Source organism: Bacillus sp. THAF10 (assembly GCF_009363695.1).
Classification (GTDB): domain Bacteria; phylum Bacillota; class Bacilli; order Bacillales; family Bacillaceae_I; genus Sutcliffiella_A.
Genome location: NZ_CP045403.1, coordinates 324,994 through 382,664, shown reverse-complemented (window position 1 = coordinate 382,664; position 57,671 = coordinate 324,994). Strand labels below are relative to the sequence as shown.

Below are 57,671 nucleotides of genomic sequence, written 5' to 3'. Positions count from 1 at the left end.
CTCAACAGACAAATGAATCGCTACTTCACGAGATGCTGATTCAATATGAAGCGTACCTGTTGCTGTAACACTTCCTACTAATCTAGCATCTGTCACAGCCATCTCAAATGCTTCCTGATGTTGTGGACGAACAGACACAACAAAGCGGGATTGTGTTTCGCTAAACAAAGCAGCTGTCATCTCCCCAGTCAATGTCACTGCTGCTCCTAAGCCCTGTGCTCCCATTGCACTTTCTGCTAGTGCCACACTCACTCCGCCCTCCGCTACATCATGTGCAGAAGCTATTAAGACACCACGGATTGCTGCTAACAGCTCTGCTTGACGTCTAGCTTCCACATCCAAATCAATTGCAGGAGCCTTGCCAAAAATTTTGCCAAAAGATAGCTTTTGAAGCTCACTTCCACCAAAGTCAGCACCTGTTTCCCCGATTACATAAATCAGGTCTCCCTCATTTTTGAATTCCTGCGTTGTCACATGCTTCAAGTCATCAATTAAACCGACCATGCCGACTACAGGTGTAGGGTAAACAGCAACACCATTTGTTTCGTTGTATAACGACACATTTCCACCGATGACTGGAGATTCCAGCTTACGACATGCTGCACTCATACCATCTGTTGCTTTTTCGATTTGCCAGAAGATTTCCGGCTTTTCAGGATTACCAAAATTCAGGCAGTCGGTAATCGCTAGAGGCTTCGCGCCAGAGCAGACAACATTACGAGCTGCTTCTGCTACCGCAATCATCCCACCAACTTCTGGGTCCAAATAGAGATAACGGGAATTACAATCCGTTGTCATCGCTAACGCTTTTTCTGTGCCACGAATGCGCACTACTGCTGCGTCTGAGCCAGGAACGACCACCGTATTCGTACGCACCTGATAATCATACTGGTCATAGACCCACTCTTTGCTGGCAATCGTCGGCTGCTTCAATAAAGCCACCAACGTCTCCTCGTAGTTCGCTACTTCTGGCACCACTGCGTCCATCTCTTGAAACTCACGATAGTACGCTGGCTCACTAGAAGGCTTATGGTACACTGGCGCTTCTTCCGCTAATGCATCCACCGGCACATCAGCAATTACTTCGCCTTTATGAAGCAAGCGTAATTTTTTATCATCTGTTACCTTCCCGATTGCCACTGCTTCAAGGTCATATTTTGCCACGATTTCTTGCGCCTCGTGCTCACGACCCGCTTCCACGACAATCAGCATGCGCTCTTGTGACTCAGACAGCATCATTTCATAGCCCGTCATTCCCGTTTCACGCTGTGGTACAAGGTCTAAGTTCATTTCAATTCCAGAACCAGCCTTTGATGCCATCTCAGCAGAAGAGCTAGTCAAGCCAGCTGCTCCCATGTCCTGGATACCAACAAGGCCATCCCACTTAACAATTCCCAAGCAGGCTTCTAAGAGTAACTTTTCCATAAACGGGTCGCCCACTTGCACTGCTGGACGTTTTTCCTCGGAAGCTTCGGATAGCTCTTCGGATGCAAAGGTTGCTCCGTGAATTCCGTCACGTCCCGTTTTTGCCCCAACGTACATCACGGTATTCCCAACACCCTTTGCCTGCCCTTTTTTAATATCCTCATGATTGATAAGTCCCACACACATCGCGTTTACAAGCGGGTTTCCATCATAAGCAGGATCAAATTGAATCTCGCCACCAACTGTTGGGATGCCCACACAGTTTCCGTAGCCGGCGATTCCTGCCACTACTTCTTCAAACAAATATTTCACGCGTGGAGAAGTCAGTTCCCCAAAGCGCAGAGAGTTCAATAATGCAATCGGACGTGCTCCCATAGAAAATACATCACGGATGATTCCGCCAACACCAGTTGCTGCCCCTTGATAAGGCTCAATAGCAGACGGGTGATTATGGCTTTCGATTTTGAACACGACAGCTTGGTTGTCCCCAATGTCCACAATCCCTGCACCTTCCCCAGGTCCTTGTAACACCTTTGGACCTTCTGTTGGGAATTTACGAAGCACTGGCTTGGAATTTTTGTAGCTGCAATGCTCGGACCACATAACAGAAAATAGTCCAGTTTCCGTGTAGTTTGGGAGACGACCAAGAATTTTTTCTACCATAAGAAACTCTTCATCGCTAAGGCCCATCTCACGGTAAATGCCTTCCGCTTTAATCATCTCTGGATTTGGCTCAAGAAGTAACGACATGTGATTCCCTCCAATTACGAACGATAGATTGAAAAAGTTTCAGGCCATCTGCACTGCCCAAAAGCTCAGATACTGCGCGTTCCGGATGCGGCATCATCCCAAGAACATTTCCTTTTTCGTTTACAATGCCAGCAATATCCTGTAGACTACCATTTGGATTATCACCATGATAGGAAAAAGCAATTTGCCCATTGCTTACTAATTCCCCTAAGGTTTTCTCATCACAATAGTAATTTCCTTCCCCATGCGCAATGGGAATGGTGATAATTTCGTCTTTTTCATAGCTAGATGTGAACATCGTTTCATTATTTTCTACCTTTAACTGAACAGGACGGCACATGAACTTTAAACGCTCGTTTCTTCTCATTGCCCCTGGAAGAAGACCTGATTCTAGTAAAATTTGAAACCCGTTACATACCCCTAAAATTGGCTTGCCGGCTTCTGCAGCCTTTTGCACCTGTAGCATCACGTTAGAAAAGCGTGCAATCGCGCCAGAGCGTAAGTAGTCTCCATAGGAAAATCCTCCTGGTAGTAAAATTCCGTCATACTCCTCTAGGTTCGTTGCATCATGCCACACGTATTCTACTTCTTCGCCAAGCTCATCTTTAATGGCATGGTACATATCCACATCACAGTTAGAGCCTGGAAACACGATCACTGCAAATTTCACGACCCAACAACCTCCTCCACCTCATAACGGAAGTCTTCAATCACGGTATTGGCAAGTAAGCGTTCACACATTTCCTTAACAAGTACATCTAAATCACGGTCTGACTTCGCAATCGTTAATTCGAGGAACTTACCAATTCGCACTTCCTCCACCTCTTTGTAAGAAAGGCTATGAAGCGAGTTTTTCACTGCTGTTCCTTGTGGATCTAACACACTCTCTCTTAATGTTACGAATACCTTCACTTTATACATGCTGCTCTCCTCCAATACGGGCTAGTATTTTTTCATATGCATCAGTTAAACTTCCAAGGTTTCTGCGGAAAACATCCTTATCTAGCTTTTCATTCGTATCCTTATCCCAAAGACGGCACGTATCTGGTGACACCTCATCTGCAAGAATGACTCTTCCATCGTTTGTCTTTCCAAACTCAAGCTTGAAATCTACTAATCTCAAGTTCTTTTTTGCGAAAAATTCCGATAATACCACGTTGACTTTACGTGCAGCTTGCTTCAAAAAGTCCACTTCTTCTGTTGTGGCAAGCTTTAAAATTTCAATATGATCTTCAGTAATGATTGGGTCACCAAGGCTGTCATCCTTATAGTAGAATTCCACAATCGGCTCTTCTAGCGTGCGCCCTTCTTCGATTCCCAGTCGCTTCGCCATGCTACCGGCAGTAATATTTCGAACCACGACTTCTAAGGGAATGATGTCTACCTTTTTCACCAGCTGTTCTGTTTCTGATTTACGTTCGATAAAATGATTTTCAATTCCCGCTTCCCTAAGCATGGAAAATAGTAAGCTCGTAATCTCATTATTTAAGCGGCCCTTGCCTGTGATGTCCGCTTTCTTCTCGCCGTTAAAAGCAGTAGCGGAGTTTTTGTACTGAATCCAAACGATGTTTTCGTCCGTTGTTGCGTAAACAAGCTTTGCTTTTCCCTCGTATAATAAAGCCGTTTTTTCGACAGTCATCCCAATTCCTCCTCTACCTTCATGAGTTGGGCGCTGCTGGTAACCGGATAAAGGCTACCAGCAGACACAACTAAGCTTTACAGTCCTAATCGATCAAAAATCGTATCCACATGCTGCAGGTGGTAGTTGTAGTCAAAGCAATCAGCAATTTGTTCAGCCGTTAAGCGGGAGGTGATTTTTTCTTCCCCTTCTACTAGCTCTCGGAAATGTACCTGTTTCTCCCACGCTTCCATTGCCTTTGGCTGTACCGTGTCATAGGCTTCCTCACGAGACATGCCAGTATCAATTAGCGCCAGTAACACGCGCTGAGAGTAGATAAGACCTAATGTACGGTCCATGTTACGCTTCATGTTCTCTGGGAACACGGTTAAGTTTTTGATGATGTTACCAAAGCGATTAAGCATGTAGTTCAATGCAATCGTAGAGTCTGGTAAAATAATGCGCTCAGCTGAAGAGTGCGAGATGTCACGTTCATGCCACAGTGGCACGTTTTCATAGGCAGTCATCATATATCCGCGAATGACACGAGCTAGTCCTGTCATATTTTCCGATCCGATTGGATTACGTTTATGAGGCATGGCAGAGGATCCTTTTTGACCTTTTGCGAAAAACTCCTCTACCTCGCGCGTTTCACTCTTTTGAAGCCCACGAACCTCCACCGCGAATTTTTCAATCGAGGTTGCGATTAAAGCAAGTGTACTTAAGTAGTGAGCATGGCGGTCACGCTGCAGAGTTTGTGTAGAAATTGGCGCACGTTTAATGCCAAGCTTTTCACACACATACTCCTCCACAAACGGGTTGATGTTCGCATACGTTCCAACTGCTCCAGAGATTTTACCGAATTCAATTCCTTCTGCCGCTTGCTTAAAGCGTTCAAGGTTACGCTTCATTTCCTCATACCATAGCCCAAGCTTCAGGCCAAACGTCGTTGGCTCTGCGTGCACGCCATGTGTGCGACCCATCATAACGGTGAATTTATGTTCTTGTGCTTTTTCTTTTAAAATAGCAACGAAGCGTTCGATGTCCGCAAGCAGGATTTCATTCGCTTGCTTCAGCTGGTAAGAAAGAGCCGTGTCCACCACATCTGTAGAAGTTAAGCCATAATGAACCCACTTTTTTTCTTCGCCTAATGTTTCTGAAACCGCTCGTGTAAAAGCCACCACATCATGACGGGTTTCCGCTTCGATCTCTTTAATGCGCTCGATATCAAAGGATGCTTTTTCCCGAAGTACTCTTACGTCTTCTTTAGGAATCTCTCCAAGCTCCGCCCATGCCTCACAAGCTAGAATTTCTACCTCTAGCCATGCTTGAAAGCGGTTCTCCTCTGTCCAAATTGCACCCATTTCCGGTCTTGTATAACGTTCAATCATGTTAAAATCCTCCGTTCAGCTTTCTGCCATATCTGCCATGAAGCCTCTTGCTCCAAAGCCTGTTCTATTGTATCAGCTAAAATATTAATATGTCCCATCTTTCGTTTTTCTTTTTTCTCTGCTTTTCCGTAAAGATGGAGCTTTGCATGTTCATAGTGTGGAATGTGTTCGATTGCAAGGTCAACGTGCTCCCCTAATAGATTAACCATAACGCATGGCTTCCATAAGGTTGTTTTACCTAGTGGAAATCCGGTGATTGCTCGGATGTGCTGCTCAAATTGAGATGTCTCACACCCATCAATCGTGTAATGACCGGAATTGTGCGGTCTTGGTGCAAGCTCGTTGATATAAATCGTGCCATCTTCTAGGACAAACATTTCAACGGCTAGCGTACCAATCAGGCTAAAATGCTTGGCAAGCTTCATTGCACTTTGAATGGCGTTCATTTCTAAAATTTGATCCACTCTTGCAGGGGCAATCGTGCGATATAAAATGTTTTCTCGATGTTCGTTTTCGCCAACTGGAAATGCCGTCATTTCACCAGTGGTTCCTCTTGCCACAACCACTGAAATTTCCTTTGTAAACGGAATCCATTTTTCGAGCACGCATTCGCCAGCCTTCAACAGTTTTGCCGCGTTCTCCAAGTCCTTTTCTTCTTTTAAGACAGCCTGTCCTTTGCCGTCATACCCAAAACGACAGGTTTTAAGCACTGCAGGGTAGCCAAGTTCAGAAACCGCTTTTGACAGCTCCTCAGCGTTGGTCACTTCCACATAAGGAGCCACCTGTAACCCTGCCGCTTCGATTGCTTTTTTCTCTGTTATACGGTGCTGCGTTGCTTTTAAGACTTCACTTCCCTGTGGAAGATAGGCGTTTTGCTCTAACCAGGTTAAAGCCTCGTAGTCAATGTTTTCAAATTCATAGGTGATCACATCTGACATTTCTGCAAGCTGCTTGATAGCTTCTAGATCATCAAATGCTGCCGTTATTTCCACGTCTGCTAGCTGGCCACATGGTGAATTTGGGGTAGGATCAAGGACAGCAATTTTAAAGCCCATTGCTTTTGCGGGAATCGCCATCATTCTCCCAAGCTGGCCGCCTCCGATGATGCCGATCGTTGCTGGTGGGGTAATTTGTTTAAACAAGCTGCTCACTACTTTCTATCACTTGTTGTTCGATACGCTTTCTTCTTGCATCAAGTCTGTTAGCCACCTCAGGCTCGTACGCGCTAATCATTTGCGCCGCAAGTAGACCTGCGTTGGTTGCTCCCGCCTTCCCGATGGCTACAGTTGCAACTGGAACACCACCTGGCATTTGGACGATGGATAGTAAGGAGTCGAGGCCGTTTAGGGCTTTAGACTGTACTGGCACTCCGATTACAGGAAGCGTTGTTTTCGCCGCTACCATTCCCGGAAGGTGGGCAGCGCCTCCTGCTCCTGCAATAATTACTTTTAGACCTTTTTCCCGTGCTTGTTCGGCATAAGTAAACATAAGATCTGGTGTGCGGTGTGCACTCACTACTTGCTTTTCGTACGGTATATGTAGTTCATCTAGCATCTCACATGCATGCTTCATTGTTTCCCAGTCGGAAGTACTTCCCATGATAACGCCAACACTTGCGTTCATTCTCTTCACTCCTTTGGTTGTACAATCAAAAAAGCCCAGCGGAAATTGCAGGCTCTTCTATTAAAAGAGGGAAAGCAATCCACCTGGGCTTTTTCATCGCAAAGGTAAAACACGTATCGCCATGAAAATTGACAGTGCAAACTTCCCCTCATAGTCTGAGCTATTTACGGTGCTCAGGTAGAGACTTATGGGCCATATTCCCAAAATTATATGAGGTTTCGTTATTTTCTTATTATCTACGTTTATCTTACCGCCAACACTCCAAGATGTCAACGGAAAGCATGAACAATAACTAGGTATTTATTTCTAATGTTCGTGTTTTGACCTAATTATTCCTTCAACCTACCTTCGAACACAAGCTTTCTACCAATTGGGTGGACTTCCTTGTGACCATTTTTGACCGTTTCTTGAAAAATGGGCTCCTCCATCCGTCGAGTTGGAAGATACCCTTCCTTCGCCATTCTTTCCAAGCAGTCATCGATTGTTTCGTTTTCCATCAATTCGAACTTTCGTTTTCTTGGCGTTTTACCCATTCTTTAATTTTCCTTTCCTTCACCGCTTTCACCCAAAATCCGCCGTGAATGGTTTTTGGCTCATAAGCAATGATAAATGCCTTAGGATCATATTCTTTAATCGTATGATACAAGTTGACTTCATATTTACGCGGGGTTAGTATTTGCATCGCCATACGGTCACCCTCCAGGCCATTTGCCGCCCAGTTCGTTACACCATACCCTTTGTCACGCAAAAGCTTTGGCAAGTCCATATCGTACTCTTTTGTGATGACATTCACGGTCGTGTAACCTAGAGCGAGCTTCTCTTCAATCTTCATTCCGACGATAACCCCAACCCCATAGCCAAGCGCGTAGGCAGCAAGGTTTTGAATTTCATTCAGGTTATCAAGCACCAGCCCAAGACCTACTACATAAATAACCACTTCCACCATACTAATTCCAGCAGCTAAATATCGCTGTCCTTTTAAAGTCAAAATCATTCTTATGGTAAAAAATGATACGTAAACGATGTTAATGATGATAATGATAGCAACCATAATAAAACCATTTTCAAGCAAAGTGCACGCCTCCTAGGTGACAAATATAGTTATTAATTTTAATGGAAGAAGCTGTGTTCTGTAAACACATAAGGCATATTAATTGGGCTAAAGTCCCAGAAGTGGTAGGATGGTATAGCTGGCGTTTTTTAAACAAATACTTAGGAAAGAAGTGATGAGAGATTTTTAAAGGAGTGAACACAAAATGAAAAAAGCAACCCCTGTATTTATTGTTTCTATTGTTGTTGCAGTCTTATTCATTATTTGGGGTGTGATGCCTGAAAGCGTGTTAGGTAATGGAGCTCTAGGCCCTGTAACGACTGCTATACAAGGCTTTATAGTGGATAAGTTTGGATGGTTTTATTTATTAACAGCAACGTTATTCTTGCTATTTTGTATTATTCTTATCTTTACAAAATATGGCCGTATTAAGCTTGGAAAAGCAACAGATGAACCGGATTACAATTACATCACATGGTTTGCGATGTTATTTAGTGCCGGTATGGGTATCGGATTAGTATTTTGGGGTGCTTCTGAGCCAATGTACCACTTTTTTGCCCCACCAACTGGTGAAGGGGAAACGGCCGAAGCAGCCAGAGTAGCAATGCGCTATTCATTTTTCCACTGGGGACTTCACCCTTGGGCGATTTATTCTGTTATCGCGCTGGCACTAGCCTATTTTCAATTCAGAAAAGGCAGCCCTGGAGTGATTAGTTCTATTTTACGACCAGTACTCGGCGACCGTGTAGACGGAAACCTTGGAACCTTTATCAACTTTATCGCAGTATTTGCAACGATCTTTGGTGTTGCTACCTCCCTTGGGCTCGGTGCCATTCAAATAAGTGGAGGGCTGGCGAGTATCACACCTGCTATTTCGAACAATACCGTGACACAACTCATCATTATTGCAGTGGTAACGGTGTTATTTATGCTATCTGCTCAAACTGGACTAAACCGTGGAATTAAATACTTAAGTAATTTGAACGTTGTGTTGGCCATCTCGTTAATGCTTTTCTTATTGTTCGCTGGCCCAACCAACTTCATTATGGACCTATTTACTACAACGATTGGAAGCTACATTCAAAACCTTCCATCGATGAGCTTCCGCTTGTTCCCATTCGATCAAAATAATACATGGGTACAAGACTGGACGATTTTCTATTGGGCATGGTGGATTGCCTGGGCTCCATTCGTTGGAACCTTTATCGCCCGAATCTCTAGAGGCAGAACGATTCGCGAGTTCCTGCTTGGGGTATTGCTCGTACCAACAATCTTTGGTGGCTTATGGTTCTCTGTATTTGGAGGCTCCGCGATTTTCCTTGAATATTTTGAAGGAACTCCTATCTATAGTGTCATTGAAAATACAGGAACAGAAGCAGCATTATTCTCTGTCTTCCAGAACTATCCGTTTGGCATGATTATGTCAGGACTGGCGATTTTCTTAATCTGCACCTTCTTTATCACATCTGCAGATTCTGCCACTTTTGTGCTCGGCATGCAAACAACGAACGGCAGTATGCATCCGCCTAACTCCATCAAGTTCATCTGGGGTGTGGTTCAGTCAGCAACAGCTGCCATCCTACTTTGGACAGGAGGACTGCAAGCATTACAAACCGCTTCGATTATTGCGGCTTTTCCGTTTGCGATTATCATGATCCTGATGGTTCTGTCCTTAATGAAATCCTTCAAGAAAGAAAAATTCACGGGCGTCATGCCTGCTGATGAAAAAAATGAAAATTAACAACAGCACCGCCTGACCACAATGGTTAGGCGGTGTTTTTTATCTAGGCACTCACCTACCACTTCCTGCATATTCTGATAACAAAAGTAGGTAGGAAAGGAAGCGAGATGTCTGATGATGCCTTTTAATCAATTTAATAATCAATTTAAAAACATGGGAGATTGGCGCAAACAATGGGATCAGTTTTTTGGAGACGAATTCTGGAAAGGGTTTGAGCCCTATTTCGAAAACATGCAAACCCAAACCAATATCTACAAAAGTGAAAATGAAATCCTTTGTGTGATGTGCCTTCCCGGTCTTGTCAATCCAGATCAAGTCCAGCTCTACGTTCGTCCCCAACAACTAGAAGTAAAAGGACAAATTAACTTAAACATTCACGGCTATGAACTAATCGACGAAGGAATCGCCCAAGGAGAATTCGAACGCTCCTTTGAACTTCCTTATCCAGTTCGTGACGACAAAGTAGATGCCACCTACGAAAACGGCATCCTCTATATCCACCTCCACCGCCACATCCTAAGCGATACAAAACGGCAGGTCTATGTGAGAGGTGGGAAAAATAAGCCCTCTTCCTCCACAAGGGATTCACAATACGATGGCGAATAGTACTGACAATAACCCCTATGATTTTAGGGGTTTTTATTATGAAAAAAAAATGTAAAAAATAAAATGAACGCTAACCCGTTTCGGAGCGTCTTATGGTTGAACACATGGAAAGGAGGCACTGGGGTGGAGCAAAAAGAGGATATGCATCTTATACAAATAGCACAATCAGGGGACGATGACGCATTCACAGAACTTTTTCAGCGTCACTACTCTTTTCTATACAAGTACTTGCTTAAGCTTACACTCGAGGAAGAAATGTGTAACGACCTTGCCCAAGAAACAATGATGAAGTGTTATACCAACCTTTCATCTTTTAAAGGAAATAGTAAGTTTTCTACTTGGATGATCTCCATCGCTTCAAGGCTCTATATTGATACCATCCGAAAACGAGAAAGAGAAAAGAAAAAAACAACACGCCTCCTTCATGCACTCTCTAGACAACTCACCTTCCGTTCTAGCTCAAATCGCCTAGAATGGAGCGATACGTTTACTGACTTTAACCAACTGTCAGCGGAAACAAGAACCCCTATTTTACTAAGGCACTATTACGGGTACACGTATGAGGAAATAGGTAACATGCTAGGATTGAAGGAAGGAACCGTTAAATCAAGAGTACACAACGGAATTAAGGCAATAAGAAAGGAGTGGGACCACGATGAATGAACAAGACAAAAAGCACACGACGATTAAGAAGCTACAAAACGATTGGAAACAGTTAGAAGAACTAGCGACACCACCCATTCCCACTGCCCAAAAGCTTCAAGAACAACTTCAATTATCAAAAGCAAAAAAACGAAAAGCGTTTCAAAAGGAGCTTGGAATATTCATCTTTACTGCTTTCATTATTTTAACAATCTTTACCGCAACAATCCTACAAGTGCCACAACTATTTATCATCATCCAACTTTCCGCATTCATTGTTGCACCAATAACTTATTACATCCTGCACAAGCGGAACCAGGAAGGAAGCGTTCCATCATGACGCCAGAAGAATTGAATCTACTTTACACCCTGCTTCCATGGCTCCTACCAGTTCTTTTAATTCAAAGTATTGTTCTATTTATTGACGCAAAGAAAAAAGAAAGCTATGCCTGGTTTTGGGGAATTTGGGGCTTAATTCAGTTTCCATTACCCACCCTGCTTTACTTACTTTTTGTCGTATACCCCCATCACAAAAGAAAAAATCGGAGGATACCTTAATGGATATTGACTGGACACTGCTAGCCCCTATTATAGTATTGCAACTTATTCTTATGTCTACTATTTAACAATGTTGGATGGGAGATAATGCTTAGCAGTCTAGTGGTTTATAGCTTGTGGATATTCTTCAATATTTCTGTCACTATTTTGGCAGGAACACTCCTTCGTTCAGCTGGAGCAATTGCTGGCGTCAGCATGTTCTTTCTCGCTCTTTTGAGTGCTTCCACAGGCCTATTCTCAAAATTTATGACCTGGAGCCCATCAAACCTAAGAGAACACGCCACCTCCATTCTAATGCAAGGAGAGCTTTTGGATAAAGGCTGGCTCGTTCTAAGCATGACTCTCGCCTTATCAGTAGTGTTTATCTCTTTAGCAGTTTTCCATTTTAAAAGATTTGAACAGTTCTAAGTTAAAGGCTTTAACAAATTATTGCTATGAACCAGGAAAATATGCACAGAGTAACAAGGTTTGCGAAAACAGCCAAGTAAAAAGAGTAGCTAGCGTATTATGACGCAGAGCTACTCTTTGATTTTTCTATTTCATTTAGAAAATATTCAATAGCTGCCTTCCCCTTTAGCCTGATTACAAGCTTATCTTTTTGGTAAAAGTTCAACCGTTCTTTCATTGTTTTTTTCCTCGCTTTATAGGTAGTGAGGATAAACTTTAGAAAGTCCCACTCCATTCTCTCTGTACACCCTCCACCAAGATCATGCCGACGCTTCCCTAGGTTTGTTAGCCATCTCTTGATAACACGGTATACGCACACACGCAACGGGAGCTCTAAATAAATAATCGTATCTGCCTGTTCCGCTCTTAAACTGAAGGTTGCCGAGTAGTTCCCCTCCACAATCCAGGAATGGTTGTTTTTTATCATATTTTCTTGTGCTATCGTGAACTCCTCTAAGCTTGCCTGTACCCACCCTGGCTTCCAAAAGAACGCATCTAAGTGAAATACTTCGATTCCTAATGCTTTTCCAAGTCGCATGGCAAAGGTTGACTTCCCTACACCTGCTGATACCCCAATAACCATCATTCGTTTCATCTTAGTGTGTCCCCCCCTACTCTACACATTAGTTAGAAAAATAAGTATAGTGGAAAGGAGGTGGAAAATCTAGGGGTTTTTGAATGTAATGCTGATTTATTGACGTCATGTAGCATTTCCTCGTTTTTGGGTTGGTCCACACTTCTGCTTGACTTATTTTTATGAGCCCTCTTCATTTTTGGGGCGTGCAGCTCCTCTGCTCGACCTATTTTTATGAGCTCTACTTATTTTAGGTCGTTCTGCCGAAGAAATCGTAACGAAAATAGGTTTGGCATCAACTCGAGGGGTTTTGGCACGAACTCGACCTGTTTTGGCATGAACTCGCACCCATTCGGCATCAACTTGCCCCATTTTGGCACGAACTTTTGAAACAGATCATTCCAATTACCTTTTTTTGTAATAAACACCTAAATTTCAGGCATTTTTTCATCGCAATGTCTCACCAACACGTCCAATCTTGGCCATCTAACTAAAATAATCACCCCAAACCCCATCTTTTCATGAAAAATAAGCAAATTTTGCACTTTCACTTGAACTGTTCCCATACAATATTAATCGCACAGGCCGAGCTCATTCACACCTTCTATTGCAGCAACCCTGCGCTTCTTCATGATTTCCTGGATGTAAGTTCAACGAAAATCCCTTTTTATATTCATCGCTTTTTGATAGGTTAAGGGTGTCAAGGAATGAAGGGGGCTGGGATGGCGGAGTGGATACGAGTGGATGGATGCTGTTTTGGTTGCTTGACCTATTTTTACGGGGCTAACGCTTTTTTGTGTCTTCCAGACTAGCTGCTCGACCTATTTTTTTGACTGCTACTCATTTTTACGTCGTCCAGTACCTCTGCTCGACTTATTTTTACGAGTGCCACTCATTTTTGTGTCGTCCACCACCTCTGCTCGACCTATTTTTATAGTTCATTTCGTTTTTCGGTCGTCCAATCGAGGAAATTGAGGCTAAAATAGGTTCGGCATCAACTCGAGGTTTTTTGGCACGAACTCGACCTGTTTTGGCATGAACTCGCACCCTTTCGGCATCAACTTGCCCCATTATGGCACGAACTTTTGAAAAAGATCATTTCTATTACCTTTTTTTGTAATAAATACCTAAATTCCAAGCATTTTTTCCACGCAATGTCTCACCAGCACGTCAATCTTGGCCATCTAATTAAAATAATCACCCCAAACCCCATCTCTTCATGAAAAATAAGCAAATTTTGCACTTAAAAACACAAAAAAACCAGTGCCTACTCACATAAGCACTGGTTTCTCTCATTTGCCTGGCAACGTCCTACTCTCACAGGGGGACAGCCCCCAACTACCATTGGCGCTGAAGAGCTTAACTTCCGTGTTCGGTATGGGAACGGGTGTGACCTCTTCGCTATCGCCACCAGACATATTCAATTGAAGGTTTATTCCTTCAAAACTAGATAATGTGTTCCTATCAAGAATTCTATCGTGTCATCATGTAAATCATATTGGGTTAAGTCCTCGATCGATTAGTATTCGTCAGCTGCACGTGTCGCCACGCTTCCACCTCGAACCTATCTACCTGATCATCTTTCAGGGATCTTACTTACCGAAGTAAAAGGAAATCTCATCTTGAGGGGGGCTTCATGCTTAGATGCTTTCAGCACTTATCCCGTCCGCACGTAGCTACCCAGCTATGCCTTTGGCAAGACAACTGGTACACCAGCGGTGCGTCCATCCCGGTCCTCTCGTACTAAGGACAGCTCCTCTCAAATTTCCTGCGCCCACGACGGATAGGGACCGAACTGTCTCACGACGTTCTGAACCCAGCTCGCGTACCGCTTTAATGGGCGAACAGCCCAACCCTTGGGACCGACTACAGCCCCAGGATGCGATGAGCCGACATCGAGGTGCCAAACCTCCCCGTCGATGTGGACTCTTGGGGGAGATAAGCCTGTTATCCCCGGGGTAGCTTTTATCCGTTGAGCGATGGCCCTTCCATGCGGAACCACCGGATCACTAAGCCCGACTTTCGTCCCTGCTCGACTTGTAGGTCTCGCAGTCAAGCTCCCTTGTGCCTTTACACTCTGCGAATGATTTCCAACCATTCTGAGGGAACCTTTGGGCGCCTCCGTTACTCTTTAGGAGGCGACCGCCCCAGTCAAACTGCCCACCTGACACTGTCTCCCAGCCCGATAAGGGCTGCGGGTTAGAATTTCAATACAGCCAGGGTAGTATCCCACCGACGCCTCCACCGAAGCTAGCGCTCCGGCTTCCAAGGCTCCTACCTATCCTGTACAAGCTGTACCAAAATTCAATATCAGGCTACAGTAAAGCTCCACGGGGTCTTTCCGTCCTGTCGCGGGTAACCTGCATCTTCACAGGTACTATAATTTCACCGAGTCTCTGGTTGAGACAGTGCCCAGATCGTTACGCCTTTCGTGCGGGTCGGAACTTACCCGACAAGGAATTTCGCTACCTTAGGACCGTTATAGTTACGGCCGCCGTTTACTGGGGCTTCGGTTCAAAGCTTCGCTTGCGCTAACCTCTCCCCTTAACCTTCCAGCACCGGGCAGGCGTCAGCCCCTATACTTCGCCTTACGGCTTCGCAGAGACCTGTGTTTTTGCTAAACAGTCGCCTGGGCCTATTCACTGCGGCTCTCTCGGGCTTTAACACCCTAACAGAGCACCCCTTCTCCCGAAGTTACGGGGTCATTTTGCCGAGTTCCTTAACCAGAGTTCTCTCGCTCACCTTAGGATTCTCTCCTCGCCTACCTGTGTCGGTTTGCGGTACGGGCACCTCACTCCTCGCTAGAGGCTTTTCTTGGCAGTGTGAAATCAGGAACTTCGGTACTATATTTCCCTCGCTATCACAGCTCAGCCTTATAGGAGAAGCGGATTTGCCTACTTCTCAGCCTTACTGCTTAGACGCGCATATCCAACAGCGCGCTTACCCTATCCTTCTGCGTCCCCCCGTTGCTCAAACGGAGTGGAGGTGGTACAGGAATATCAACCTGTTATCCATCGCCTACGCCTTTCGGCCTCGGCTTAGGTCCCGACTAACCCTGAGCGGACGAGCCTTCCTCAGGAAACCTTAGGCATTCGGTGGAAGGGATTCTCACCCTTCTTTCGCTACTCATACCGGCATTCTCACTTCTAAGCGCTCCACCAGTCCTTCCGGTCTAGCTTCAACGCCCTTAGAACGCTCTCCTACCACTGTTCGTAAGAACAGTCCGCAGCTTCGGTGATACGTTTAGCCCCGGTACATTTTCGGCGCAGAGTCACTCGACCAGTGAGCTATTACGCACTCTTTAAATGGTGGCTGCTTCTAAGCCAACATCCTGGTTGTCTAAGCAACTCCACATCCTTTTCCACTTAACGTATACTTGGGGACCTTAGCTGGCGGTCTGGGCTGTTTCCCTCTTGACTACGGATCTTATCACTCGCAGTCTGACTCCCATGGATAAGTCTTTGGCATTCGGAGTTTGACTGAATTCGGTAATCCGATGAGGACCCCTAGTCCAATCAGTGCTCTACCTCCAAGACTCTTACTACATGAGGCTAGCCCTAAAGCTATTTCGGAGAGAACCAGCTATCTCCAGGTTCGATTGGCATTTCACCCCTACCCACACCTCATCCGCTCACTTTTCAACGTGAGTCGGTTCGGGCCTCCATTCAGTGTTACCTGAACTTCACCCTGGACATGGGTAGATCACCTGGTTTCGGGTCTACGACCACGTACTCATGCGCCCTATTCAGACTCGCTTTCGCTACGGCTCCGTCTCTTCGACTTAACCTTGCACGGGATCGTAACTCGCCGGTTCATTCTACAAAAGGCACGCTATCACCCATTAACGGGCTCTAACTACTTGTAGGCACACGGTTTCAGGATCTATTTCACTCCCCTTCCGGGGTGCTTTTCACCTTTCCCTCACGGTACTGGTTCACTATCGGTCACTAGGGAGTATTTAGCCTTGGGAGATGGTCCTCCCTGCTTCCGACGGGATTTCTCGTGTCCCGCCGTACTCAGGATCCACTCAGGAGGGAACGAAGTTTCAACTACAGGGTTTTTACCTTCTATGACGGACCTTTCCAGGTCGCTTCATCTACCCCGTTCCTTTGTAACTCCATGTAGAGTGTCCTACAACCCCAAGAGGCAAGCCTCTTGGTTTGGGCTAATTCCGTTTCGCTCGCCGCTACTCAGGAAATCGCATTTGCTTTCTCTTCCTCCGGGTACTAAGATGTTTCAGTTCCCCGGGTCTGCCTTCCATACCCTATGTATTCAGATAAGGATACTGCTCCATTACGAGCAGTGGGTTTCCCCATTCGGAAATCTCCGGATCAACGCTTACTTACAGCTCCCCGAAGCATATCGGTGTTAGTCCCGTCCTTCATCGGCTCCTAGTGCCAAGGCATCCACCGTGCGCCCTTAATAACTTAACCTCAGACCAAACGGTCTTGTGTCGATATCAGCGATGATATCTATTAGAAAATTACTAAGATGAACGATATTTTGTGAATATCTTGATATTAGTTACATTATCTAGTTTTCAAGGAACAAATGAGACAAATCGACAGATTTGCCATTCATAATTGAGAGAATGCTCTCTCAAAACTAAACAAAACAACAAGCGTCTTTATCCTTAGAAAGGAGGTGATCCAGCCGCACCTTCCGATACGGCTACCTTGTTACGACTTCACCCCAATCATCTGTCCCACCTTAGGCGGCTGGCTCCAAAAGGTTACCCCACCGACTTCGGGTGTTACAAACTCTCGTGGTGTGACGGGCGGTGTGTACAAGGCCCGGGAACGTATTCACCGCGGCATGCTGATCCGCGATTACTAGCGATTCCGGCTTCATGCAGGCGAGTTGCAGCCTGCAATCCGAACTGAGAACGGTTTTATGGGATTGGCTCGACCTCGCGGTTTTGCTGCCCTTTGTACCGTCCATTGTAGCACGTGTGTAGCCCAGGTCATAAGGGGCATGATGATTTGACGTCATCCCCACCTTCCTCCGGTTTGTCACCGGCAGTCACCTTAGAGTGCCCAACTGAATGCTGGCAACTAAGATCAAGGGTTGCGCTCGTTGCGGGACTTAACCCAACATCTCACGACACGAGCTGACGACAACCATGCACCACCTGTCACTCTGTCCCCCGAAGGGGAAGGCTCTATCTCTAGAGTGGTCAGAGGATGTCAAGACCTGGTAAGGTTCTTCGCGTTGCTTCGAATTAAACCACATGCTCCACCGCTTGTGCGGGCCCCCGTCAATTCCTTTGAGTTTCAGTCTTGCGACCGTACTCCCCAGGCGGAGTGCTTAATGCGTTAGCTGCAGCACTAAAGGGCGGAAACCCTCTAACACTTAGCACTCATCGTTTACGGCGTGGACTACCAGGGTATCTAATCCTGTTTGCTCCCCACGCTTTCGCGCCTCAGCGTCAGTTACAGACCAGAGAGTCGCCTTCGCCACTGGTGTTCCTCCACATCTCTACGCATTTCACCGCTACACGTGGAATTCCACTCTCCTCTTCTGCACTCAAGTTCCCCAGTTTCCAATGACCCTCCACGGTTGAGCCGTGGGCTTTCACATCAGACTTAAGAAACCGCCTGCGCGCGCTTTACGCCCAATAATTCCGGACAACGCTTGCCACCTACGTATTACCGCGGCTGCTGGCACGTAGTTAGCCGTGGCTTTCTGGTTAGGTACCGTCAAGGTGCGAGCAGTTACTCTCGCACTTGTTCTTCCCTAACAACAGAGCTTTACGACCCGAAGGCCTTCATCGCTCACGCGGCGTTGCTCCATCAGACTTTCGTCCATTGTGGAAGATTCCCTACTGCTGCCTCCCGTAGGAGTCTGGGCCGTGTCTCAGTCCCAGTGTGGCCGATCACCCTCTCAGGTCGGCTACGCATCGTCGCCTTGGTGAGCCGTTACCTCACCAACTAGCTAATGCGCCGCGGGCCCATCTGTAAGTGATAGCCGAAACCATCTTTCAACAAGAAACCAGGAGGTTTCTTGTATTATCCGGTATTAGCTCCGGTTTCCCGAAGTTATCCCAGTCTTACAGGCAGGTTGCCCACGTGTTACTCACCCGTCCGCCGCTAACTTCTTAAAAGCAAGCTTTTAAGAAGTTCGCTCGACTTGCATGTATTAGGCACGCCGCCAGCGTTCGTCCTGAGCCAGGATCAAACTCTCCAATAAAGAGTTTGAGCTGTTGCTCAAAATTGTTGCTAGCTTGTTACTTAAAATTCGTTCATGTTAACCTCGAAAGGTCAACGTGGACGCTGTTGTTTTGTTTAGTTTTCAAAGAGCATTTTTTGTCGCTCCGTGGCGACTTAATTACTATACCATGTTGTCTGTTTTCCGTCAACACAATATTTTAATTTTTTGTTGCAATCTTTACAGCGATATATCAAATCGTGTTTTTGAGGCAACGAATAATACTATACCACCTATCCTCATCTACCGTCAACTACTTTTTTAATATAATTATATTCTTTTAGATTCTCTTACTTTTATATAGTTTGCGAACTTTGCTCTTACTCCTCCCGTACCACCTCCACAAAATCCTAAACATTATATATAGAAGAATTAATAAAAGAAGGCTGTTTTCGCATACTTTATCTATACTGCGTATAGTTAAGGCACCCGCAATCAACGTTGCTATCGTACTTTATCATGGAGAAAGTTTTTTAAAATGTGGCAATTTCTATTCGCAGAAAGATTGGAAACCGGCTTTTTCTTAGGTTTTACAATCATCTTTTAGAAAAGAGCCTAAAAGTAAAACCCCCTGCATTCGCAAGGGGTTTTACTACTATCTACTATTCTATTAAGAATACAAAATACAAAATAAAAATTACAAACAATGCGTACATGACTGGATGAATCTCTTTTCCTCTTCCTTTGATTAACATGGTAATAGGATAGAAGATGAATCCAACCGCAATTCCTGTTGCTATGCTATAGGTTAAAGGCATGGCAATGACTGTTAGGAATGCTGGTACTGCTATTTCGAATTTGTTCCAGTCGATCTTCCCAAGAGCGGAGACCATCAACACGCCGACAATGATAAGCGCAGGTGCCGTTACTGGTTCGGTGATGACAGATAGTACAGGGAAGAATACTAATGATAGTAAGAATAATCCCGCTGTGACCACAGAGGCAAAGCCTGTTCTTCCTCCTGCTGCCACACCTGATGATGATTCGATATAGGAAGTAGTGGTGGACGTTCCGAAGACGGCACCAGCTACGGTTGCAGCTGAATCTGCAAAGAGCGCTTTGTTTGCTCTAGGAAGCTTGTTATCTTTCATAAAGCCTGCTTGGTTTGCTACTGCAACCAAGGTTCCTGCTGTGTCGAAGAAATCTACAAACAAGAAAGTTAGAATGACCACTAGCATTTGGATGGTGAAAATGTCGCCTAAATGAGTGAAAGCTGCACCGAATGTAGAACTCATGCTAGGAACTCCACCGACGATTTGTCCTGGACGATCAATCAGACCAAAGAGCATTCCAACTACTGCTGTGATGACAATTCCGAAGAATATGCCTCCTTTAATTCCTCTTACCATCATAATCACGGTAATGACTAATCCGAAGATTGCTAGTAGGGTGTTACCATTTGTTAAATCTCCAAGTGCGACAAGCACTACTTCGTCGCCAACTATCACACCTGCATTTTGAAAACCGATGAATGTAATGAAGAGTCCGATACCTGCACCTACTGCATACTTTAACTCTGCAGGAATGGCATTGATTATTTTTTCACGAATTCCGAACATTGTTAAGAAAACAAAGATCAAACCTGAAACTAATACGCCAGCTAAAGCTGTTTGCCAAGGGATGCCCATTCCTAGTACAACAGAATAAGCAAAAAATGCATTTAGTCCCATACCTGGTGCCAATGCAATTGGGTACTTTGCATATAGACCCATGATTAGGCAGCCTACAGCAGCAGAAAGCGCTGTTGCTGTAAAGATTGCTCCTTGATCCATGCGAAGAGCATCTGGATAATCTCCCACACTAGCTAGTGAAAGCATCAGCGGATTGACAACTAGTATATATGCCATTGCAAGAAAGGTTGTTAGTCCAGCAACGGATTCAGTTTTGTAGCTTGTGCCATGCTTGTCAAATTCAAAGTAATTTTTCATTCTGATCCTCCTAAAAAAATCCTCATAAAATAAGAAACGCCCCCGGCAGATACCAGAAGCGTAAATCAGTTGACATTTGAGAGGTTAGGAGATCCATTTATGTGTCAAAGAACACTAATTTCCTATTACCTCGTAGTCAAGCTGTTTACGGTAGCCTGGTAGAGACTTTTGGGCCATATTCCCAAATTTATACGAGATTTGAACTATAAAGTTATAATTTCTACCTTTATATTATCAAGCTACTTTCCCTTCGTCAACAAGAAAAACGAACATTCGACATAATTCTTTGTCGAATGTTCGTTTTTGAGTCACTAACTAGATAACTTTGTCTATTTTTACTCCCACTCAATAGTTGCAGGTGGCTTACTAGTGATATCATAGACAACACGGTTGATATGAGATACTTCATTAACTAGACGTGTGGAGATGATTTCTAACACATCCCAAGGAATGCGTGCCCAGTCGGAAGTCATGCCATCTATGGAGGTTACGGCACGAATACCAATCGTATAATCATATGTGCGTTGATCTCCCATAACCCCTACACTTCGGATGTCAGGAAGAACCGTGAAATATTGCCAGATGTCGCGATCAAGTCCAGCCTTTTTGATTTCATCACGCAGGATGTAATCCGATTCACGAACGATTTCAAGTTTATCATCTGTAATTTCACCAAGCACACGAATTCCGAGCCCTGGTCCAGGGAATGGTTGACGCCAAACGATTTCATCTGGAATTCCCATTTCTGTACCTAACGCACGTACTTCGTCTTTAAATAATGTGTTAAGCGGTTCAATCAGTTGGAACTGCATATCCTCTGGAAGTCCACCTACATTATGGTGGGATTTGATTGTTTGAGCAGTTGCTGTTCCACTTTCGATAATGTCGGTGTATAGCGTACCTTGGGCAAGGTATTCTATTCCTTCAAGCTTTGCCGCTTCATCATCGAATACATAAATGAATTCATTTCCGATAATTTTGCGTTTTTGCTCAGGGTCAGATACACCTTTTAATTTGTTTAAGAAACGGTCCTTGGCATCAACCTTGATTACATTCATGTTAAAGCCTTCACTGAACGTTTTCATAACAGCATCCGCTTCATTTTTTCTTAAAAGACCATGGTCAACGAAGATACACGTTAACTGATCCCCAATTGCTTTATGAATCAACACGGCAACGACGGAAGAATCTACGCCTCCGCTTAGTGCGCAAAGTACTTTTTTATCACCCACGGTATCGCGGATTTTTTGGATTTCGATTTCTAGGAAGTTTTCAATCGTCCAGCTGTCTGTGCAGCCGCACACACGGTAAACGAAGTTTTTCAACAGGTCGTTTCCGTACACAGAGTGACGTACCTCTGGGTGGAATTGAACACCGTACATTTTTTTATCTTCATTACTAATACCTGCAATTGGGCAAGCAGGACTTGTTAGGTCCGTAACAAACCCTTCAGGAGCACCAACCACTAAATCTCCATGACTCATCCAGACAACCTGTTGCTCTGGAAGTTCGGTATATAGTGCAGATTGGTTTGCTACAGTGGCAAGAGCCTTTCCGTATTCTCTGTGGCTTGCACCTTCTACCACGCCACCAAAATGCATCGTCATTAATTGCATGCCGTAGCAAATGCCAAGCACTGGAATACCCAGCTCAAAGATTTCTTCGTCGCAACGGAAGGAGTTTTCCCCGTATACGCTGTTAGGTCCACCGGAAAGGATAATTCCTTTTGGATTCATTTCTTTGATTTCTTCTGCTGTAATCGTATGTGGGTGCAGCTCACTGTAAACACCGAACTCACGGATACGACGCGTAATTAACTGGTTGTATTGACTGCCGAAGTCTAAGACCACGATCATTTCTTGAATACCTTCCACCCGAATTCACCTCATCATTTAGTTTCACTGCAAATCATTCCACTTATTTTGAACTACCAAAAGGAAAGATATGCCTTTTAATAAACAAAAAAACCAGAATTCACCTTCATATTCAAAAAATAAGAAGGCAGAATCCTAGTTTAGTAGTGTCGTACTTAAATAATACTAATAGAAAACTGCCTTCATAGTCAGGTAGTTCATGGCAACCCGGTAGAGACTCTCGAACCTTATTATCGAGGATATATGAAGTCAATCTAAATTCTGTTGTAAGTTGACCTTATTCTATCAGTGTGCCAGAACGAGGTCAAGATGAAGTCTTTTTAATTAAATTTTCCCATAATTCCACCGATTTCTCCCACTCTTTTTCGGAGGAGTTACCGCGGTAGAGGACACGTTCATAATTGGCAGTTAATGCTTGCATGTCACTTGTTTCAAAATGACGATCAACATATTTAGCATATTCCCGCAAGGTTTGGCCATCTTGTCTAGGCATCCCGACAGCATGAAGCTGTCTTAAAAGCGCTGGATACGCTCTGTTAAAGACATCGGATTTTCCTTTATAACGAAGAATATAATAGTACGGCAGCCATTTATGACGCCCAAGGAACAAAATGCCTCCAACAATAGTCACCACTGCTAAAAACAGAAGAAACGACTTGAAGGAAAGTGATAAGTCGAATGTGTTCCCAGAAGAAGTGGTACCACCTGCACCTTCTTCTTGTGCTGGATCAAGCTCTGGTCTTTCAGGCTCTTCTGTTTGTGGACTTTCTGGTTGTTCTGGGGTTTGTTCTTCTCCATCTTCGCCGACATTTTCTTCTGCCGATTGATAGACAAAGCTATATGGATTGCTAAAGCCACTAGTAGGTTCGTAGGTGACCCAGCCTACTCCAGGAAAATACACTTCTACCCACGAGTGGGCATTATTGTTGGTTACTTCAAAAATTCTTCTGGAGTTCTCTGCTACATCAACAAATTCACCCTCCGTATACCCCTTCACCCAGCGAGCTGGAATATCAATTGACCTTAGGAGAGCAACCATTGCCGTAGAGAAATTGTCGCAATAGCCCTTCATCGTCTCAAAAAGAAACTGATCAACATAATCTTGATCGCCCGTTGGAACTGCCACATCAGTTGTTTCATATTCAAATTCATTGCTTCTAAAATAGCGTTCCACCGCTTTCACTTTATCAAAACGACTTGGGTAGGGATCGGTAATTTCTAATGCCAAGTCTCTTACTCTCCCTGGCATGGAATCTGGAAGCTGCGTGTACCGCTCCACAAACTCTTCCTTACTCTCTGCGGCCGTACCTGGTTCTACCGCTTTTAAATCTTCAATATAGAATCTTGGAAAATTGTACTTTACCTCGTATTCTTCAAGTTTTACAGCATCACCATTTTCATCTATGGTCGTTATTTTTTCTGTGCTGTCATTAACACGAAGCTCTGCACCCTCTGCTTGAACTTCCGTTAAACCAAGCGGATAGTTAATATGTGGATAGGTTTTCTCCATTTTAAGGGTTGCCGAAACTGCGTAGGTTTTCACGCTATCGGTAAACCAGGAAACTTGATCATTCAATCCTCTTTTTAATAGATTCTGTTCACCCTCTGATGAATCCCAGCCTTTACCGGTATAAATATCTTTCGTTTCCACCCGCCAGTAGTGAGTACGGATTTGCTCTGTTTGAAACACCACAGAGTCATCTGGCACAAAGGGTCCTCCTAGGCGGGAGTCGTTTTCTCCATAGCCTATTTTGCGGACGCCAGTTCCAGCTCCACCCTCTCCATTACCAATGCCAGTTAAAAACGGAACCGGATCTGGCCAAATTGGCGCAGCCTTTGGCGAGAGATACCCAGCGGTAGCAGACAGAAGGATGAAAGCAATTAACGGCAGTCCCCAACCAAGCAACAACCGGTTATTTTTGTACACACCCTCTCGCTCTTTAATCCGTTCCATATGCACAAACCCTACGATGGAAAGACCAACAATAATTAAGCGAACAATCGCTCCACTGCCTACATAAGCCGTGAAAGTGTCAAGAAGCGCCACATAGGTAATCGTGATAATTACAAACATTAGCATTTGCTTTCGATATAAAATCCAGTAGATGACGAGATAGCTAATCAACCAGAGTAAAATAAAGAGAAGCATGCTCCGGAACAGACCCGTCATCCCTCCCCAGTCTGCTGACCAGATGATTCCCATGTTGTACTTTATATCTTGATACAAATACGCAAACCAACTTTTCCCTAGGAAGGTGAATTCCAACATGTATAAAACATGAAGAAAATAAAACATAAAACCTAAATGTACGAAAAAGCTTAAAATCGGAAGTATTTGCAGGAAAGACATTGAAAAGGAAATGAGCAAGAATACAACAAACACATAGAGATTATCAGTATCAGTGACATCACGCAGTGGGAGAATCCACTCCAGTAGCAGCACAAAGCCAAATATGTGCATAAGCAGCGCGTAGACGTTACGCTGATATGGATTTGTTTTTGCCATTATCAGCTCACCTCACTTATTACTTCTGACTTTGACTTATTAGGATAGATCGTTTTCACTGCAATATTTCTCCGTTTCAGCTGCTCCATATAGGCTAATTCTTCCTTCGTTAGACGGACATTATTATCCTTTGTCACATGTACCTGTAAATGAAGATGCCTAGTTGACAACTTTTCCAACGTTTCCACTGTTTCTTTTGTCAGCTTGCCAGTGACAAACAAAAACGTCACCGTTGGCTGAAATTTTCCTATCTCCATTTCTATGATTCTTGCAAAGCTTCTATTGGTATCAGGCTGCACTTTTGCAAGGTGATAGTAAATTTCTGCAAACTGTTCTTCTCCCGTTCGCAATGAATATACTGAACGCTCTCCACCGACAGAAACGAGCCCTACTTGGGAGCCATAACGCAAAATCGCTTTGGTAAGAGCCGCACAATAGCTCACGGCACTCTCAAAGGAAGAAGTCGTCGTTCTGTCCAAAAACAACATCACATCATGCGATTGCTGTTGCTCAAATTCCTTGGTCATAATATCATTGCGGCGGGCTGTTGCCTTCCAATCAATCCAGGAAAAACGGTCTCCCGGCTGATATTCACGAACCCCTACTGTCATGGAAGTATCACGAATGAGCCTCATCCTTGAGGAGGTAGAGCCTTGATCAAACTTGCTTTCATGCTGCTTGTAGGTCATGTCTAGATAATTTGGGTACACAAGAAAGTGATGCTCCATTTCCATGAGATGTTCTTTTTCGATTAAACCGAGAAAATCTCCTGTCACGATACGAATCCCTGAAAGCGTATGCTCTCCTCTTGGTAGCCGATCTAATGCATACTGAATAGTGATAGTTTTCTTAAACCATGGGAAGAGGATTCTTTTCGCTTGCTTCGTTTGCTGACAGAAAATTAGCTGATCCGATAGTGTTTCTTCTACAAAAAGATACGCAAGCGGGACTGGTATCGTCCTCTCAATCGTAATGGTGCCAACTAAACGGTCACCGGAGCGAAACTTTTCCTGATTAATAGATCGTGTTATATGAAAATCACGTAAAGGATATACCAATACCAAACATGCATAGAGCGCAAAGGGCAGAAAGCTGATAAACAAAAACCAGCTTACAAATCCACCCTGAAACATGGCATATACAAAGGTAATCAATATAAGCAGAAAAAAAGAAAGGAGCTTCCATATTTTTTTTGACCGCGTAAAAAATGCCCTCATTATCTGCTCATTGACCTTTGAACTGGAACTGGCGTGCGGTCAATCACCTTTTTCACAACCTGCTCAGCGGTCATTCCCTCAAATTTAGCTTCAGACTTCAAGATTATACGGTGCGGTAGGACAAATGCCGCTAAATACTGAATGTCATCTGGAACAACATAATCTCTGCCGTGAATAAATGCGTATGCTTGGGCGGCCTTCATTAACGCAACAGAACCACGAGGACTTGCCCCCAAATAAACAGACTGATGAGCACGTGTTCGATTTACCATATCCACGATATATTCTTTTACCGTTACGTCCACATGCACATTTTTTACCTGCTTTTGCATTTCCTGCAGCTCTTCTAATGTAATCACGGATGTTAGCTCATTGATCGGCTGTTTCTTTTCCGTTGTATGGAGAATTTCCACTTCCTCTTGAACAGTTGGATATCCCATATTCATCTTAAATAAGAAACGATCCAGCTGCGCCTCTGGCAAAGGATAGGTTCCTTCATATTCAATCGGGTTTTGCGTGGCCATTACAAAGAAAGGATTCCCTAGAGATAGGGTATTGCCATCCACTGTCACACTGCCTTCTTCCATTCCCTCAAGCAATGCAGCTTGGGTTTTTGGTGAGGTACGGTTAATTTCATCTGCAAGCACGATGTTCCCCATAATCGGCCCTGGTCTAAATTCAAACTTCAACTCTTTCGGGTTATAAATAGAGCTTCCCGTTACATCAGAAGGAAGCAAATCAGGCGTAAATTGAATACGTTTAAAGTTTGCACCAACTGATTTCGCCAGTGAGCGAACCATTAACGTTTTACCAACACCAGGCACGTCCTCTAACAGCACATGTCCCCCAGCAAGTAATGCGACAATACTTAGCTCTGCCACATTTTCTTTTCCAATCATGACTTTCCCAATATTATCTAAAATTCGTTTCACCTGTAGCTGCGAAGTTTCCATTTCTAAGTACCCCCTAAATTGCTCTGCATAAAAAAATCGACATAAATTTGCTTCCCAACCTACCATATATTCGCTTTTTTACATTAAAAACCTTTTCACACAAGAAAATAGTTTCAATTTTCCCTATTTATAGAATACCAAAAAAATGACGAAATATGGTACTAAAGATACTCGGATAAAGATTACAAGGAACGCCATGTCACTTGTTCCCCTCCTTTGACTACCAGCTGCGTGGCAAGAAAGTTCCTTTAGGCTCCATTCACCCTTTTTAGCTAACAACAGCGCCCGATGACTCCGCTGAGCTCCATTTACAGAAGATCAATTATGAAAAATACATTTTTTTCTAATTATGTATAGACTTTTATAACGCGAGCCGATATATTTAAACTATATCGGCTCACGTTATAGTTTGTAAAAAGGAGGAATTAACTCTTTTGAAAAACAGCACTCATCAAGCACTTTCAGAGTCAACCTACTACATACTTCTTTCCCTTCACACCCCACAACATGGCTATGGCATTATGCAGTTTGTGAAGCAGCTTAGTAACAACAGACTTACACTTGCCCCAGGTACACTCTATGGTGCAATTACAGCCCTTCTAGACAAGAAATGGATTGAACCTAAAGAGAAGGAAACGACTGATAGAAAAAAAGTATACGTTATTACTGCTCTTGGTCAGGAGGCACTACAAACGGAAATAGCAAGACTAGCCGAACTATACCAAAACGGGTTAGCAATAACGAAAGGTGAGGAGTAAAAATGAAAAAGATAAAAAGGAAGTTTATCCAAAACCTCTTTATCAACTTTGAAAAAGAAGAAGCATGGTTAAACCAAATGTGCGAAGACGGCCTCGCTCTCTGTGAAATCACCAAAAACTATTATGCGTTTGAACCTTGTGAGCCAGGAGCTTATATTTATCGAATTGAATTTCTCAAACCCGATATCTATCGAAACGAAATAGATTCCTATCTTACCTTTATGGAGGATGTAAACGTAGAGCTCATTGCCTCTTCTAGAAGATGGCATTACTTCCGAAGAAAGAGCTCCTATGGTGAATTTGAAATCTATTCTGATTTCGACTCGCGAATTGAACATTATAAACGAATAAATATTATCTGGTATATGCTTTCCATCCCTTACTTAGCGACAAGTATCACACAAATATTCTCTATATCTAACATGACAAAAAGTGAACTAGTCCTAAACGCCCTACTTTTTCTAATTGGTATCCTCTTTTTATGCTTAGCCCTTCCACTAACCAAAAGAATAAAAAATCTACAAAAGAATAAAGCGCTGGTTGAATAAAAAAACAAAGGAATCAGGCCTCTTGATTTCTATACTAATATAGAATGCAAAAATAGTCGGTATTTCTCGAATCAATATAAGAACTGGCATACCAACAAAAGAATTTCGTTTAAACAAACATTTGTTTAAAAATAACTATTCAAAGAAAATGATTAGGTGTTGTGATATTCTAGTTAATATTCTTAAAAACCTTACAAACCAGCAAAGGAGCTTGAAAATGACGCACAATCGAAAAGTCGTTTTATTTATCGCTACTAGCCTAGATGGATACATTGCTACAAAAGAAGAATCCTTAGATTGGCTCATGGAAACAGAAGGAGAAGGAGATAACGGTTATGCTGAGTTTTACCAAACCATCGATGCCGTTATCATGGGGAAAAAAACGTATGATTGGGTAATGAACCATGAACTTGAGGAATTTCCTTATAAGGGAAAGGCATGTTATGTATACACAAGGTCTACTAATGTTGAGGACACAGAAGATGTCACGTTTGTACGGGGCGAGGTGAGCGAGTTGATACACCAGCTGCAGCAACAACCTGGTAAAAATATCTGGATCGTTGGGGGCGGTGAGCTGCTTCATCACTTTATTAAGAAGGATTTGGTCGACGAATACATTATCACCATCGCGCCCACCATCTTAGGTGGCGGCATTCCACTCTTCAAAGAAGATAACCAAACCACCAAACTAAAACTAAACCAAATTAAACAATACGGCGACTTTGCAGAAATCCGCTACACAAAAAAATAGAACCAGGGGGACGGTTCTTCTTTGGTTCATTCTATACCCGAATGAAACACCAGACCCGTTCCCTTGGTTCCTATTTCAATATACCTTGCAAAAATAGTCGATATAACCCGATTTGATTTTACCGTCTACATGACAACAAGAAATTTTCCCATGATCGAACGTTTGTTTAAATTTTCCTATTCAAGAATAAAAATGACATCACCAGATCGTACTAGTTTGCTAGTGGTTTTCATGCGAAACACATACTCAGCTTTTCATTTTGGTATGCATCTCTAGGTACGCTTTGATTTTACCGACTGCTTCACTGCTGATATGATGCTCGATGTTCTTTACCTCTTGTTGAATTAGCGCTTCTTCGAGTTTTACAAGGCGGAAAAAATTCTCCAATACTTTATGATTTCGTTCCAATTCTCTTCCGATTGCAAATCCTTTTTTGGTGAGATTGATAATCCCATAAGGTTCGTAGTCTAAATACCCTTGACTAGAGAGGCGGCCAGCCATTCTAGATGCTGATGGAACTCCGACATTTAGGGATTTGGCAATATGAGAGATTCTTGCATACCCATTTTCCAAGACTTGATAATAAATTTCTTCCAGGTATCTTTCCTCAGAAGGTGACACCACTGAATACGCACCCCTTTCCAAACACGTTTTCCTTCATCCACTCTCCTCCTAATATCATTCTTATTAGGATTTGTATTTAAGGAACATTTTTTTGAAAGGCTGTTTTTTGAACACTTTGTTGCTACTGCGTAAAATTAAGATACCCCTAATAAAAGTTATTGTCGTGCTCTTTGGCGGGAAAGTTGCTTTCATAATGATTGGAAAAAATCTATAAGCTGCCTTTTTTTAAAAAGCTCCCTTCATCCGAGGATGAGGGAGCTAGGCGGCAAGTTACTTCGTTAAGCCTTCAAAAATGGTATCGATATTCCATTCCATCATAGAAATGTAGGAATCTCCATCCTCACCTGGTTTAGCTAAAGAATCGGTGAAAACTTTCCCCATGATAGGTACTCCTGTTTCTTCCGATACAGCTTCCATGCTACGGCCATCAATACTAGTTTCTAAGAATAAGCCAGTAATTTTTCTTTCATTAATGATATCCACAATTCTTGTAATTTGATCTGGAGTTCCTTGATTTTCTTGGTTGATTTCCCAGATATATTCTGCTTGGAATCCATATGCTTCACTAAAGTACTTAAAGGCACCTTCACTTGTTACAAGTACTCGTTGCTCTTCTGGGATTTCATTGAACTTCTCTTTTGCTTTGTTATGAAGTTCTTCTAATTTTGCAATGTATTCTTCGGCATTCTTTTCGTACACTTCTTTATTTTCAGGGTCTACTTTAATTAACCCATCACGCGCATTTTCTGCATATTTAATTCCGTTACGAACATCCAACCATGCATGAGGGTCTTCTTCTCCCTCTTGACCTTTTGTTGTAAGGAATTTCACATCTACACCTTCACTCATAAGGAATACAGGTGCATCCTTTCCAGCTTTATCTGCTGTTTCCATAAGCTTATTAAACCATGAGTTTCCAGCCTCAAGATTCAATCCGTTATAAAACACCGCATCTGCATCGGTTGTTTTTTGTACATCTACAGGTAGTGGATCGTACTCATGTGGATTAGAACCAATCGGAGCCAAGCTATGGATTTCCACTAAATCTCCACCAACATTTTTCACGATATCATAAACGATAGAGTACGTTGCCACGACTTGCACTTTACCTTCTCCGTCTTCCTTACCATTCGCTTTTTCCTCACTGCATGCCGCTAAAGTCATAATTGCAAATACTGAAACTAAAAATAACGATAGTTTTTTCAACATGTTTGGTTTCCCCCTACTTTTCTTTTTATTTTTCTAAACTTACATCAAAGCCGCACGTTTCTTTCTTGTTTTCATCGTTTTCCAGAGCAAACCATGCTTTGGCGAGAACAAAAATACTAACGCAAAAATTGCTGTTGCTGATATTACGATGGTTGCTCCTGAAGCCAGATTGTAGGTAAAGCTAAAGTATAGTCCTACAACCGAGGAGATAACTCCAATTCCGGCTGCAATGAAAATCATCACCCATAACCTGTCTGTTAGCAGATAGGCAGCTGCTGCAGGAGTAATCAACATTGCCACAACCAATACGATTCCAACGGTTTGAAGTGATGCCACTGTTACCATGGTAAGGAGCGCCATCAGGAAGTAATGAATCAACCGAACTGGCAATCCGTATGCTGCTGCCATCGTGCTATCAAAGGATGTAACCAACAATTCCTTGTAAAACAGATAGACCGCCGTAAGTACGAACAAGCCAGTACCAAGGGTGATCCACATATCAGAAGGACGAACTGCCAAGACATTCCCAAATAAAATATGATATAAATCCGTACTACTTTTTAACATCGTAATGATGATAATCCCAGCCGCAAACATAGCCGTAAACATAATTCCAATGGAAGTATCGTGCTTGATACGACTGTTTTGACTCACAAATCCAATGGCAATTGCTGTGATAATCCCTGTGAATACAGCGCCAAAGAAAAAGTTAATTCCTAGAATGTAGGAGATTGCCACACCAGGTAGTACGGCGTGCGAAATAGCATCCCCCATCAACGCCATCCCTCTTAGGATGATAAAACAGCCAATCACTCCACAGATGATACCAACCATAATGGAAGTGAGAAGTGCTTTTTGTAGGAAGCCATATTGCATTACTGCTTCAATAAATGCCATTTTCCTTAAACCCCCATTTCCGTCAAGAAGGCAAATTGTCCTTGGTATGCTTTCTCAATGACAGTGGATTGGAAAACCTCCGTTGTCGATCCATAACTAATCAATTCTTTGTTTAATAAGATCAACTTATTAAAGTAACTTGTCGCTTTACTTAAGTCATGGTGCACCACCATCACTGTCTTCCCTTGCCAACATAGTTCTTTTAAGATCTTCACGATGGTTTCTTCACTCGTAACATCCACCCCGACAAACGGTTCATCAAGAAAGAAGATTTCCGCTCTTTGAGCAAGCGCTCTTGCTAAGAACACACGCTGCTGTTGGCCACCGGATAATTCCCCAATCTGGCGTTTACTGAAATCCTCCATGCCAACACGCTGTAGACATTCATAAGCCCACTCTTTTTCCTTTTTCCCCGGACGCTTAAATATGGATAAGTTTGGATAAGTGCCAATCAGAACAGCATCCAAGACAGTGATCGGGAAATCCCAATCGATGTCATTTCTTTGGGGAACATAGGCGATTTTTTTACGAACGTCCTTTACTTTTTGGCCCAGGATCTTTACATTTCCTTTATCCAATGGAATGAGGTTCAACATTGATTTTAATAATGTTGACTTACCTGCTCCATTCGGCCCGATAATTCCTACTAGATTACCAGTATCTATCGACAAGCTGACCCCTTTTACCGCTTCATTTCCATAATAAGAGACATGCAAATCTTGGATAGAAATAGCATTACTCATAATCAAATCCTCCTTATAAAATAACTGCCTATATATGAAAATGCTTCATTGTAAGAAATTCAGTTAGACTCCTAAAAACATATGCCACTTTCTAGGTTTTTGTTACATACATATTTATTTACACAAACCATTAAAGTTGCACGAGCTCAACTTTTAAACTAAAAAAATTTTGTTCTATTAATGAATGCATCAAAGAATCCAAAAACAGAAAAAGTTTACCTAATGCAAAATATATAGCCTTAGCCATAAAAAGTCAACACATTTGACTGAAATATTTATAATAATTAGCCAAATTAATTTGTTCTAAAATCGTTCTTTTGGAATATACACCATGGGGAAGGTTTTATTGGCGTTGCAAAACTGTAATTTTGATTGAATTTTACATTTACTTTCAAGTCCAGAGAGCACCGACAATTGGATAAACAATGTTATCGCAAATTTGAAACAAAAAATCCATCTCCACATATTTGGTAACCAATTTAACCTTAACACAAATATTATTTTGTTAATTTAATACTACCCATGTGCAACTTTCCTCATTTCGTGATATAATAAAGATAATTATTTTTGTTCGGCGTAAAGGATAGTATGAATAACAACTTTTCATCTTGATGATACTTTGGCAAGGATAGTAATACATTGTGCGCTAACGCACTGGGAGGCAACAAAAATGGAACAAGGTACAGTTAAATGGTTTAATGCAGAAAAAGGTTTTGGTTTCATCGAACGTGAAAATGGAGACGATGTATTCGTACACTTCTCCGCAATCCAAAGCGATGGTTTCAAATCTTTAGACGAAGGTCAAAGAGTAACATTTGACGTTGAGCAAGGTGCTCGTGGAGCTCAAGCTGCTAACGTTCAAAAAGCATAAACTAAACTTTTAAAAAACAGGCCCCTTATAAAGGGCCTGTTTTTTTATGCTTTCCATAATAAAGGGTTTATACCTGTGGACAGCTCTCCTAGGTGTTCCACTATCCGAACAAACCACCTGAACCGTCCCAGTGGTTTCTCCCCCTGACTCTATATCAATATACCTTGCAAAAATAGTCGATATAACCCGAATTGATTTCAAAGTCGACATGACAACAATATTTTTTTCCTTGATCGAACGTTTGTTTAGAAATAATTATTCAAAGAAAGCTTCCTTTATGTTGTTGAACCAAAAACCTCATTCACTTCCGCCTCCAGTTCACTGATTAACGTAAAGTTTTCTTTTCTATCTGCTAATGCTTTCACGATGCTTGCATAATACCAATGCTGATCCTCTTTCCCTCGATTAAATCGCTCCCAAATCTTGTCCCCTTTTTGTTGAATATCGGTTCGAATGGATCGTAAATTATGCAATTTATCCGCAACAATAACCTGCATTTCTTCTTTAGATGTATCTATTAATAAATCAATTGTATGCTGCTTTCTTTTTTCCCATGACAAGCTCTTGTCATTTTCAGATGCTGCCGCAACTAAATCAGCTACCGTGCTCCCAAATTCTTCCGTTAAACCTTCATACGTCGCTTCGGTGTCTTCTAAAGTGTCGTGTAAAATACCCGCTGCAACCACTTCTTCGGAGCAGCCTGCCCCTTGCAACAGCATTCCAACCGCAAAAGGGTGTGTAACATACGGTATCTCCGTTCCCTTTCTGGTTTGATTCTTATGTGCCACTGCAGCAAAAACAATCGCTTTTTCTACCATATTCATAGAAGTTCCCCCCATCTCTTTCTATTCACCGTAACATATTCTCTTTTAAAATAATGAATCCCTTTCTTCCTCCACATTCTTCTACTCCAAAAGACCGAGAGAAGACCATTCTAACTGCCAATTCCTACTTAACCTGAAACGTATACACTATTGGTAAGAGAGGAGTTGGGGTCGTGAACATCATTAAAATTACGTTAGAAACCACTTGCTTAGATGAGATGAAGCTTTTTTATCATGAGGTGTTGGAGCTTGCTCTTGTGGAGGATTTTGAGAACTATTTTACCGTCGAGGCAGGAAGTACAAGGCTCACATTTATTCATTCGGAGCAAAAGCCTTATTATCACGTTGCGTTCCGGACGGGTTTAGAACACTTTGACTATATGTATCAAAAATTAGAGAAGCTCGGGGTCTTATTAGAAAATGAGCACGGAGAAACAAGCATGTATTGGAAAGGAAAGCAGCTATATTTCCATGACCCCGAACGAAACATAATGGAGATATTAGAAAGGCCAAATTCTGCTAACACCTCCATAGAAGGCTTTTATGATATTGGCGAAATTGGGTTACCTTCACCAGATCTAAATGAATTCAGTCAGTTTCTATCTACTATACCTAATGAGTTTGCAGCGGTTGACCCGAGTTTTCGCTTTTTCGGTGGAAACGAAGGAGTTTTCGTCCTAACCAAATCCGGTCGTCCTTGGTACCCGCTGCAAAAACGCGCCTATATCAGCCCTGTGACAGTGGAAATTGCAAGTGAAGATGCATCCGAACACAGGTTGTATCACCCCACTCTTCCATACAAAATAAAAGTAAAACCTAAATGGAAATCCAATCTCTTGCCTGTCTATCAAGTTCGAATAGCTCGTTCTACCGATCAATGGGAAGATGTCCTCGCATTTTATGAAAAGGGTGTTGGTCTAGAGCGAATTGGCAGCTTTGAAAATCATGATGGCTATGATGGCGTGATGCTCGGATTACCGGGTGCATCCTATCATTTAGAATTCACTAGGCATGTCGACGGTCACCCTTGTCCAGCACCAACAGATGATAACCTACTTGTGTTCTATTTAACCGATCAAAGAGCGTTTGCGGATGCAAAAGAAAGAATGCTTTCGCTTGGGTATCACCCTGTTCCCCCAGTCAACCCATATTGGGAGAGTCGAGGCGTTACCTTCCGCGATCCAGATGGGTGGCGAGTAGTGTTTTGTTTAGGGACGGGGATTTAAAATAGCACGACGTTTTAGGGATTTGTTGTAATCGAAAAAAAGCACAAAAGACCTCCGGACACCATCATTCGGAGGTCTTTTTAGATGTAGCATCCCTAAAAGTTTCCTATCACGCATGAAAAATGACCAATAATCAATAATATGAAGGTACTTTTTAATTGTTGGAAGGGGTAGAACGGATGAAAAAATTATTATTTGTGATATTAATTTTACCATTGCTGGTGAATATGCTTCCTGGGACCATTAGTGCCAACACGAATAAACAGGAACATTATATTAGCCAGTCTGAGGTAGATTTCAAAAATGATTTCAGAAGACTTTGGATCGATCACGTGTTGTGGACAAGTAATTACATTTTAAGCGCCACCACTCCAGGAACAGAGGATCAAGAGCAGGTCCTAACAAGACTATTAAAAAATCAAGAGGATATTGGAAATGCTATTAAGCCGGTGTACGGTGAAGACGCAGGAAACAAGCTTACCGAGTTACTTAAAGAGCATATTTTGATTGCTGGAAAAATCGTCGATGCTGCTAAAATGGGAGACAAAGACTTGGTAGATCAACTTAACAAAGAATGGTACAGAAATGCGGATGATATTGCGAAATTCCTTAGTGATGCCAACCCCAAGTTATCAAATGAAGCGTTAAAAGAATCGCTTTACATGCATTTGGAGTTAGTTGCCGATGACTTATCAGCAAGCTTAAATAAAGAATGGGATGCAAGAATCGTGGCAGTTGATGAAGGAATAACACACATCATCTTAATGTCTGATTTCATTTCTGATGGTGTGGTGAAACAGTTTCCGGAGAAGTTTAAATAAAAGACAGAGGGACGGTTCTACTGGCTCATTCGCAACTTGAACGAACCGCCAAAACCGTCCCTATTTTCTATTTCCATATACCTTTCGAAAATAGTCGATATTTATCGACTTAATTTCAAGACCAGCATTACAGCAGATAATTTTCGCTTGATCAAACGTTTGTTTAGAAATAACTATTTAAAGATAGATACCTTCAAATTTACTTGAACTATTTTAAAGCCTTAAATACATTCTGTAATTCTTCTTTAGATGCTCTCCTGGCTTGAATATTAAGGTCCATTTTTACTAAATCATTAGGATACCTAGGGATTATGTGAAAATGCACGTGATTGATTTCCTGCTCGGCGTACTCTCCATTATTTTGAATGATTGTGTAATCTCTACACAAACCTCTTTCAACGAGCCTGTTACACACAAATTGGATGCTAGATATTACGTCCTTTAATACCTCTTCATCAAACATCTCATCAAACATCTTATAGTGTTCTTTAGGTATAACTAATAGATGCCCATATGTTGCAGGGTAAATATCCAATAATGCTAAAGTATGGGTACTTTCATGAACAATAAATGCTTCTCCCCTTTTTTGCGCGATGCTACAAAAAACACAATCATTCATTTACTCGCCTCATTTCACCGCTTCATACGTAATCACCTGCGACACATCAGATGGATACTCTCCAAATCGATAGTCTGCAGAAATAGTGATGTCTTGAAAGCCGACTTTTTCAAGAAGCAGTACCATCTCTTCTACTCCGTACCACCTGAGCGGGAAGATTTCAAGTTCAGAATCTACGAGTTTCCCTGCTCTCCATTTCTCATACTTATGATGGGTGACCTTCACTTGTTGGATGTAATCAACTTCCACTAAGGTTGATTCAAGCGTAATGGTGTCACCTTTATCGTTGTACATAACCCGTTTGGAAACATAACCAGGGGTAAATTGATCTTGCAGGAAGGTATCGAAAATTAATTTCCCACCCTTTTCTAGGTGATCATAAAAGCATTGAAGTGCGGAAACAGATTGCTCCCGATTATGTAGTAAAAGAAAAGACCCACAAGGAACAATCACAGCTTGATACTGCTGCTCCAGCAAAAATCCAGACATATCCTGTTTGGAAACAAAGGGATGAACACCTCTAGTCTCACAATTTTTCATACATAATTCCAGCATATCATCGGAGTAGTCAAACCCTTCCACATCGATTCCTTTTTCCAACAAAGGAATCAAGATTCGGCCATTGCCAACAGCTGGCTCTAAAACCTTTCCAGTTATCCCTTTCAATCTTTCATAATAGTACTCCACGTCTCCAAAAGATCTTCCAATATGCTTATCCAGATCATAAACCTCTGCAGACAGCTTTCCATAGTAGCTAACCATAATTGTGCGCACCCCTTAAAATAAACTCTCAAAAGATATTCTCTTCCAAAGCATGTAAATCCTCTCTCCTTGGGGGCGTGAAACACATGACTGCATAAAGCAATTTTCAATTAGCATACTATACCAAGTAAGCAGTAAGCTAAAATACTGAATTCAAGATATTCATGTGTTATCATGCGTGTATATTATCAATAGAAAGGATGTTTACCTTGAATCTAGATAAGCTTTATTCAAATACAGCAATAAAAAACAAAGCGTTTAAAAACCGATACATCGTAGCTCCTATGACGCGAATAAGTGCAGAACAAGATGGTCGGGCTAATGATACGATGACAATATATTACGAGCGCTATGCAAAAGGCGGCTTTGGTTCCATCATTTCAGAAGGAATCTATATCGACGAAAGCTACAGTCAGGGGTATGATGATCAACCAGGGCTTACCCGTGAAGATCATGTACAAGCGTGGAAGTCTGTGGTGGACACCGTTCACAAACATGACGCGATCATGATTGCACAGCTCATGCATGCTGGTGGTCAAAGTCAGGGGAATGCGTACACGTCTGAAACCATTGCGCCTTCTGCTATCCCCCCTAAGGGTGAGCAATTAGGGTTTTATGGTGGATCCGGACCATTCCAAACGCCTAAAGCAATGACAGAAACAGATATAGAACAAGTGAAAGACGCGTTTGTACAAAGCGCTCTTCGCGCGAAAGAGGCTGGATTTGATGGTGTTGAAATTCACGGAGCAAATGGATATTTACTAGATCAATTCTTAACAGACTATTTAAATCATCGCCAAGATCAATATGGTGGATCCAAAGAAAACAGATTACGGTTTATCCTTGAAATTATTGAACAAATACGCAATGCCGTAGGTTCAGATTTCATTGTCGGCATTCGAATTTCACAAATTAAAGTTGCCGACCCAAATCACAAATGGGAAGGTGGCGAAACGGAAGCAGAATATATTTTCTCCCAATTAGGGCAGTCTTCCTTAGACTATATTCACGTTACCGATGGAGATGCCGCGTCCCCTGCTTTCGGAGAGAACACCCGAACGCTCGCACAGGCTGCAGTAGAATTTGGAAAACTTCCTGTCATCGCGAATGGTGGGCTAGGTGACCCTGAAAAGGCTGATAAAATGTTAAAAGATCATCAAGTAGATTTCGTTTCTTTAGGAACAAGTGCCTTAGCTAACCCAGACCTACCAAATAAAGCGCAAAAAGGAATGCCATTAGAAGCCTTTGACTTTGAAAAAATTCTTTTACCTATTGCGAAAGTAAAAGAGTTGGAGTTAGAAATGGACATTGTTCAATAATAGGCCATTTAAATAGCTATTCCCTTTGATGGTAAGTAGTTCAGTTAATGTGGAGGAAATTAATAATCACAGTGTATCTCACATTCCAAAAATCAAAGGGATTAGCGATGTAATTATCCCTTAATTTAGCACATAAAAACGCTTGGATTATTGAACTGCACCCCAATTGTTAGACATAAAAACTATCAATTGGAGGTGCAGTTTTTCTATGACTAAATTTACTCCTGAAGAAAAACATGATGCGGTTTTACGTTATTTAGAAGGCAAAGAAAGTTACCATACTATAGCCAATCTATAATACATCTGACAGTGTAATTAGAAACTGGGTAATGCAATATGAATCTGAAGGTAAGAGATTATACAAAATAACGTGGAGTTGGTACGAGAAATAAAGAGTTAAACTGGTGATAGATAGAAGCAAGTCATTCAGAGGGCTCAAAATTTTGTTAATCTTTCATATTACGCAAAAATCACGCTTACTTTCCCTTCTCTTTGTGCAGTTTCTAAACAATTATGCAAAAAATCTTGTATTTGTTTAACATCCCACTTGTCAGCTTCATGAGAAGGCTGCAAATTATAATTTTGGCCAAACTCTCTCAAGGCATTTTCTATTTGTTGCACTGAAAAATCCGAGCCTCCCCCTGATCCACTCACTCCTGCAAAAAATTCATTGGCATCAAGGACAGCGTACAGTATATGGGCATTAAAATTCCCCTTACAAAAACGAGCATACGCAACTTCCTTTCTTACTTTGTTATAACCATAAATATCGTGACCCATAAAAATCTCCCTTCCAAGATATTTTTCCCTTGTGGCTAGGCTACTTTGAGATGCTGTTTAGATCTACCGACACACCACCCCCTTCATTAAATTAATTGATGAAAAGACATGCTATAGAAAGCTGGATTTTTTGAGATAAGAAATACAAAACCTGAAGTAAAGCAGAAGAAAAGTATGAAGTACTACACTAGGGACACCAAGAGGAAGTGCAGGCTGTCCACATACATCTTTTCATAACATCTTAAATATGTCAATATTCAGAAAATAAATAAAAAAGAGCAGGTGGGCGGTTCTCTTAGCTCATTCGAAACCCAAATGAACCGCCAGAACCTCCCTCCGGTTTCTATTTCAATATACCTTGCAAAAATAGTCGATATACCACGATTCGATTTCAATACCTCCATTCCAGCAAAAATAAATCGCTTGATCGAACGTTTGTTTAGAAATAACTATTCAAGGAAAGTTCCTTTGAAGGTTTCACATCTATTATTACTGCTATAAGATCCTTAATATTTTTTATAAATTCTATTTTATCTATCATGCAACAAAGAAAAAACACTTCCTTGTAAAGTAAGAGGTTCCTTAAGGTTAAGGGAGGGACAACCATAAATCACAACCAAATTAGCCGCAAAAAAAGGGACTTAAAAAAGGCAATGGATTTAAAAGTAAAAACCCCAGATGTAATGGTCCTAGGGTTTTATGTCTATATATCCTCTTTTTTCGTTAAAGCACCCACATACTCAGTGTTTTCTCCTATTAGCTGGTGTTGTGAATTAAACTTTTTTCTAAAAACGCTTAACAAATCTATACCCTGTTATATCGTACCCTAGGGATTTATATAGTTTATGTGCCTTACCTCTCTCTTCACTAATGCCACTTAAAAGATATATGAAATTTGATCCTAAACTCAAAGACCATTCTTCTACATACTTAATCAATGCTTTAGCGATACCTTGACCACGATACTCTGTCTTTGTAACTAAAGAAGTGATTTGAACCTTTACATCATTGTTTGTGTATGTAGTATGGAGTGTAACACCAATCATTCCAAGCAAATTCTTATTCTTTACTGCAACGAATGTGTAGTAATTTGAATTTGATTCTATCCGTTTCATCCTTATTTCCATTTCCTCATCAGACGTAGGGTAGCCTAATTCTGATATCAAACCCGAAAATTGAATTAAATCAGCTGAATCATATTCCCTTATCTCCATAAGTTTTCCTCCACATTTTTCCTAATATTGTATCATTTTTAACTTCCTATGGATTTTATTATTAATGATAAATGGATCGAACTAAGTTATCTATTAACTAAAACCAAAGAGTTTGCAACCTTAATCAACTCTTCTTGTGAATACAGTTCTTTTCCTTCTTGATGGGTAAAAACAATGATAGTATAGTTAAAGCCTTCTTCGTTTAGTGATAACGTTTGTTTGTTTTTAACGTATGAATATAACCCTTCTCTACCATCACTTAACTCTATTTGTTCTACAGTTGAATGGTTTGAGCTTCTATTGTTCAAAGATGGTGTCATTTCTATAAAGATAAGCTCCTCGGAATAACCACCAATTCCAATTGATAAAGCAAAATCATTGGCTTTTGCATCTGATAATCTTTCAGGCAACTCTTCTATCATTTGAATGTAATCATATACCCTAACTTCCTTTACATCATAAGGTAAATAAGTTGGTAGTTTAAAATCATATGGAAATTCTTCCACTCCCTTTAAGTTATGGACTATTGGGTGTTGGGACACTTCCTGATTGCAACCTGATAATATAAATACCAAGGCTATTATTATTTTTATTCGCATAAATACCCCCTAAGAAAACCTTTTTCTTCCACAATCCTACCCGTTAATCAAATATCCATTATTTACAATTTTATCACACAATTCCTTATTAAAGACGTAAGAACACGTCATTTAGTACCCTAATTAGCACCTCATTTTTTGTACACTTGAAAATTAAGAGGCTCATTTAAGTGTCAATTCACCACACTATCGAATGAAAACATGGTTATAACAACAAATAAAGCAGGTCTAATTCATATGCGAATTAGACCTGCTTTTTGTAATTTTTTCTCCCGAAACGGTGGTGAATAAAGCAAGCCCTAAAACTTAAACAACTCCGCAAGCTTCACCAAATCTTTTTTGAGTTGTTGTACTTCCTTCTCGTTCATGTCTTTCATTTGTAAATCTGGATACAAATAATAAATCGTATCTTCGGTAACCAGCTTTAAATCGACCCCACCGTATTCCTGATTAGATTCTGTCAGCACTGCTCGTTCCTTGCCGACTTGTATTTCGACTGTTTCATAGGATGCGGAAGGGTATTTTTCATGTGATAAGAAAGATTTCATCATTTCTTCAATAGACAATTCGTTCTTTTGGGTGTGAATTTGAATCATCGTATTTCGTTCGTTCAAGGTGTATATATATGCAGCATCCAAATATAAATATGGGCCATCATCATACTCTGAAATGGAATAACCAATACTCGGCTCCCCAATAATTCTTTCAATGTGATGGTGGGCATCCAACGGAAATACAAGCTGCTCTTTATCCAACTCATACACACTTTTCTCCTTCTCTGTTGCAGTCATCCTAAAAGAATCATCCGCATTGAGGTAAAGAGGGACCCCCCCAAGAAGGAATAAAAATGCGGCAGCAGCTATTAGTCTGTTCGCTATTCTTTTCTTCCTTAGCTTTTGAATGTTAGAATTAACACGTTTTCTGACCAAGTCCGAGTTGTCCATCCTCCACTCCATATCATACTCCAGCCTTTGAAGTGATTGATCTAAAGTGTTTTTATTGTTTTGCACGTTTTTCACCCTTGTTCTCCTCCTCATCCATCCATTCTTTTGACAAAGCTTGAATCGCGCGCATCAAGGTAGACTTCACTTTACTTTCCGACCAGCCCAAGATATGAGCAGTTTCCAATACAGAAAACCCTTTTATCTTTCTTAAGATGATTACTTGCTTGTAGGTATCCTTTAATTTGTTCAAAGCAAGTAAGAGCTCCCGAGAATTTTCTTTAAGGAGCAAAATATCTTCCGTTGAGGCAGCTTGCTCCTTGTTCAAGAACACATTGGCAAATATCCTTAAGGGTTTCCTTTTTCTTAAGTAATCGATTGTTGTATTATGTGCAATTTTGAATAACCAGGTTTTTGGGGAGGAATCCCTTTTAAAAGAAGAATAATACTGATAGGCCCTCACAAATGTATCCTGAGTCAAATCCTCCGCTTCTTGAGCATCTTTTACCATGAGGAAAATATATTTATAGATAGTCTGATGATACTGTACAAACCAATGATCAATTTCGTTTTCTTTGGACAAGGTTAGAGGAACCTCCCTTCTGTTTGTAAAAAATCCATCCCTTTCTTAAAGTTTATGTTTAGACGGTTGAACTCTATAAAAGTTGCACTCTTGTAAAAATTATTCTGATAGATTAACGCCCTACCAAACAAAAAAAAGATGGCAACATCACCATCTCTCTTTTTTTGCTCTATTCTATTTCTTCAATTTCTATCTCTACCTTATACTCCTCGGCTACTTCTGTGAACAAAGTCATATGCTCTTCAAAAATAACATTGTATTCTTCGTAAAGAGCATCTCCTTTTTCCAATACGCTTTCATCATCAAGCTTATAGCCTTCTGCATAAACCTGATAGACTTCCAGCAATTTCTTGTGAGCCTGTATTAATTTATCATGCGACGGTTGCAACGGCTCCCATGAAAGGTCAATCAACTCTGTATCTTCTACCAGTTTTTCGAGAGCAGGAATACTCGTTTCGATTAGATATGCGTGAGCACGCTCTAAATCCTCTTCTTCAAACACATTTTCAGCTGCATCCATCTCTATTTGCACACCAGCTTCGATAAATGGATTGCTATCCTCCAGATAGACTAATATTTCTTCTTCGGCTTCAATCTGCCCTTTTATTTTATCCACCGCTTCACTACAAGCAGTTAAAGTATTCGCTATCACTAATAATCCACACACTATCAGGATCCTTCTTATTTTTTTCATGTTTTCCATCTCCTTCCTTTCTCATATTAGCAAAAGCTCTGAATAAGATATATACTTTTTTTATTTTTAGGACCGTTAAAGACAGAACACGTACCTCTAGATGAATGTGTAAAAAAACAGGATAATAATCAAAGCTATCTAAAACTCCATCTAAATTTCAACAAAATACGAACATTTATCATTTACACAACCATAAAGTTCGTTTATAATCAAACTTGTGTTGAAATAAACGTTCAAGTTTCATTCGTATATTCTTAGAGATATGGTCTAAGAGTTTCTACTAGGAGCCGTAAAATCCTAACTACGAATGGGTGGATTCCTCTACCCATTTTTAGTTAGGATTTTTTTGTTACTTTATGATTTTTACGAACATTACGATGAAAATTAATCTTTTAGGGGTGTGTTTCATGGAAAATGTATTTGATTATGAAGATATTCAGTTAGTACCAAATAAATGTGTCGTTAACAGCCGTTCTGAGTGTGATACCACGGTGACATTAGGTGGCCGTCAATTTAAGCTTCCTGTCGTCCCAGCGAATATGCAAACCATCATTGACGAAAAGATTGCCCTTTATCTTGCTGAAAATAACTACTTTTACATCATGCACCGCTTTGAACCAGAAAAACGTCAAGCATTTATTGAAAATATGCATGGAAGAGGGCTTTATGCTTCCATTAGTGTTGGTGTGAAAGAAGAGGAATATCTATTCATTGAAGAGCTTGCCTCAAGAGCACTTACGCCTGAATTCATTACCATCGACATTGCCCATGGTCATTCCAATGCTGTTATCAATATGATTCAGCATATCAAAAAACATCTACCAGAGAGCTTTGTGATTGCTGGAAATGTTGGGACTCCTGAAGCGGTGCGAGAACTAGAGAATGCCGGCGCAGATGCAACAAAAGTCGGGATTGGTCCTGGTAAGGTTTGTATCACAAAAATTAAAACAGGCTTTGGAACGGGAGGCTGGCAGTTAGCCGCACTTCGTTTATGTGCAAAGGCAGCAAGCAAACCGATTATTGCAGATGGCGGAATCCGCACACACGGCGATATCGCGAAATCCGTACGCTTCGGTGCCTCCATGGTTATGATTGGCTCCCTTTTTGCTGGACACGAAGAATCACCAGGAGAAACCATTGAAATAGAAGGAAAGCTAGTCAAAGAATACTTCGGCTCCGCTTCTGAATTCCAAAAAGGCGAAAAGAAGAACGTAGAAGGCAAGAAAATGTTCGTGGAGCATAAAGGTTCCTTACAGGACACACTAACCGAAATGGAACAAGATCTTCAATCTTCCATCTCCTATGCGGGCGGAACCACATTAGACTCCATTCGTCACGTTGACTATGTGATTGTGAAAAACTCTATTTTTAATGGAGATAAAGTATATTAAGCCTTTAAGGGCAAATAAAAAACAGCAGATGCCCTTAAAGGGTTCTGTTATCTGTCACAATAAGTATAAGAAATAGACCATCAAATTGTAGACGAATTTGATGGTCTGTTTTTGTTGAAATGACTGCAATTTTAAGATATTAATGGTTATATTTGTAGTCCGATTTGTATCTATTTCTTGTAAAAAACCCTACTAATGTTGTAATAAAACCTATTGCAAATATTATTTGCACCAAGTTCGAAGGAGAGTCTGTACCTCCTGTAAGTATGAGCTGAAAAAATATACTCACAATCAATATTGCGATTCCTAACAGCATTATTTTTATTGGTTCTTTCGTATTGTATTTCCCCTTATTTGGTAAATTTATCTTCTGCACTACTGCCCAATCCTTATGTAAGAAGCTAAGCGTTGTACTGCAATAGCCCTATTTAATTGAATAACACTTTAATATCCAAATTTATTAACGTTCTTACTAATGCTGGAAATCTGACTTGAAAAATTCCTTTTTCACATAAATTGTATAAGCTAAGACAATAATTGAAAAAATCACATTACCGATAAATGGTTGATAGGGTTGATTAGACAATAAAATAAGACTTATTATTCCAAAAAGCACTGAATACGTAATCATTATCCAATAGCCCCATTTTTTTAACCTTATATATCCATAAACCATTCCCAATGATATAAGAGCCACTAATACCCTCATTAATCGGTCTAATACACTTGTTAATCCAAACCTCTCAGCAATGCTAATAGAGTTAGCCTCTGCATTATAAAAAACTGCGGTAAACAATAATACCATCGCTCCAAAAATATAAAAATAACTAATTAATGATACACCCATTGGTCTCTTCAATACGTTGTCCCCTTTACTATTTATTATTAAATATCAACTAAGGAGCGATCCACTATGCAACAATCGCCCTATTTTCTTGAAATCTCGATATCAAAATAGATTCTTATAATTTCATTTTCTCTTTATCTAGACCAAAACTTATTTACTCACTACACCCAAAATAAATTTTAAGTCTTTACGTTTCTTCTCCATTCGCTTAAACCCTTCTTTTGAATCCATTATCAGAACAGTTCTTCCCACCCAAACCCTTATGTATAGGGACTGTAATTTTATTGGACCTACAATTCCTTTTTCCTCAAACTCTGTACTATCTTCTAATTCTGTTTCTGTTCTTATTAGCCAACTATTTCCTATACCAAACTCAATAAACTTCAAAAATTTTACCTCTTTCAATTATTTTCAGAACTTAGCTTATTGCACAATCCTGCCCATTAATTGAATAAGGGCAATAGCTGGATCAATTTGCTGATCTTCAGTTATTGCCACCGTTAGCTTAATATGATAATAACTCAACCGCTGGATAGTTACGGTCTAAAAGTTTATCCAAAACTTTTCCACCCTTAAAAGAATTGTTTGATATTTGTCCGTCTGAATATCTATCTATTATCAAATTTTCTTCTGTTTGTGGCTCTCCGTAAGGATACCTAATAAATTCAACACAAAGAGATTCTTTAATGATTAACTCCTTATCGTTAAACACTATTTTGTTTGGATTCCATATTTTCAATTGTTCACCAACGTCAAATTTGAAATGTAATATCCCATCATCAAAACTACATTCTAAAATCTTGTGGTAATTATCATAGGGTCTCGCAAACCACTTCCCATAAAAGCGTAATGTTCCTCCAGGCTTAACATCAAGGTTAGTAATTGTCTTAGCTAACTTCACTGCATTCAAAATAGCACCTCTTTCCAAGTAGTCATATTCAACTATCCTACCCAATTCCTAAATAAGAAGCGATAAGTTATGCTGCAATCGCCCTAGATTGTTGAATAACTTTATTTTATCGGTTGATTAAGGTTATTTAGAAGTAATTCTTAGAAAATATCCATCTGGGTCGGCAATCTTAAAACCTCTCATATCCCACGGATATTTTTCTACGTCAACTTCGATAGGGTAATTGTAATCAAGGCAACGAGAATGTACTTTTTCTAATTCATCTACAACTATAATTAACTCAAAACCATTTCCTTTAACTTCGCTTTTAGCTTTACTATTAAAATAATGATTATTACTTAAGACAGTATCTGAGGTTATCAATAACGAGAAACTATCGTAATTAAAACGTGCGGATCTTTCATTCCTTCCATAGAGTTTTAATCCAATGATGTCTTGATAAAACTTGATAGAATTTTCAATATCTCTTACATACAATTCTACACGAAAAAGAACACTCACAGTTTCAAGCCCTCCTTCCTCAGGAATAATCCATTATGCAGCAATCGCTCCTAGATTGCTTAATAAACATCATTTCAGTATTAGAGAAAATAACTTTTATTTGATAATTATATTTTGAGGTCTTTTTATTTTAGGCATAAGTAGTTCATCATAGAAATCTTGTTTATAAGCTGAATTCCACGGTTTTAGTCCATAATATACTTCTGCCAATTCACTTAAAATAGCAGATGAAAAGGAGAGTGAACCAACGGTACTTTCACCACGATGCTCTTTAGGAACATCATCTTTAGTAATTTCAACTGGCACATTACCAATTACTTTCCATTCAAAACAATCAAGAAATTTGGCAGTAATATTTAATACCGAAAATACTGGTGAGGATGTAATTGTCTCAATAGGAAGGTTTTCTTTACCTCTACAATCAAAAAGGGCACAATTAGGAGAATTGTACGTCTCCCATAAAACTTGACCGAAAGAATACGTACCGTCGCTTAAAGGAACCGTAAAAACATCACCAACTTTCCACTTTTGTGGTCTAGGACGTTTCCAATCCTTTATTATGCTCTTTATCTTGCTAATATCTTCGGGGGCAAATTCTTGACAATAGGGTTCTATTGCAAGGTCATTGATAATAAGAGCAACTTGAAGAATTTCCTCTCCTCTTTTTGAACTAGTATGGATAAATATTGAACCGCTTTCATAATCAGTTTTTACTTTCTTATACAAATCATTTTCTGAACTCTTTAGAACTCCGCGTAGCTTCTTTATAGCTTGTTGGTTTGTTTCTACTCCAAATTCATCTGCTATACTTTGTGCAATCATAAAGGTTGACATTGTATAATCAGGAAGATGAATTTTAATAAACCCAACATTCACAGATAAATCCTTTATAATTTCCTCATTCATTTTATTCACCTACCAACTTTTACAGGAGTTTTTCCCTCAAATAAATTAATGATATTGTTCTTCAACAATCCTGCCCTATTCTTATGTACGGAGCAATCCATTGTGCTGCAATCGCCCTAGATTGTTGAAGATACTTGTTACCTTGTAAACAGCCAAATTATGATAAGTATGATTGCAATTACAGACCAGAAAATAACCTGCTTATTCTTCATATTCAACCCCCACCTTTACAAAATCCATCAACAATCCTCTCTCTAAACAGAAAGGAGATCCCACTATGCAACTATCGCTCCTAGAGAATGCAATAAAGGCTTAAAAAAACTGAGATTATTTTGAATTCTTTATAATCTTAAAAGACAAGCTTGATAAAATAAATGCCGCTCCTATTAGTATTGGTGTTACCACAAAAAGTCCTAATAAGTCAGTTTTATAATTCCAAGGCACAAAAGCGTCCCATAAAACCGCCATTAATTTCCATAAAAAGGTAAAAATAAATAGAGTAAAAATAAAATATACTACTTTTTCAAAGACTTGTTTCATCTTATTTATTTCTCTCCCATATAAAATGCTTAGTAGAAACTTATTCATATTATAAAATCCTTATTCAACAATCCTGCCCTTATATGGAATAAGGTCTTACCTTAACATTAACATGAAATGGTATAAATCTTAAAAACGGCATTTATTTTTTTAAATATAAAAAGCACTGCAATTCGCAGTGCTCTTAGTTATACTAAATGGCTATACATTTTTTATAAAGATTATAGTTTTGTGAATCCGTTAAAATGTCCTGCTGTTTTCTTCATGTAAAGATAAGGATTCCCTTACCTTTTCGTTTTCATTAAAAGATAGATAAAGTATGGTGCACCAAGGGTAGCTGTAAAGACCCCTGCAGGTACAATGGAAGGTAAGAACAGAGTCCGTCCAATTAAATCTGCTACCAATACTAAAATGGCGCCGATGAATGCAGCGACTGGAAGTAGAGCTCCATACGAGGAACCTACCAGCTTGCGGGCAATATGTGGTGCCATCAGTCCGACGAAGCCAATACCCCCTGCAAATGCAACGGAAATTCCGACTAACCCTGTACTGATCATAAGTAAAAGGAAATGATGACGTTGCACCGCGCTTCCTACGCCAGTAGCAATATCCTCACCTAAGGACTGAACGTTCACATTCCTTGCGGAGAGAAAAGCAAGAATCAGCAGCACCACGGTGACAGGAAGAAGGACGTTCACATCCTCCCAGGTGATACTATTGACGCTTCCTGTAATCCAAATGTTCGCTTGGCTAGCCATATAGATGGGACCTAGGACCATAAATGTGGTAGTTCCCGCCTGCATTAAAGCAGAAATACCAATTCCAATAAGTATGAGTCGAACGGGAGTTACTCCGTCCTTCCATGAAAGGAAATAGACTGCAGCTGCTACTAAGGACGCTCCAATAAAGGCGGCAACTGGCAGCCATTTAATGCTCACGATTAACGAGTAATTATCATCACTAAACAACCAAAGAAATGCCACAACGGCCATTGCAGCACCTGCAGTTACCCCGATGGTGTCTGGGGCAGCGAGGCTATTTCGAATCATGCCTTGCAGAATTCCCCCTGCCACCGCTAATGCCATTCCGACTAAAACAGAGGCGATGATTCTCGGTAACCTAAACTGAAAAACAACGAGCTGCTCAAGCTCTGACCCGCCTCCAAAGAACAAGCTAATAACTGTAAATGGGTGGATGCGAAGGTCTCCTAACCCAACACTCACAATAAAAACAATACACGTGATAATAACAAGTATGCCAAGTTTTAATAGTGCATTTTTATCTAAAAGCAGGGATACCTTGTTCTTACCAATTCGAAAGCTGCGATATCCCTTCATCCTCTGTTAAACCCCTTCCTTGCTATGTAAATAAAGTACGGTGTCCCGATAAGTGCGGTCATCACCCCTACTGGAACCTCTTGCGGCATGACGATATACCTTGCCCCTATGTCTGCTGCCAAGAGAAGAACGCCCCCAAGCAACCCTGCAAAAGGCACGAGCCATCGATGATCCGTACCAATAATACGTCTTGCTATATGGGGAATGACAATGCCGATGAATCCAATAGGTCCTGCAACGGCAACCGACCCACCAGCAAGTAAAATCACAAGAACACCTACCATCAGTTTTAGCAAGCCAACCTTGACCCCAAGTCCTTTGGCGACATCATCTCCCATGGCCAACACATTCATCACTGGGGTTAAAAGTAGCGCCAACACCCATCCCCCTAACAAATAAGGAAAAACAGATGCCAATACTTCCAGCTTTCTCCCTTGGATCGATCCAGATAACCAGAACAAGACCTCATCCAGTGCGGCTTCATTTGTGACCAATATTCCTTGCGTAAAAGAAGAAAAAAGGGCGGTAATCGCCGCTCCGGCAAGGGTTATTTTCATCGGTGTTAATTCATGCTTTCCGATACCACCAATAAAATAAACAGCCAATGCAGCAACTGCTGCTCCTAAAAAGGATACCCATGTGAAAATACTCAAGTTTGCCACCTTAAAGAAGGAAATCACAAACACTACCGCAAAGCTTGCCCCTGCATTAATTCCCAAAATTCCAGGGGACGCCAACGGGTTCTTCGTCAAGGTCTGCATAAACACACCCGCCATCGCGAGAGATGCGCCGACACATGCCGCAATTAACGCCCTTGGCAAACGAACCGATTCGATGATGATATGCTCGTTACTTCCATTAAAGGAAGTGAACGCTTCATAAGCTAGCTTTACTGTTGTATCGGTATACCCTAAAACAATGCTCATCCCCATTAACAGGAGGAGCAGTAAAGTCACTACTATAAATTTTACGATTGTTTTCCAATCTACCATTCTACTCACTGTTATTACCATCCTATTCTATGTCTATTAACAGTTTAGAAGATAATAAAAAGTGCGTCAATGATAATGAGAATTATTTTCAATTTAATATTGACAGTTGTTTTATCTTGCCATATTATAGTGAATGTAATAAGTAGTTGATAATGATTATCAACATTATTTATACATAAAACGCTTAGGGGGAAAAACAGAATGAAAAGAAAGTTTTGGTCATTAGCATCTATTGCTATCCTATCTCTATTTGTATTGGCTGCTTGTGGTAATACAAATAACAACACTTCAAACAATTCATCAAACGGTTCTAAAGAAGCAACAGAAACAACAACAGAACCAACTAACTATACAGTTGAACATGCAATGGGTACAACGGAATTAGAGAAAACGCCAGAGCGTGTGGTTATCTTAACGAACGAAGGAACAGAAGCATTATTGGCACTTGATGTAAAACCTGTAGGTGCTGTTATGTCTTGGGATCAAGATCCTTGGTATGAGCACATCAGCGCTGACATGGAAGGCGTTGAGGTTGTTGGGGATGAAATCGAAGTAAACATCGAGAAAATCGCTGCATTAAAACCTGATCTAATCATCGGTAACAAAGTCCGTCAAGAAGCATTGTACGACCAATTAAACTCCATTGCTCCAACTGTCTTCGCTGAGGATCTAGCGGGTGACTGGAAAATCAACTTTGAACTATATGCTAAGGCCTTGAATAAAGAAGAAAAAGGTAAAGAAGTAATTGCTGCATACGATAAGAAAGTAGAAGATCTAAAAGCAAAGCTTGGCGACAAAGTAAACCAAGAAGTTTCCGTAGTACGCTTCAGCTCACGTCCAACTCGTATTTACTGGACAGATTCATTCTCCGGAGTGGTACTTGACCAAATCGGTTTCAAACGTGCCGCTCACCAAGAAGAACTATTCACAGCAGACAACAAAATGGGTAACTTTGCTGTAGAAGTAGACAAAGAATTAATCCCTAAAATGGACGCAGATCAACTATTCTACTTCACATATGCCGACTCCACTGCAGTGGAAGAAGAATGGACAAACGATCCACTTTGGCAAAACCTAACAGCTGCGAAAGAAGGAAATGCGCACAAAGTAAGTGACATCATCTGGAACACAGCTGGTGGCGTAAAAGCTGCAAACCTTATGGTTGATGAAATCGAAGAAATCTTCTCAGCTGAATAATGCATGTAAAAAGGTACGGGAATTCCCGTACCTTTTTTGTATGCCCTCTTACTTAAACCAGCCCTTCCACTTAAACCAAATATACAAGCTTACCCCCATCACGACCATAACGCCAAGCGCGATAAAATACCCGTATTTATAAGTCAGCTCCGGCATATATTGAAAGTTCATGCCGTAAATACCCGCAATAAAAGTCAGTGGCGCGAAGATGGAGGTGATAATGGTAAGAACCTTCATTACATTGTTGGCTTGGTGCGAGTTCAAGGAAAGATAATTATCCCGTATGTCCGCCGTCAATTCCCGGTTGGAGGTAACCATGTCAGAAAGTTTCAGGAGATGGTCGTAAATATCCGCGAAGTACTCTTTCCGTTTCATCACACCATTCAGGCGATGTGTATTGAGCATGCGGTACAGCAAATCCCGCATCGGGTTGATCGTATGTCGCAGGTCCAATAAGGAATACCTCGTATCGAACAGCTCGTCCATCAGCTGATTCATCGATTTGTCTTGAGTATTGTCCTCAATTTTGTCCAGCTGGTCCTCCAGCTTATAAAGAAGCGGAAAATAATTATCAACAATGTCGTCTAGAATCTCATAAAACACATAATATTCATCCCAATTTTCCACGTCCTTTGGTGGCTTATCCAAGCTCCTCCACACCTCATCCACTTCTTTAGAAGGTGCCTGATGAAAACTCACCACATAATTTTCCCCTAAGAAAAAATTCACTTCCTCTTTATGAAGCTCGTCTTCCTTTTGTTGAATACTGTGCGTCACAAAAAACGTATGATCATCATAATGATCCAGCTTCGGCCGCTGCAACCTATGTATGCAATCCTCTATTGCCAATGGGTGGAAGTGGAACGTGCTGTCTAGGTGTTTTATCTCCTCTTCCGACGGTTGGTTAAAGTCCACCCATATCCATTTATATGCGTTCTTATCAAGGTTTTCAATACTGATATTTTTGTTTATTTGAAGATCCTCTGTCATTCCAGCGATTCTTATCATTTGGCTTCCCCCCACATTCCTATAGGGTTCTTATACCCAGATTTGTGGGGTTTTAAAAGCAGCGTGCCAAAATCAAACAGGCACTTAATGGAGATATGGGTTATACACTAGAGGGAAAGGAGTGTCAGCTATGCCTTGGCAACATAAAATTCCACACTTAATGAATCAGCCCATTGGAGTCTCGTTTTCAGATGGCACAGGAACTTCCGGCGTCTTATGCGGAACCTCTAATGGAAAGCTTTTAGTGATGGAATACCTATACCATTCACAATTTGCGATGAAGCAATATGATATGAATACTGTACAGGATATACATGGGTACCCGGGGTGTTCGGGGCAGCGGTTTTGGGGATGAGGGAGTTTTCACAAACATAAAACAAAGAGGCTTTCCATTGTTTAGTCACTAATGGGAAGCCTCTTATAATTTTACTTTATTATTGGAAGGCTCTTGGGTCCAGTGCTTCTTTAAATAGTCATCTTCCAACTTGACTGCGCCAACCAATTTTCCTGTTCTTTATAATCAGGCGATATTTTACCTACAAGCCGCCAGAAGGAGCGGTCGTGATTGAGATGAATCATATGGCACATTTCGTGTACTACTACATAATCAATTACTTTCATGGGAGCCATCGCCAACTTCCAATTGAAAGTTAACTGTAATTGGGAATCACAGGTTCCCCATGTAGTTTTACTATCAGATATACGGATAGTTAAAAAGAACAAAGATCCCTAAGCAGATCACTCCCCATTCTTTTAGACATACTCACACTTCTTTATTAATTGAAGCTAACGTGCATATAAAGGAAATACAAGAACGGCTTGGACATAGTGATATAAAAACAACAATGGACATCTATGCACACATGACACAGACAATAAAAAAAGAGGCTTCAAATAAGTTTAGTAACTTAATGAGAGACCTCTCTTCCAATCTTTTAAATTGAAGTATCCATGAGTATACTTATGGATACTTCAACAGTTGTTTTATTTTTGATTAGCCATTTCTCTTTGCATCTTGTCGGTTTTTTCCATTTCATTTTTTACTTTTGTAATAATTTGATCTCCCACTGAATGAATAAATTGTAATTTAATTTCACTATTCCATTCTTTCTTGTCTTCTGCAATCGCATAATTTTCCAAGATCCCTGGGATAATATTTTTATATAGAATTAATGTCAAAATTATTTTTTCTTTATGTAGCTCGTCGTACATTAAACTACCTTCGTATTCTAGAAGACGAATATTTCCTTGTTGTGATAACTCAAATAAGAAGTTTTCATTTGAATCAAAACGAATACTCAACCTTAAAGATTTTAATGTATCATCACCAAAAATAAAAGCTAACGTACCCAATAATGCTGAAATTCTTTCACCTTCACCACTCATTAAATGTGCGTTATCAGCTGCAGCTCCACTATAACCAGTAAAAGTATCGATAGTCATATTGGGGCTAGTAGAGATTATTTTATCACCTATTAAAAATTTACTGAGTAGCCAATAATAAGTACTATCAGAGATATGGAATTCAGAAGGAAGCATTGAAGTTGTGCCCCAAAGTGAGTCTATAAACAAATCCTTTAATATGTAATTAATCTTATAAACAGTACTCTTTGAATAGTTCATATATATAGCAGCATAAACATTTGAATCACTTTCAAAAAAGAGTACATCTGATTCAACTTTATTTATTCTGTCAGTTCTTTCTAACCATTGTCCATCTGGACCTTTAATTATATTTTTTGCTCGTTCAACATATGCTGTTAAGTATATATATTTGAAATTTACATCTTTAGTATATTTAATTTCATTGACTCCGATAGATTCACCTGTACTCCCTGGTTGCCATCTCTTTCTTAAAGTCTCCCCCTGCGGCCATTCTCCTCTTTCAGGTCTGGCATCGAGGTTAGAATTCTCAAAAAGTTTCTTAGAGGCATCTTCAATTGATTCAATATCATCTAACTTTACCAAAGCTACTGGAAATTCCATTTTTAACTTCCTTTCTCTAATTCTATTTCACAAGGTTTTATATCCGTACTTATTAATATGGAAATAAGCCAACTAAAACAAAAACGTATAATACTATTTTTTGAGTTAATTTCTACTTTTATTTTAATCAACCCATTACGTTTAAAATTTGAATTGGCCATTATTGATAATTTACCATCTATAGAAGTGGATAAATCACTTTCGGAGAGCAATTCCAAGAAGTTAAAATAAATTTCTCCAGGTTTTTGAACAACAGAGAATAAGTCTGAATCACCAATTTGGGGTTCTATTGAAAGCCACTTTGGATGCCATTGTATAGTCACGCGTACTCCCTTTAACAATGAAGAGAATACCCATAATGCATACCTTATTTCTATTTGTCCCTTGAGCTTTATTTTTGTAGGTAATTGCATACCAGGAGTTTCTTCATTAAAAGGGAGAGTTGTAAAGTTTTTTTGACTTTTACGATCAATTATTTCTAAAGAAATTAGTGCCGGTTTTTTTAATATTTGTGACATTAACTTAATAAGTAAATTATAAAAAAAAGTTAAAAGCCCTACATCGATGGCTCCGTAAATTGTAACCGGTATATTTTTGTTTGAAATTTTAGCAGCTAAGTCAGTAGCCAATATCTGATCTATAAAATTAAACAAAAACGTAAATGGTCTAATATCCATAAACCAGACCAATACTATTATTAATGGCACAGTACCTGCTTGTATTAACCACTTAAAAAAATTCAGCATATCATTTTACCTTTTTAACTCTGGCTAACATAGTACTTCACCAGCTTCAATAAATGAATCCTGATTTGCAAAAAGGATACCGTTGTTATTAAAAACAATTCGTTGCCCCTCCGAGGTAAAACCAACTGACTCGAATTCTACATCGTATTCTTCCTCGAGGCGATTGAGTTCCTTGGTTATGCAATTTTTATATAATTTAATTTTGTCATAACCATGAGTCTTTGAAATTTTAAAGATGTACTCATTTAATTGATTTGTTTCTCCTTCAGGTAAGTCTATATTTAACTTATAGTTAATTCTGTAGCCTTTTGAACCTATTTTTTCAATTATCTCTATAAAATGTTTGGAAGTAATGATGAGCTGTTGTGTCATATGGAAAGGAACTCTTTGCATTATGTATTTAAGTTTATTATTATTAAAATCATATTTTATTCCTACAATGTTTGACTTTTCGAACCCTACAATATTTTCATCACCAAAGATATTTATAAGATCTCCAACACCATTTGAATTAAATACTTTAAACATTTTTAATTGCTGTCCTCCCATAGATAACAACTCCTTCCCTAGAAAATTATTTTATATTATAATGTCTAAATGCTCCATTAATATTAACATTTATTAGTAAATTCTACAATTATTTGTTTTATATATATTAGGATTAAATAAAAATGAGGTGTTCAATGAGTAATCTCATTGAACACCTCAAATTCTTCAACTAATTTCGGTCATTATTCCGGACAGTAAAATGCGCATCTTCATCAAGAACCTTTATAAATAAAGGATTCTTAACAAATATTACATCATGCCGCCCATTCCACCCATGCCGCCCATGTCAGGCATGCCGCCGCCAGCGTTTTCTTCTGGGATGTCGGCTACTACTGCTTCGGTAGTCAGGAACATCGCAGATACGGAAGCTGCGTTTTGTAGTGCGGAACGAGATACTTTGGTTGGGTCAACGATACCAGCGTCAAGCATGTTTACCCATTCGCCAGTTGCTGCGTTGAAGCCGATTCCTACTTTTTCTTTCTTTAGACGATCTACGATAACAGATCCTTCTAGGCCAGCGTTGTGCGCGATTTGGCGTACAGGCTCTTCCATTGCGCGAAGAACGATGTTCACACCAGTAGCTTCGTCGCCATCTGCTTGGATTTCTGCTACTTTGTTGTAGATGTTTACGAATGCAGTACCACCACCGGCTACGATACCTTCTTCAACAGCAGCACGTGTGGAGTTTAGAGCATCTTCAATGCGAAGTTTGCGCTCTTTTAGTTCTGTTTCAGTAGCTGCACCAACTTTGATTACTGCTACACCGCCAGCAAGTTTAGCTAGGCGCTCTTGTAATTTTTCGCGGTCGAATTCAGAAGTTGTTTCTTCTAATTGCGCACGGATTTGGCCAACACGAGCTTGGATTTC

Annotated in this window: 58 protein-coding genes, 3 rRNA genes, 2 pseudogenes and 4 riboswitches (2 of these 67 only partly in view); of the genes and pseudogenes, 17 read left to right on the top strand and 46 right to left on the bottom strand. The window is 40.7% G+C overall.

Annotation, left to right across the window (positions count from 1 at the left end):
• From purL to FIU87_RS02065, 9 genes are all read right to left on the bottom strand, one after another.
• Nucleotides 1–2,175 carry the 5' portion of a phosphoribosylformylglycinamidine synthase subunit PurL gene (gene purL, locus FIU87_RS02105; RefSeq protein ID WP_152443049.1) on the bottom strand. Its footprint begins 48 nt before the window's first position, so 2,175 of the gene's 2,223 nt are visible here — the first part of the coding sequence; it begins with the start codon at nucleotides 2,173–2,175; the stop codon falls past the left edge of the window.
• Complete coding sequence (gene purQ / locus FIU87_RS02100) at nucleotides 2,159–2,845, bottom strand: phosphoribosylformylglycinamidine synthase subunit PurQ (protein ID WP_152443048.1); 687 nt, start codon at nucleotides 2,843–2,845, stop codon at nucleotides 2,159–2,161. Before purQ ends, purL begins: the two co-directional genes overlap by 17 nt.
• Nucleotides 2,842–3,096 carry a phosphoribosylformylglycinamidine synthase subunit PurS gene (gene purS / locus FIU87_RS02095; RefSeq protein WP_060664027.1) on the bottom strand — a complete coding sequence of 85 codons (255 nt, stop codon included), beginning with the start codon at nucleotides 3,094–3,096 and terminating at the stop codon, nucleotides 2,842–2,844. Before purS ends, purQ begins: the two co-directional genes overlap by 4 nt.
• On the bottom strand, nucleotides 3,089–3,814 hold the full coding sequence (gene purC, locus FIU87_RS02090; protein WP_152443047.1) for a phosphoribosylaminoimidazolesuccinocarboxamide synthase: 726 nt from the start codon (nucleotides 3,812–3,814) through the stop codon (nucleotides 3,089–3,091). The genes purS and purC overlap by 8 nt, the downstream gene beginning before the upstream one ends.
• A gap of 77 nt (nucleotides 3,815–3,891) precedes the next feature.
• Complete coding sequence (purB, locus tag FIU87_RS02085) at nucleotides 3,892–5,184, bottom strand: adenylosuccinate lyase (RefSeq protein ID WP_152443046.1); 1,293 nt, start codon at nucleotides 5,182–5,184, stop codon at nucleotides 3,892–3,894.
• Nucleotides 5,181–6,326: a 5-(carboxyamino)imidazole ribonucleotide synthase gene (purK, locus tag FIU87_RS02080; RefSeq protein ID WP_152446378.1), complete on the bottom strand. Its 1,146-nt coding sequence runs from the start codon at nucleotides 6,324–6,326 to the stop codon at nucleotides 5,181–5,183. Before purK ends, purB begins: the two co-directional genes overlap by 4 nt.
• The gene (gene purE / locus FIU87_RS02075) at nucleotides 6,319–6,807 is read right to left on the bottom strand and encodes a 5-(carboxyamino)imidazole ribonucleotide mutase (protein ID WP_152443045.1); all 489 of its coding nucleotides are present in this window, start codon (nucleotides 6,805–6,807) and stop codon (nucleotides 6,319–6,321) included. Before purE ends, purK begins: the two co-directional genes overlap by 8 nt.
• A gap of 131 nt (nucleotides 6,808–6,938) precedes the next feature.
• A riboswitch (purine riboswitch) is annotated at nucleotides 6,939–7,041 on the bottom strand.
• Between the two features lie 95 nt (nucleotides 7,042–7,136).
• Entirely contained in the window at nucleotides 7,137–7,340 is a 204-nt protein-coding gene (locus tag FIU87_RS02070; protein WP_152443044.1) for an NETI motif-containing protein, read from the bottom strand.
• On the bottom strand, nucleotides 7,304–7,858 hold the full coding sequence (locus FIU87_RS02065; protein WP_152446377.1) for a DUF2179 domain-containing protein: 555 nt from the start codon (nucleotides 7,856–7,858) through the stop codon (nucleotides 7,304–7,306). The genes FIU87_RS02070 and FIU87_RS02065 overlap by 37 nt, the downstream gene beginning before the upstream one ends.
• 205 nt (nucleotides 7,859–8,063) lie before the next feature.
• On the opposite strand from FIU87_RS02065, the gene FIU87_RS02060 reads away from it, so the two are divergent.
• From FIU87_RS02060 to FIU87_RS02035, 6 genes are all read left to right on the top strand, one after another.
• Nucleotides 8,064–9,599, top strand: a complete 1,536-nt coding sequence (locus tag FIU87_RS02060) for a glycine betaine uptake BCCT transporter (protein ID WP_152443043.1) — start codon at nucleotides 8,064–8,066, stop codon at nucleotides 9,597–9,599.
• Nucleotides 9,600–9,713: 114 nt separating this feature from the next.
• The gene (locus FIU87_RS02055; protein ID WP_152443042.1) at nucleotides 9,714–10,205 is read left to right on the top strand and encodes an Hsp20/alpha crystallin family protein; all 492 of its coding nucleotides are present in this window, start codon (nucleotides 9,714–9,716) and stop codon (nucleotides 10,203–10,205) included.
• Between the two features lie 123 nt (nucleotides 10,206–10,328).
• On the top strand, nucleotides 10,329–10,868 hold the full coding sequence (gene sigY, locus FIU87_RS02050; protein WP_152443041.1) for an RNA polymerase sigma factor SigY: 540 nt from the start codon (nucleotides 10,329–10,331) through the stop codon (nucleotides 10,866–10,868).
• A complete protein-coding gene (locus FIU87_RS02045; RefSeq protein ID WP_152443040.1) occupies nucleotides 10,861–11,187 on the top strand; it encodes a YxlC family protein in 327 nt (108 codons plus the stop codon). The genes sigY and FIU87_RS02045 overlap by 8 nt, the downstream gene beginning before the upstream one ends.
• Entirely contained in the window at nucleotides 11,184–11,405 is a 222-nt protein-coding gene (locus FIU87_RS02040; protein WP_152443039.1) for a transcriptional regulator, read from the top strand. Before FIU87_RS02045 ends, FIU87_RS02040 begins: the two co-directional genes overlap by 4 nt.
• 87 nt (nucleotides 11,406–11,492) lie before the next feature.
• On the top strand, nucleotides 11,493–11,813 hold the full coding sequence (locus FIU87_RS02035) for a hypothetical protein (RefSeq protein ID WP_216647527.1): 321 nt from the start codon (nucleotides 11,493–11,495) through the stop codon (nucleotides 11,811–11,813).
• A gap of 97 nt (nucleotides 11,814–11,910) precedes the next feature.
• Here the strand turns inward: FIU87_RS02035 and FIU87_RS02030 are convergent, their stop codons facing one another.
• The 10 genes from FIU87_RS02030 to FIU87_RS01990 all read right to left on the bottom strand — a co-directional run bounded on the left by FIU87_RS02030 (nucleotide 11,911) and on the right by FIU87_RS01990 (nucleotide 27,111).
• Nucleotides 11,911–12,447, bottom strand: coding sequence for a P-loop NTPase family protein (locus FIU87_RS02030; RefSeq protein WP_152443038.1), 537 nt, complete (start codon nucleotides 12,445–12,447; stop codon nucleotides 11,911–11,913).
• A 407-nt stretch (nucleotides 12,448–12,854) separates the two neighbouring features.
• Complete coding sequence (locus FIU87_RS21185; RefSeq protein ID WP_216647525.1) at nucleotides 12,855–12,992, bottom strand: hypothetical protein; 138 nt, start codon at nucleotides 12,990–12,992, stop codon at nucleotides 12,855–12,857.
• A 732-nt stretch (nucleotides 12,993–13,724) separates the two neighbouring features.
• Nucleotides 13,725–13,841: ribosomal RNA gene (rrf, locus tag FIU87_RS02025) — 5S ribosomal RNA — on the bottom strand.
• An 84-nt stretch (nucleotides 13,842–13,925) separates the two neighbouring features.
• Nucleotides 13,926–16,859 (bottom strand): 23S ribosomal RNA (locus FIU87_RS02020).
• A gap of 204 nt (nucleotides 16,860–17,063) precedes the next feature.
• Nucleotides 17,064–18,615, bottom strand: a 16S ribosomal RNA gene (locus FIU87_RS02015).
• The 16S, 23S and 5S rRNA genes sit together here, the layout of an rRNA operon.
• A gap of 620 nt (nucleotides 18,616–19,235) precedes the next feature.
• Nucleotides 19,236–20,561 carry an NCS2 family permease gene (locus FIU87_RS02010; RefSeq protein WP_152443037.1) on the bottom strand — a complete coding sequence of 442 codons (1,326 nt, stop codon included), beginning with the start codon at nucleotides 20,559–20,561 and terminating at the stop codon, nucleotides 19,236–19,238.
• Between the two features lie 113 nt (nucleotides 20,562–20,674).
• Nucleotides 20,675–20,776, bottom strand: a riboswitch (purine riboswitch).
• A gap of 120 nt (nucleotides 20,777–20,896) precedes the next feature.
• On the bottom strand, nucleotides 20,897–22,417 hold the full coding sequence (gene guaA, locus FIU87_RS02005; RefSeq protein ID WP_152446376.1) for a glutamine-hydrolyzing GMP synthase: 1,521 nt from the start codon (nucleotides 22,415–22,417) through the stop codon (nucleotides 20,897–20,899).
• Nucleotides 22,418–22,600: 183 nt separating this feature from the next.
• Nucleotides 22,601–22,702: riboswitch (purine riboswitch) on the bottom strand.
• A 37-nt stretch (nucleotides 22,703–22,739) separates the two neighbouring features.
• Nucleotides 22,740–24,941 (bottom strand): transglutaminase domain-containing protein, encoded by a 2,202-nt coding sequence (locus FIU87_RS02000; RefSeq protein ID WP_152443036.1) that lies wholly within the window; start codon nucleotides 24,939–24,941, stop codon nucleotides 22,740–22,742.
• 2 nt (nucleotides 24,942–24,943) lie between these two features.
• Nucleotides 24,944–26,095, bottom strand: a complete 1,152-nt coding sequence (locus FIU87_RS01995) for a DUF58 domain-containing protein (RefSeq protein WP_253905487.1) — start codon at nucleotides 26,093–26,095, stop codon at nucleotides 24,944–24,946.
• A gap of 62 nt (nucleotides 26,096–26,157) precedes the next feature.
• Nucleotides 26,158–27,111, bottom strand: a complete 954-nt coding sequence (locus FIU87_RS01990) for an AAA family ATPase (RefSeq protein WP_152443034.1) — start codon at nucleotides 27,109–27,111, stop codon at nucleotides 26,158–26,160.
• Between the two features lie 434 nt (nucleotides 27,112–27,545).
• On the opposite strand from FIU87_RS01990, the gene FIU87_RS01985 reads away from it, so the two are divergent.
• From FIU87_RS01985 to FIU87_RS01975, 3 genes are all read left to right on the top strand, one after another.
• The gene (locus tag FIU87_RS01985; RefSeq protein WP_152443033.1) at nucleotides 27,546–27,869 is read left to right on the top strand and encodes a PadR family transcriptional regulator; all 324 of its coding nucleotides are present in this window, start codon (nucleotides 27,546–27,548) and stop codon (nucleotides 27,867–27,869) included.
• Between the two features lie 2 nt (nucleotides 27,870–27,871).
• A complete protein-coding gene (locus FIU87_RS01980) occupies nucleotides 27,872–28,417 on the top strand; it encodes a DUF2812 domain-containing protein (protein WP_152443032.1) in 546 nt (181 codons plus the stop codon).
• A 217-nt stretch (nucleotides 28,418–28,634) separates the two neighbouring features.
• Nucleotides 28,635–29,168 carry a dihydrofolate reductase family protein gene (locus tag FIU87_RS01975; RefSeq protein ID WP_152443031.1) on the top strand — a complete coding sequence of 178 codons (534 nt, stop codon included), beginning with the start codon at nucleotides 28,635–28,637 and terminating at the stop codon, nucleotides 29,166–29,168.
• A gap of 246 nt (nucleotides 29,169–29,414) precedes the next feature.
• On the opposite strand, the gene FIU87_RS01970 is transcribed toward FIU87_RS01975, so the two are convergent.
• From FIU87_RS01970 to FIU87_RS01955, 4 genes are all read right to left on the bottom strand, one after another.
• Nucleotides 29,415–29,813, bottom strand: a complete 399-nt coding sequence (locus tag FIU87_RS01970) for a metal-dependent transcriptional regulator (protein ID WP_152443030.1) — start codon at nucleotides 29,811–29,813, stop codon at nucleotides 29,415–29,417.
• A 249-nt stretch (nucleotides 29,814–30,062) separates the two neighbouring features.
• Nucleotides 30,063–31,001 (bottom strand): metal ABC transporter substrate-binding protein, encoded by a 939-nt coding sequence (locus FIU87_RS01965; RefSeq protein WP_152443029.1) that lies wholly within the window; start codon nucleotides 30,999–31,001, stop codon nucleotides 30,063–30,065.
• A 39-nt stretch (nucleotides 31,002–31,040) separates the two neighbouring features.
• The gene (locus FIU87_RS01960; protein WP_152443028.1) at nucleotides 31,041–31,898 is read right to left on the bottom strand and encodes a metal ABC transporter permease; all 858 of its coding nucleotides are present in this window, start codon (nucleotides 31,896–31,898) and stop codon (nucleotides 31,041–31,043) included.
• A gap of 5 nt (nucleotides 31,899–31,903) precedes the next feature.
• The gene (locus FIU87_RS01955) at nucleotides 31,904–32,641 is read right to left on the bottom strand and encodes a metal ABC transporter ATP-binding protein (protein WP_152443027.1); all 738 of its coding nucleotides are present in this window, start codon (nucleotides 32,639–32,641) and stop codon (nucleotides 31,904–31,906) included.
• Between the two features lie 670 nt (nucleotides 32,642–33,311).
• Between FIU87_RS01955 and cspC the strand changes: the two genes are divergently transcribed.
• On the top strand, nucleotides 33,312–33,512 hold the full coding sequence (cspC, locus tag FIU87_RS01950) for a cold shock protein CspC (RefSeq protein WP_152443026.1): 201 nt from the start codon (nucleotides 33,312–33,314) through the stop codon (nucleotides 33,510–33,512).
• Nucleotides 33,513–33,787: 275 nt separating this feature from the next.
• Here the strand turns inward: cspC and FIU87_RS01945 are convergent, their stop codons facing one another.
• Nucleotides 33,788–34,336: an HD domain-containing protein gene (locus FIU87_RS01945; RefSeq protein WP_152443025.1), complete on the bottom strand. Its 549-nt coding sequence runs from the start codon at nucleotides 34,334–34,336 to the stop codon at nucleotides 33,788–33,790.
• A 173-nt stretch (nucleotides 34,337–34,509) separates the two neighbouring features.
• On the opposite strand from FIU87_RS01945, the gene FIU87_RS21640 reads away from it, so the two are divergent.
• Entirely contained in the window at nucleotides 34,510–35,562 is a 1,053-nt protein-coding gene (locus tag FIU87_RS21640) for a VOC family protein (RefSeq protein ID WP_367643900.1), read from the top strand.
• A gap of 179 nt (nucleotides 35,563–35,741) precedes the next feature.
• On the top strand, nucleotides 35,742–36,383 hold the full coding sequence (locus FIU87_RS01935; protein WP_152443024.1) for a glycosyltransferase: 642 nt from the start codon (nucleotides 35,742–35,744) through the stop codon (nucleotides 36,381–36,383).
• A 208-nt stretch (nucleotides 36,384–36,591) separates the two neighbouring features.
• Here the strand turns inward: FIU87_RS01935 and FIU87_RS01930 are convergent, their stop codons facing one another.
• Nucleotides 36,592–37,002, bottom strand: a complete 411-nt coding sequence (locus FIU87_RS01930) for an HIT family protein (RefSeq protein WP_152443023.1) — start codon at nucleotides 37,000–37,002, stop codon at nucleotides 36,592–36,594.
• Nucleotides 37,003–37,011: 9 nt separating this feature from the next.
• Nucleotides 37,012–37,764 carry a class I SAM-dependent methyltransferase gene (locus tag FIU87_RS01925; RefSeq protein ID WP_152443022.1) on the bottom strand — a complete coding sequence of 251 codons (753 nt, stop codon included), beginning with the start codon at nucleotides 37,762–37,764 and terminating at the stop codon, nucleotides 37,012–37,014.
• Nucleotides 37,765–37,973: 209 nt separating this feature from the next.
• Here FIU87_RS01925 and FIU87_RS01920 point away from each other — a divergent pair, with 209 nt between their 5' ends.
• Complete coding sequence (locus FIU87_RS01920) at nucleotides 37,974–39,083, top strand: oxidoreductase (protein WP_253905486.1); 1,110 nt, start codon at nucleotides 37,974–37,976, stop codon at nucleotides 39,081–39,083.
• Between the two features lie 459 nt (nucleotides 39,084–39,542).
• Here the strand turns inward: FIU87_RS01920 and FIU87_RS01915 are convergent, their stop codons facing one another.
• From FIU87_RS01915 to FIU87_RS01890, 6 genes are all read right to left on the bottom strand, one after another.
• Nucleotides 39,543–39,863, bottom strand: coding sequence for a hypothetical protein (locus FIU87_RS01915; protein WP_152443020.1), 321 nt, complete (start codon nucleotides 39,861–39,863; stop codon nucleotides 39,543–39,545).
• A 785-nt stretch (nucleotides 39,864–40,648) separates the two neighbouring features.
• The gene (locus FIU87_RS01910; RefSeq protein ID WP_152443019.1) at nucleotides 40,649–41,077 is read right to left on the bottom strand and encodes a GNAT family N-acetyltransferase; all 429 of its coding nucleotides are present in this window, start codon (nucleotides 41,075–41,077) and stop codon (nucleotides 40,649–40,651) included.
• A gap of 86 nt (nucleotides 41,078–41,163) precedes the next feature.
• Nucleotides 41,164–41,676, bottom strand: coding sequence for a hypothetical protein (locus tag FIU87_RS01905; protein ID WP_152443018.1), 513 nt, complete (start codon nucleotides 41,674–41,676; stop codon nucleotides 41,164–41,166).
• Between the two features lie 299 nt (nucleotides 41,677–41,975).
• Nucleotides 41,976–42,695, bottom strand: a complete 720-nt coding sequence (locus FIU87_RS01900) for a hypothetical protein (RefSeq protein ID WP_152443017.1) — start codon at nucleotides 42,693–42,695, stop codon at nucleotides 41,976–41,978.
• Entirely contained in the window at nucleotides 42,673–43,200 is a 528-nt protein-coding gene (locus FIU87_RS01895; protein WP_152443016.1) for an RNA polymerase sigma factor, read from the bottom strand. The genes FIU87_RS01900 and FIU87_RS01895 overlap by 23 nt, the downstream gene beginning before the upstream one ends.
• Nucleotides 43,201–43,369: 169 nt before the next feature.
• Nucleotides 43,370–43,894 carry a hypothetical protein gene (locus FIU87_RS01890; RefSeq protein ID WP_152443015.1) on the bottom strand — a complete coding sequence of 175 codons (525 nt, stop codon included), beginning with the start codon at nucleotides 43,892–43,894 and terminating at the stop codon, nucleotides 43,370–43,372.
• A gap of 224 nt (nucleotides 43,895–44,118) precedes the next feature.
• Nucleotides 44,119–44,218, top strand: a riboswitch (purine riboswitch).
• An 83-nt stretch (nucleotides 44,219–44,301) separates the two neighbouring features.
• Here FIU87_RS01890 and guaC point away from each other — a divergent pair.
• Nucleotides 44,302–45,285 carry a GMP reductase gene (guaC, locus tag FIU87_RS01885; protein ID WP_152443014.1) on the top strand — a complete coding sequence of 328 codons (984 nt, stop codon included), beginning with the start codon at nucleotides 44,302–44,304 and terminating at the stop codon, nucleotides 45,283–45,285.
• A 472-nt stretch (nucleotides 45,286–45,757) separates the two neighbouring features.
• On the opposite strand, the gene FIU87_RS01880 is transcribed toward guaC, so the two are convergent.
• The 8 genes from FIU87_RS01880 to FIU87_RS01845 form a co-directional block, all read right to left on the bottom strand.
• A complete protein-coding gene (locus FIU87_RS01880) occupies nucleotides 45,758–46,144 on the bottom strand; it encodes a hypothetical protein (RefSeq protein ID WP_152443013.1) in 387 nt (128 codons plus the stop codon).
• Between the two features lie 138 nt (nucleotides 46,145–46,282).
• A complete protein-coding gene (locus tag FIU87_RS01875; protein ID WP_152443012.1) occupies nucleotides 46,283–46,519 on the bottom strand; it encodes a DUF3977 family protein in 237 nt (78 codons plus the stop codon).
• A gap of 118 nt (nucleotides 46,520–46,637) precedes the next feature.
• Entirely contained in the window at nucleotides 46,638–47,042 is a 405-nt protein-coding gene (locus tag FIU87_RS01870) for a hypothetical protein (RefSeq protein ID WP_152443011.1), read from the bottom strand.
• A gap of 123 nt (nucleotides 47,043–47,165) precedes the next feature.
• On the bottom strand, nucleotides 47,166–47,543 hold the full coding sequence (locus FIU87_RS01865; protein ID WP_152443010.1) for a VOC family protein: 378 nt from the start codon (nucleotides 47,541–47,543) through the stop codon (nucleotides 47,166–47,168).
• Between the two features lie 96 nt (nucleotides 47,544–47,639).
• Entirely contained in the window at nucleotides 47,640–48,449 is an 810-nt protein-coding gene (locus FIU87_RS01860) for an Imm26 family immunity protein (RefSeq protein ID WP_152443009.1), read from the bottom strand.
• Nucleotides 48,450–48,776: 327 nt separating this feature from the next.
• Nucleotides 48,777–49,037 (bottom strand): hypothetical protein, encoded by a 261-nt coding sequence (locus tag FIU87_RS01855; RefSeq protein WP_253905485.1) that lies wholly within the window; start codon nucleotides 49,035–49,037, stop codon nucleotides 48,777–48,779.
• A gap of 236 nt (nucleotides 49,038–49,273) precedes the next feature.
• On the bottom strand, nucleotides 49,274–50,326 hold the full coding sequence (locus tag FIU87_RS01850) for a FecCD family ABC transporter permease (RefSeq protein ID WP_152443008.1): 1,053 nt from the start codon (nucleotides 50,324–50,326) through the stop codon (nucleotides 49,274–49,276).
• A complete protein-coding gene (locus FIU87_RS01845; RefSeq protein ID WP_152446373.1) occupies nucleotides 50,323–51,318 on the bottom strand; it encodes a FecCD family ABC transporter permease in 996 nt (331 codons plus the stop codon). Before FIU87_RS01845 ends, FIU87_RS01850 begins: the two co-directional genes overlap by 4 nt.
• A 201-nt stretch (nucleotides 51,319–51,519) precedes the next feature.
• Between FIU87_RS01845 and FIU87_RS01840 the strand changes: the two genes are divergently transcribed.
• Nucleotides 51,520–52,515: an ABC transporter substrate-binding protein gene (locus FIU87_RS01840; protein ID WP_152443007.1), complete on the top strand. Its 996-nt coding sequence runs from the start codon at nucleotides 51,520–51,522 to the stop codon at nucleotides 52,513–52,515.
• A gap of 48 nt (nucleotides 52,516–52,563) precedes the next feature.
• Here FIU87_RS01840 and corA read toward each other — a convergent pair whose 3' ends face one another.
• Nucleotides 52,564–53,523, bottom strand: a complete 960-nt coding sequence (corA, locus tag FIU87_RS01835) for a magnesium/cobalt transporter CorA (protein ID WP_152443006.1) — start codon at nucleotides 53,521–53,523, stop codon at nucleotides 52,564–52,566.
• Between the two features lie 130 nt (nucleotides 53,524–53,653).
• On the opposite strand from corA, the gene FIU87_RS01830 reads away from it, so the two are divergent.
• Nucleotides 53,654–53,878, top strand: a complete 225-nt coding sequence (locus FIU87_RS01830) for a hypothetical protein (protein ID WP_152443005.1) — start codon at nucleotides 53,654–53,656, stop codon at nucleotides 53,876–53,878.
• A gap of 110 nt (nucleotides 53,879–53,988) precedes the next feature.
• Here the strand turns inward: FIU87_RS01830 and FIU87_RS01825 are convergent.
• Nucleotides 53,989–54,231 (bottom strand): annotated as a pseudogene (locus FIU87_RS01825) (M48 family metallopeptidase); the annotation flags it as partial.
• A gap of 2 nt (nucleotides 54,232–54,233) precedes the next feature.
• Between FIU87_RS01825 and FIU87_RS01820 the strand changes: the two are divergent.
• A pseudogene (locus tag FIU87_RS01820) lies at nucleotides 54,234–54,467 on the top strand (tyrosine-type recombinase/integrase); the annotation flags it as partial.
• Nucleotides 54,468–54,507: 40 nt separating this feature from the next.
• Here FIU87_RS01820 and FIU87_RS01815 read toward each other — a convergent pair.
• The 4 genes from FIU87_RS01815 to groL form a co-directional block, all read right to left on the bottom strand.
• Nucleotides 54,508–55,509, bottom strand: a complete 1,002-nt coding sequence (locus FIU87_RS01815) for a hypothetical protein (protein WP_152443004.1) — start codon at nucleotides 55,507–55,509, stop codon at nucleotides 54,508–54,510.
• 2 nt (nucleotides 55,510–55,511) lie between these two features.
• A complete protein-coding gene (locus FIU87_RS01810; protein ID WP_172970913.1) occupies nucleotides 55,512–56,255 on the bottom strand; it encodes a hypothetical protein in 744 nt (247 codons plus the stop codon).
• A gap of 24 nt (nucleotides 56,256–56,279) precedes the next feature.
• Nucleotides 56,280–56,804 carry a hypothetical protein gene (locus tag FIU87_RS01805; RefSeq protein ID WP_152443002.1) on the bottom strand — a complete coding sequence of 175 codons (525 nt, stop codon included), beginning with the start codon at nucleotides 56,802–56,804 and terminating at the stop codon, nucleotides 56,280–56,282.
• Between the two features lie 249 nt (nucleotides 56,805–57,053).
• Nucleotides 57,054–57,671, bottom strand: the 3' end of a protein-coding gene (groL, locus tag FIU87_RS01800) for a chaperonin GroEL (protein WP_152443001.1). 1,014 nt of this gene lie beyond the right edge of the window; the window shows 618 of its 1,632 coding nt (coding positions 1,015–1,632); its start codon lies beyond the right edge, outside the window; its stop codon occupies nucleotides 57,054–57,056.

Coding starts and splice junctions, on each gene's coding strand:
- guaA (WP_152446376.1), bottom strand. CDS start 22,417: ATGATCGTGGTCTTAGACTTCGGCAGTCAATACAACCAGTTAATTACG.
- FIU87_RS01945 (WP_152443025.1), bottom strand. CDS start 34,336: ATGAATATGGTAGAAAAAGCGATTGTTTTTGCTGCAGTGGCACATAAG.
- FIU87_RS01850 (WP_152443008.1), bottom strand. CDS start 50,326: ATGAAGGGATATCGCAGCTTTCGAATTGGTAAGAACAAGGTATCCCTG.
- FIU87_RS01960 (WP_152443028.1), bottom strand. CDS start 31,898: ATGGCATTTATTGAAGCAGTAATGCAATATGGCTTCCTACAAAAAGCA.
- purC (WP_152443047.1), bottom strand. CDS start 3,814: ATGACTGTCGAAAAAACGGCTTTATTATACGAGGGAAAAGCAAAGCTT.
- corA (WP_152443006.1), bottom strand. CDS start 53,523: ATGATAAGAATCGCTGGAATGACAGAGGATCTTCAAATAAACAAAAAT.
- FIU87_RS01805 (WP_152443002.1), bottom strand. CDS start 56,804: ATGGGAGGACAGCAATTAAAAATGTTTAAAGTATTTAATTCAAATGGT.
- FIU87_RS02060 (WP_152443043.1), top strand. CDS start 8,064: ATGAAAAAAGCAACCCCTGTATTTATTGTTTCTATTGTTGTTGCAGTC.
- FIU87_RS21185 (WP_216647525.1), bottom strand. CDS start 12,992: ATGGGAACAGTTCAAGTGAAAGTGCAAAATTTGCTTATTTTTCATGAA.
- FIU87_RS01980 (WP_152443032.1), top strand. CDS start 27,872: ATGAAAAAGATAAAAAGGAAGTTTATCCAAAACCTCTTTATCAACTTT.
- FIU87_RS02045 (WP_152443040.1), top strand. CDS start 10,861: ATGAATGAACAAGACAAAAAGCACACGACGATTAAGAAGCTACAAAAC.
- FIU87_RS01955 (WP_152443027.1), bottom strand. CDS start 32,641: ATGAGTAATGCTATTTCTATCCAAGATTTGCATGTCTCTTATTATGGA.
- FIU87_RS01840 (WP_152443007.1), top strand. CDS start 51,520: ATGAAAAGAAAGTTTTGGTCATTAGCATCTATTGCTATCCTATCTCTA.
- FIU87_RS01925 (WP_152443022.1), bottom strand. CDS start 37,764: ATGGTTAGCTACTATGGAAAGCTGTCTGCAGAGGTTTATGATCTGGAT.
- FIU87_RS01810 (WP_172970913.1), bottom strand. CDS start 56,255: ATGCTGAATTTTTTTAAGTGGTTAATACAAGCAGGTACTGTGCCATTA.
- FIU87_RS01855 (WP_253905485.1), bottom strand. CDS start 49,037: ATGAATAAGTTTCTACTAAGCATTTTATATGGGAGAGAAATAAATAAG.
- FIU87_RS02040 (WP_152443039.1), top strand. CDS start 11,184: ATGACGCCAGAAGAATTGAATCTACTTTACACCCTGCTTCCATGGCTC.
- FIU87_RS01905 (WP_152443018.1), bottom strand. CDS start 41,676: ATGCGAATAAAAATAATAATAGCCTTGGTATTTATATTATCAGGTTGC.
- cspC (WP_152443026.1), top strand. CDS start 33,312: ATGGAACAAGGTACAGTTAAATGGTTTAATGCAGAAAAAGGTTTTGGT.
- FIU87_RS02000 (WP_152443036.1), bottom strand. CDS start 24,941: ATGGCAAAAACAAATCCATATCAGCGTAACGTCTACGCGCTGCTTATG.
- FIU87_RS01910 (WP_152443019.1), bottom strand. CDS start 41,077: ATGGAGATAAGGGAATATGATTCAGCTGATTTAATTCAATTTTCGGGT.
- FIU87_RS01915 (WP_152443020.1), bottom strand. CDS start 39,863: ATGGGTCACGATATTTATGGTTATAACAAAGTAAGAAAGGAAGTTGCG.
- FIU87_RS01830 (WP_152443005.1), top strand. CDS start 53,654: ATGCCTTGGCAACATAAAATTCCACACTTAATGAATCAGCCCATTGGA.
- guaC (WP_152443014.1), top strand. CDS start 44,302: ATGGAAAATGTATTTGATTATGAAGATATTCAGTTAGTACCAAATAAA.
- FIU87_RS01890 (WP_152443015.1), bottom strand. CDS start 43,894: ATGAAAAAAATAAGAAGGATCCTGATAGTGTGTGGATTATTAGTGATA.
- FIU87_RS02055 (WP_152443042.1), top strand. CDS start 9,714: ATGATGCCTTTTAATCAATTTAATAATCAATTTAAAAACATGGGAGAT.
- FIU87_RS01815 (WP_152443004.1), bottom strand. CDS start 55,509: ATGGAATTTCCAGTAGCTTTGGTAAAGTTAGATGATATTGAATCAATT.
- purE (WP_152443045.1), bottom strand. CDS start 6,807: ATGAACGCAAGTGTTGGCGTTATCATGGGAAGTACTTCCGACTGGGAA.
- FIU87_RS01975 (WP_152443031.1), top strand. CDS start 28,635: ATGACGCACAATCGAAAAGTCGTTTTATTTATCGCTACTAGCCTAGAT.
- FIU87_RS02030 (WP_152443038.1), bottom strand. CDS start 12,447: ATGAAACGAATGATGGTTATTGGGGTATCAGCAGGTGTAGGGAAGTCA.
- purS (WP_060664027.1), bottom strand. CDS start 3,096: ATGTATAAAGTGAAGGTATTCGTAACATTAAGAGAGAGTGTGTTAGAT.
- FIU87_RS01845 (WP_152446373.1), bottom strand. CDS start 51,318: ATGGTAGATTGGAAAACAATCGTAAAATTTATAGTAGTGACTTTACTG.
- FIU87_RS02035 (WP_216647527.1), top strand. CDS start 11,493: ATGCTTAGCAGTCTAGTGGTTTATAGCTTGTGGATATTCTTCAATATT.
- FIU87_RS01935 (WP_152443024.1), top strand. CDS start 35,742: ATGAAAAAATTATTATTTGTGATATTAATTTTACCATTGCTGGTGAAT.
- FIU87_RS02070 (WP_152443044.1), bottom strand. CDS start 7,340: ATGGGTAAAACGCCAAGAAAACGAAAGTTCGAATTGATGGAAAACGAA.
- FIU87_RS01990 (WP_152443034.1), bottom strand. CDS start 27,111: ATGGAAACTTCGCAGCTACAGGTGAAACGAATTTTAGATAATATTGGG.
- FIU87_RS02065 (WP_152446377.1), bottom strand. CDS start 7,858: ATGGTTGCTATCATTATCATCATTAACATCGTTTACGTATCATTTTTT.
- purB (WP_152443046.1), bottom strand. CDS start 5,184: ATGATTGAACGTTATACAAGACCGGAAATGGGTGCAATTTGGACAGAG.
- FIU87_RS01965 (WP_152443029.1), bottom strand. CDS start 31,001: ATGTTGAAAAAACTATCGTTATTTTTAGTTTCAGTATTTGCAATTATG.
- FIU87_RS01860 (WP_152443009.1), bottom strand. CDS start 48,449: ATGAATGAGGAAATTATAAAGGATTTATCTGTGAATGTTGGGTTTATT.
- FIU87_RS01930 (WP_152443023.1), bottom strand. CDS start 37,002: ATGAATGATTGTGTTTTTTGTAGCATCGCGCAAAAAAGGGGAGAAGCA.
- FIU87_RS02010 (WP_152443037.1), bottom strand. CDS start 20,561: ATGAAAAATTACTTTGAATTTGACAAGCATGGCACAAGCTACAAAACT.